This window comes from Streptomyces sp. NPDC014006 (genome assembly GCF_043088925.1).
GTDB lineage: Bacteria > Actinomycetota > Actinomycetes > Streptomycetales > Streptomycetaceae > Streptomyces.
In genome coordinates, this window is record NZ_JBICAJ010000014.1 from 1 (window position 1) to 57,671 (window position 57,671).

Consider the following 57,671-nt stretch of genomic DNA (forward strand, 5'->3'; position numbering starts at 1 on the left):
TGTTATGCGGCCGCCGGCGGCGGCCCTTGTGGGGGGGGGGGGGCCCGGCCCGGGGGGGGGGGGGGGGGGGGGGGGGCGGGGCGGGGGGGGGGGGGGGGGGGGGGGGGGGGCGGCGCCGCGCCCCCCCGCCGGGGGGGGGGGGGGGGGGGCCCCCGGGGGGCCCCCCCCCCCCCCCCCCGCCGGTGACGACGAAGGCGTCGTGATCAGTTCTTACGGCCCTTGAGGCGTCGTACGTCGAAGGACCAGATGCCGCGGCCGTGAGTGGCCGCGTACAGCTTGCCGTCGGGGCCGAGGCGCAGCTGCATCACGGCCGTGCTCGGCAGGGCGTGGCCCAGGACCTCCCATTCGGTGGCCCCTGCCGGGCGGTAGAAGGTGGCCAGGTCGGTTCCGATGGCGAGGCCGCCGTTCGGGAGGAGCTTCACGGTGTCGGCGGGAACGTCGGGCAGGTTGGCGGAGACGTCCGTCCAGTCGGCGCCGCCGTTCCTCGACTCGAAGACGTGGCCGAAGCCCGCGCCGGGGCCCTCGGTCCACTTGCGGGAGAAACCGTTGACCGCCACGAAAACGTGCTGGGCGTCGGCCGGGTCGATGTCGAAGCCGGAGACGTAGCGGTTCGGAACGGTGCCGTCGACCGGCAGGTTCAGCTGGTGCCAACCGGTGCCGTCGGCGTTGCCGACCGCGATGCCGCGGGTGAAGCCCTGGTTGTTGCAGGGGCCGCACCAGCCCACATAGACCGTGCCACCGGAGGACGCCACAGCGGTGGCCACGTGGCCCTCACCGAGATCGTAGGCGTTCGTCCACTCCTTGCCGGAGCGGATGGCGAAGCCCTTGGGGTTCACCCACACGTGCCGGCCGCCGGCGATCCAGGTGCTGGTGATCTTGGCGTCGGCGGTGATCGGCGCGATGAAGCGGGCGCCCGCACCTCCCTGGTCCTTGTCCGGCGGGGCGACCTCGTACTCGGTGGCCTTGGCCGGGTCGGTCGTCCACGAGCCGTCGTTGACCCCGCAGTTCTGGGTGACCCACATGTCGAGGTAGACGTATTCCTCGGCGATGTTGCAGCCGTTGGCTGGGTCGGCGATGGTGTCGCCGCCGTCGCCGCCGAAGTCGGAGCCCATGACCTTGTCGTGGCCGCGCAGGATCGACTGGCCGTTGTCCTGCAGACCGCCGGTCACCGAGACGCCACCGCCCGCGAGGTCCTTGCCGACGCCCACCGAGTAGTACTGGAGGGTGTCGAGGGTGCCGTCGCTCAGGGACTGCCAGTCCTTGGCGTGGCCGCCGGAGTCGACGGCGCCGTTCAGCGGTCGGCGGTAGATGCCCCCGTCGTTGCCGACGTACGCCCAGGTCTTGCCCTTGTAGCTGCCGATCGCGACCGCGTGCTGGTCGGAGTGCGTGGTGGGTGAGCAGTCGCCGGTCTGCTTGGCCGGGTCGATGCTCCAACAGGGGAAGGGGAAGTTCCAGTACGGGCCCGGGGTCGTCCAGGTCGAGCCGCCGTTCTTGGTCTCGAAGACCTCTTCCAGACCGAGGTAGAGGTGGTCGGCGTCGGCCGGGTCGACCTGGAGGAACTGGTTGTACCAGGACTGGATGCCCGGCTGGTAGCCGTCGCCCTGGAGGGCGGAGCCGGACGCCTTCAGCTTGGTGTAGTCCGCGATCAGCGTCCACGGGCCGAACGGCGAGCCGCTCTTGGACACGTACACGCCCTTGAGCCCGCTGTCCGGGTTGGCGGCCGTCTGCGCCGGGGACTGGTCGACGGCGTACAGGCGCGATCCGTCGGCCGCCGCGGCGAACGTCATGTTGCCCACGTCGTCGCTGCTGGTGGGCAGGTCACCGAGGCCGCTGGCCTGCCTCCAACTGCCGTCGGCCTGCTTGGCATAGAGCCCGTTGTAGGTGTCACCGCCGCGCCAGCCGACCGCGAGCAGGACCTTGTCCGGATCCTTGGGATCGACGGCGATGTCGTTGGCGATGTTCTTGTACGGCGCGCTCGGGTCGTCCGCCTTGGAACCGCCCGGCAGATAGTCCGGGTTGGGCGCGAACTCCTGCTTCCACGGCCCCGACAGCGTGGTCGTGGAGTGCGACCAGACGCCGCTGCTCGTGGCCGCCCACACCTTGGTGCCGGCGAAGCGCAGCGCGTGGATGACCGTGGACTCCAGTTCCGCGCCGCCCACGCGGTCGCCGGGCTGGAACTGCCCGTGGCGCGGGTCCTGCAGGACGTACACTCCCGTACCGACGAAGGACGTGGCACCGGTGTTGGACTCACCCGTGGCGTACCAGAGCCGGTTCCCGCCGTCCAGGGCGAGCGTGCCGGTCGACAGGGAGGGCAGTTTGTCGGCGATGGGCTTCCAGTGCCCGCCGCCGGTCGTGGACCGGAAGACACCGCCGTTGGCGCCACCCGCGTACACATAGCCCTGGCCGTCGGCGGCGATCCCGGTGATGCGACCGGTCACCTGCCCCGCGCCGCCACTGGAGTTGGAGTTCACATCGCGGTAGCGGGGGTCGTCGGAATCGTACGGCTTCTTGGTGACGTGGTCCCAGCTGCCGGACGTGTGCCGCATGGACTGCAACTGCTGCCAGGCAGCACCGTAGGCTCCGGGCGCGACCACGCCGGGCGCGGTACGGGCCTCGGTGAACTGTGCTGTGGCCTCCGCGGAGTTCTCGGCCTCGTCGGCGCCGTCCTCGTCACCTTCTGCGGCGAACGCGGACATGGCGTCGCCGGCGTGCACTGCCTTGATGTGCTGCCGGCCGATGGCGGTCTGGTGGTGCGCCTGCGCGGGCCGGGGTCTGGTGTCGCTCGACGCCGCGAACGACTGAGTGCTTACCAGTCCGAACGCGGCAGCCACGACGGTGCAGGTTATGAACCGTCGCTGATGTGTTGGGGGCAGCATGCCCTCTCCTCCCTGCGCCAAGGTGCATGGGGGTGTCCCAGGCGCAGGGGGGATCTTGGCGTGAGCACAACAGTCACACAAAGGGCTTAGACGAAAAATGGCGCGGTGTTTACCCCTCGGCTCACAGGGACCCGACCCTCCGTCAAATCCCAGCTGCTTCGGCGCATGGCGACTCGAACCTCCGTCAGGCTCCGGTCCGCCAGCCACCCGTGGCTGCGCGAGGCGAGCTTGTCCAGGACGCCGGACAGGACTCGCTAGTAGACCCAGGTGCCGCGGCGCACGCAGGCGATGAGCCCGGCCTGGCGCAGGAGCTTGAGGTGGTGGGAGATGGTCGGTTGCGACGGGTCGAAGGCGGGGGTCAGCTCGCACACGCATACCTCGCCGCCCGCCCCGCGCGAGGCGATCATCGAATCAGGCGGAGCCGGACCGGGGTGCCCAGGGCCTTGAAGACCTTCGCCAGGTCGGCCGCCTGGTCCTCCTCCAGCGGTGCGGCTGACCTGGGAGCGAGACATGAGCGAACAGACCACAGACCTGCGTGAAACCGTCCGTCGGCGGTACGCGGCGGCGGCCGTGCTCAAGGGCACCATCGAGGCGATCCCGCTGCCCGCGAACACGATCGACGCCGTGATCTCGAACCGTGTGGTCAATCTGTCCACCGACAAGCCCGCTGTCTTCGCCGAGATCTTCCGCGTGCTCAACCCCGGCGGCCGGATCGGCGTCTCCGACGTCGTCGCCGACGACACCCTCCCGCCCCAGCAGAGGGGCGAGCGCGGCGATCATGTCGGCTGTATCGCCGGCGCGCTGTCCTTCGCCGAATACCGCGCAGGCCTGGAGGCCGCCGGTTTCACGGACGTCTCGATCACTCCGATGCAAGCGGTCGCGGACGGCATGCACTCCGCCATCGTCCGGGCGGTCAAGCCGGTACCCGCAGACACCTCCTCGGCGGAGGAGGAGGCGGCGGGCGACGTGTGTTGCGGTGCCAACGCCTGCTGCACTTCGGCCGAGAACTCCGCGAACCCCACTCCGACTGTCTCCGAGGCAAAGAGCACCCCGGGGTGCGGCTGCTACAGCTGATGGCGGCTGCCGGACGAACCGTGACGGTGTCCGGCAGCCCGAAGGCTAGGCGCGCTCCCTGGGCAGAGTTTGGGTCACGCGCCACAGGCGGCGCGGCAGGTCGCCCTCCTCGAAGGGCTGGACCTCGTCGAGCCTCCAGCCGTCGGCGAGGGCGTCGACCATGGCGCGGCCGAAAAAGTGCACGGCGAAGCCGCCATGTTCGAAGATGTCGTCCCCGTGCGGAATTCCGGCACCGTAGTGAGCATCGCCGGTGTGCCGGACGGTATAGACGAAGATCCCACCGGATCGAAGGACGCGTCGTACCTCGCCGACCGCTGCGTGGATCTCCTCCGTGGACAGTGCCATGCACAGCAGCATGTGTGCGAAGACCGCGTCCACCGAGGCGTCCGGCAGCGGCAGCGGGGCACGGACATCGTGCACCACAGTCGTCACACGGCCTGCCACCCCCTGCTGCCGCGCGCCGGCACGCAGCTGCTTCAGACCGGTGGCGGAGAAATCGGTGGCCTGGACGGTGAAGCCCTCGCGGGCGAAGTACAAGGTGTCACGGCCGTGGCCGGCTCCGAGTTCAAGGACGTCACGGACTCCGGCCGCACGGAAGACTGCGGCCGCGTGCACTGCCGGGGCCGACGGCTGCCGGCCGTACATCCCGGGATGGTCGCCGTAGGCGCTCTGCCAGTGCGCGCGCTGCGCCTCGGCCAGGTCCTGCCCGTCGTCGCTCACGGTTTCCGCCCTTCCCATCCTGTCGCGACCGAGCGTATGACGAGCGCCCCAGGTCATGTGCATCGTCCGCTCCACCTCGCCTGACGTCCGACCTTGACGAATCCGCTCGCGACACCTCGTTCCACGGCGTCCGCAGGGGGCGGCGCTGTGCTACTTCGGGTCGGTGAAGCACATGTTCTGGGCGGACGGATATCCGCTGGGGACATGCGGGTGGACCTTCTCGACCGGATGGTGCAGGCCGGTGTGCTGCTCGAGGACGAGGACGACGGGCGGTACAGATGGAACCCGAACCTGCCGCTGACGCACTGAAGGCGTCCCCTCGCGCAGGAGGTGGTTTCGATCAATCCGGCTCACGGAACCCCGGGCCATCATCGGTCGGAGTTGATCACGGCTGCGGATCACCTTCAGCGTGCCTGCGTCCAAATTGTTCAAAGCTGCGGCAGCAGCGGTTGCCAGTGCTCAGTGACGGTACGCAGGAAGGGGCCTTTCTGTTACCAGCTGCGGCCCGTACGGGGGTGGCTGCTCGCCGCTGCCGAGCCCTCGGCAGCGTTACGGCGTGGGAGATGTGTCGACTGCAACCGCACGCAGGCCGACGCCGACGTTGCCGCCGACTCCGGACCCGGTGGCGGAGGGCCAGGACCGCCGCAACGAAGCGGCGGCGGTCCTGGCGGTTCCTCCGTTCTACAGACTGCCAACCGGCTCAGTTCATGGGGCCGTTCAGCCGGTGAAGGCGGCGGTGCCGTTCGGGACGCCGAGCCCGGACGGGCCGTCGTAGCCGGTGGTGCCGGTGCACAGGTAGGAGCCGCCGCAGCTGCCGTTGGAGCCGCTGGTGACGTCGTACAGCGCCGAGGTGTGCGCGTAGGGGAAGGAGGCCGGAGAGGAGCCGGAGGTCGGGGCGCCGCCCAGGGCGTAGGTCGCCGCGATCAGCGGGGAGGAGGCGCTGGTGCCACCGAAGACCATCCAGCCGGTCGCCGAGCGGTAGCTGTCGTAGACCGCGACGCCGGTGTTCGGGTCGGCGACCGCGGACACGTCCGCCACCGTGCGGTTGGCGCAGCCGGTGTCCTTCTGCCAGCTGGGCTTGGCGTCGTAGGCGGAGCAGCCGGAGCCGGCCCCGCTCCACACGGTGTCCGTCCAGCCGCGCGCGTTCGAGGCGGTCGTCAGGGACGTACCGCCCACCGCCGTCACATACTTGGATGCGGCGGGGTATTCCACGCCGTAGCCATTGTCACCGGAGGAGACGGTGATGGCGACGCCCGGGTGGTTGAAGTACGAGGAGTCGTACGTCGCGTCGCTCGAGGACTCCGAGCCGCCGTAGCTGTTGGAGACGAACTTCGCGCCCAGTCGCACCGCGGTGTTCACGGCCGTGCCCAGGTTCGTCATCGTGGCCGAACTGGCCTCGACCAGCAGGATCTTGCAGTTCGGGCAGGCCGCGCTGACCATGTCGAGGTCGAGGGAGATCTCCTCCGCCCAGCCGGAGTCGCCTCGCGGGTAGCTGGTGCCGCCCTTCTGGTCCACCTTCTTGAAGCAGCCGTTGGCGGTGGTGCAGGAGGACAGGCCGTACTGGGAGCGGTAGACGGCGAGGTCGGCCTCGGCGTTCGGGTCGTCGTAGGCGTCGACGATCGCCACCGTCTGGCCCGAACCCCCGCTCGCCGACGGCAGGTTGTACGCCGCCTGCAGCGAGGCTGGACCGTAGCCGGAGGGAGCGGCGGCCGCGGTCAGTGCGCTCTCGGCGTGTGCCGAATTCGGGGTGCCCGCGGTGACCTGCAGGGCGTTGCAGGACATCTCGCCCTTCTTCGTCGGGGCGGCGCAGGCGTGGGCGACGGTGACGCCGTGAGACGGGGAGGTGGTGGCCTGGGCTGCCTGGCCGACGGGGGCGGCCAGGGCGAGAGCGGCCGTGGCGAGCATGGCCACGGCGGCGAGGGAAACGGTTCTGCGCAACGTACGTCCTCCGCATGGTGGGTGAACCGGGAAGGGCTGTGGGGGGTGCGCGATGCGACCTCGGCGCGGGGTGTGCACCGTGGCCGCGCAGACCGTATGAATGTCGGGGCCACGACAACAAGACGGCAATTGAAACCGGAACGTTCCTTTGCCTTTCCTGAGGCGTTCATGTGCCGTTGCGGGGCGATTCGTGGCCGAAATTCGACTCGCCCGTGACTTGACGGACCAGGGTGACGCTTCGTCAGAGGCCACCGGTTGCGCTGGGCCCGTCGATGGGGGCAGACGGGCGGCCCCCTCCGGCGAGGCGTCGGAGCCTTCGCGGATACCACCAGGGCCGGGAGCGTCTGGGGCTGCGCCGTCGGGACCGATGTCCTTGCTGTGCGCGTAGTCCCGGGGCGGCCTTGGTGGCCACAGGCCGCACATGGTTTGAGCGCGGGCTGAACGCCTGGGCTGTGGCCGCCGTAGTCAGGGGCAGGTACTTCTACAACGCAGTCCGCCGGAGGCGTCATACCCGTGGCCACCACGAGACCAGCCCCCACCACCGGGACGGACGACCGGGATGCGAAGGGACGGGCGCCAGATGGCGGGGGCCGACCGGCGGAGACCGCGGGTCGGCGTGCCGACGGGGAGCGTAGGGCCGGTGACGGCCGGCATGAGAAATCCTCCCTGGTCCTGGTCACGGTCCTGCTCCTGACCGTCATGGTGCAGGGCCCGATTCGCAGGGCGCTCGCCGCTCCGGTGATGCAGAGCTGGATGACCGTGTTCGTCGCCGTGGTGCTCCAGGCGCTGCCGTTCCTGGTACTGGGCGTCTTGCTCTCCGCGGCGCTCGCCGTATTCGTCCCTTCCGCGTTCTTCGCGCGCGCACTGCCCAGCCGTGTCTGGCTCGCCGTGCCGGTCGCGGGCATGGCGGGCGCCGTGCTGCCGGGCTGCGAGTGTGCGTCGGTCCCGGTGGCGGGCGCGCTGGTGCGTCGCGGCGTGACGCCCGCGGCGGCCATCGCGTTCCTTTTGTCGGCGCCGGCGATCAACCCGGTCGTGCTGACCGCGACGGCAGTGGCCTTCCCACGCCATCCGGAAATGGTGCTGGGCCGTCTCGTGGCGGGTCTGCTCGTCGCGTGCGCCATGGGCTGGCTGTGGCAGCGACTGGGCCGCACGGACTGGTTGCGTCCGCCGGAACACGCGAGGGACGACGGGCGGAGCAAGGGCGCGGCGTTCTGGGACTCGGTCCGGCACGACGTCATGCACGCGGGCGGCTTCCTGGTTCTGGGCGCGATGGCCGCGGCGACGCTCAAGGCGGTGGCCCCGGCGGACTGGTTGCGCACGGCGGCGGGCAACCCGTTCGCAGCCGTGGGGGCGTTGGCGGTCCTGGCCGTGCTGCTGTCGATCTGCTCGGAAGCGGACGCGTTCGTGGCGGCCTCGCTGACGCAGTTCTCGCTGACGGCGAAGCTGGTGTTCCTGGTGGTCGGCCCGATGATCGACCTGAAGCTGTTCGCGATGCAGGCGGGTACCTTCGGCCGCGGTTTCGCCCTCCGCTTCGCCCCGGCCACTTTCATGCTGGCGATCGCGGGAGCGGTCCTGACCGGGGTGGTGCTCTGGTGAACCGGCAGGCCCAGGCAGTGGTCATGTTCCTGGTCGGAGCGGTACTCCTGCATTCCGGGTGCACGGACCTGTATCTGCGGTACGTGAAGGCGGGGTTGCGGCCGTTGCTGCTGGCGGCGGGAGTCGTGCTCATCGCCGGAGCGGCGGCAGCGGTGTGGTACGAGGTCAAGAGCCGGAGGGGACACGGCCATCGTGCGGACGGCCATCATGGCCATCATGAACCCCGGGTCGCGTGGCTGCTCCTGATCCCCCTCCTCGCGCTGATCCTGGTGGCGCCACCGGCGCTCGGCTCCTTCAGCGCGATGCGCGCGGGTACGGCGTTGCAGCAGCCGTACGGCTACGCGAAGCTCCCGGCCTCGGACCCCCTGCCGCTGAGTCTGACCGACTACGCGAGCCGCGCGGTGTACGACCACGGCCGGTCACTGGGCCACCGAAAGGTGCGGATCACGGGCTTCGTCGCCCTGGACGGGAAGGGCGCGCCCTACTTGGTCCGCATGTCCTTGAACTGTTGTGCCGCGGACGCTCAGCCGGTGAAGCTCGCTCTGACGGGCGACACCCCGCCGGTTCTGCAACCGGACGGCTGGCTGCGTGTGACCGGCACCTACACCCCGAAGCAGACCAGGGACCCGGTGAACGACCGTCCGATCCCGTACCTGCGGGTCACCGAGGCGAAACCGGTGCCGGCACCGCGCGATCCGTACGACGAGAGCTGGAACGAGTGAAAGGTCCGGCCCCGCGGCGAGCCATCACCAACGACGACGTACAGAAGCGTCGCACGACGAGACGCACGGCGTCGGCGATCCTGGCACGATCCTCCGCGTATTCCTGATCGCTTACGCCGCTCACTTCTTCGTACGACACAGGGACAGCTGTACGCCGGCGACGGCGGCTGCGCGCAGGCCGGGCCCCGACCCGCAGGCAGGTGTCGGTGTGAGGATCCGGCACACCGGTGCCTGTGCCGGGCCGGGCGTTGCCGTGGCTGCGTTCGCGGCCCGGCCCGGGGTTCTCAGAGGGCCGCCACGAGTTCGTGTTCGCAGACGGTGTGCGGCACTCGACCCTGAGCCGGCCAACGTACTGTCGGCCGGCACACCGGCGTGGTGCCCGCGCCGCCCTTCCGAATTCGGCCATGGTGAGGCGACGCAGGCTCTCGGGTATCCGGGGACCCTCAGATCGCCGGCAGCTTCCCTGCCTGGTCCGGGCAGTACACCTGCACCGCCGCAGACACCAGGGCTGCCGCCTGCTTGGGGTCGAAGTCGCGGAGGATGGCGTACTGCATGGCATCGCCGTACGAGCTGCTTTTCAGTGCCACACAGATCCCCGTCCCGGTCGAGCCGAGGGTGTCGGTGAGCTGGTCCGTCTCCATCTCCCCCAGGCCGTCGGGGTCCGCGGCCGCGACCGCGTCGGCGTACTTCTCGTCCTCGGCGGACGGCCCGCTCGACGAGCAGCCGACGAGGACAAGCCCTGCGAGCAGGGCGCCCGCCACGGTGGTGATCTTTCGTCTCATGGCGTCATCATCGCCCCACCGATGATCATGCGGTAATACCGTAATGGCTCCGTGACGCTCGAGCGACGACTGAGGACGGCCTGCGGACAGCGGACCAGTCCGATCACGCCGCCGCTCCAGGCCGTCACCGCCGGGCCCGCTGAGAAGATCACGACCCGTCGGTGATCTACGAGAGGACCCCTGCTCGTCCTCTGGCCTCGCCAACGGACCGGGCAGTTCTCGCGGCACTGCTGTTGCGCTTGACCAGGATGTATCAGGCATCGGTGTCCACCGTCGTTGCCTCGGCGTGGTGCCGGATTCACCGCGGCGAGCATGTCGATCCCGAGGGCCGCCGCCAGGACGGCGGCGACCCGGAACCAGCAACGATGTCTGCCCGCTGTGCCAGGTGCCGTCAGGTGCGGGTCCAGCGTTGATTGCTGCCGTTCGAGCAGGAGTAGAGCTGGATCAGCGTGCCGTTGGCGGTTCCGCCTGCGACGGCGTCGAGGCAGAGGCCGGACTGGACGCCGACGATGGACCCGTCGGAGTTGAGGCGCCACTTCTGGTTGTCGCCACCCCAGCAGCTGTAGATCTGCGCCTTGGCGCCGTTGCCGGTGCCTGCGGCGTCCAGGCACTTGTTGCCGTAGACCCTCAGTTCGCCGGCGCTGGTGTACGTCCACTGCTGGTTGGTGCCGTTGTGGCAGTCCCACAGCTGAAGCTGAGTGCCGTCGGCGGTACTGGCGCTGGGCACGTCCAGGCAACGGCCCGAACCGACGCCCTTGATCTGTCCGAAAGCCGCAGGGGGCGTCGTGGAGCCTCCGTTGAGTGCGTTGAGGACGGCGGTGTAGGCAGGCTTTTTGCTGCCGTCGCCGTTGAACAGCAGCGGCGTGTCCCCCGATCGCCAGGAGTCGGTGTCGCGTACCCCCCAGACGGTGATGCCGAGGCAGTGCGGGACGGCCAGGCAGTCGTTGACGACGTTGGCGTAGGTCGAGGCCGGGGCGCCCTGGATGTCGAGTTCGGTGATGGCCACGTCGACGCCGAGGGCGGCGAAGTTCTGCAGGGTGGTGCGGAAGTTACTGTTGTAGGGGCTGCCGCTGTTGAAGTGCGACTGGAAGCCGACGCAGTCGATCGGCACACCGCGCTGCTTGAAGTCCCGGACCATGGCGTACACGCCCTGGGTCTTGGCCCAGGTCCAGTCCTCGATGTTGTAGTCGTTGTAGCAGAGCTTGGCCGCCGGGTCGGCGGCGCGCGCGGTGCGGAAGGCGACCTCGATCCAGTCGTTGCCGGTGCGTTGCAGGTTGGAGTCGCGGCGGGCTCCCGAACTGCCGTCGGCGAAAGCCTCGTTCACGACGTCCCACTGCGCGATCTTGCCCTTGTAGTGGCCCATCACGCCGTTGATGTGGTCGATCATCGCCTGGCGCAGCGTGCTGCCGCTGAGGCTCTGCATCCAGCCGGGCTGCTGGGAGTGCCAGGCCAGGGTGTGGCCGCGCACCTGCTTGCCGTTCTGCACCGCCCAGTTGTACACACGGTCAGCGGCGGTGAAGTTGAACTGCCCCCGCTGGGGTTCGGTGGCGTCGATCTTCATCTCGTTCTCGGCCGTCACCATGTTGAACTCACGGCCCGCGATCGTCGTGTACGTCGAGTCGCCCAGTCTGCCCGAGGCTATGGCGGTGCCGAAGTAGCGGCCGCTCTGCGCCGCCGCGGCGCCGAGCGTGCTCTCGGCGGCCTGTGCGGTCGGCGGTGCGACCAGCGTGGCGGCCGCGACGAGGATGCCGATGACCAGCGTCAACAGCGGGCCGCGGATCTTTCGGCGGACAACGGGCCTGGGAGGGGCGTACGAGCCCATCACTGTGCCTCCAAGGTGGAAATCGCAGAAGGACTGAAGCGCAAGGGTTTGCGTTGCCCGGGCAGCACGGAATGACCGGGCACCGCGGTGTTCTGGTGCGCGGATCTGCAGCGCGGTCGTGCGTGAATCTGCCGTGGGGCACGGACTGGCCGAGGCGCGTGTGGTGCGAAATACCGACCCGCGGCCGGTTTCTCAGGCTGAAATGATTGGGGTGGCGACCACGCATCGTCAATACTCACTGCACATAAATTTTCTGACTGCACATCGAAACATTCGATCCACACGGTGGGTGTGTCCGGTCAGGTCATCGCGGCGGCCCGATGGCTGCCAGTTGGCTGCCAGTCGTAGAGCCGGGCCCCCTGGGGCGATGAACGTCGGCCTGGCGCGCACCGGTTTGCTCGAAGCACGCGTCAAATGTTTCGGCGCCGCAGGCGACTCCTGCGAGAGATGTTGACGCCGTTCGTGGGTTGCCTATCATTCAGATGCTCGACACTTCGACTTGAGTTCGATATGTCGAACATGCTGTGCCTCCTGCAGGTAGCAGCCCAGGTGGTGCATCCCTGGAACGCAGGGCCGCCAAGAGTCGTGCTGCAGGCGCGTATATGTCATGACCTCGCCAATTACCGAACCACCTACTCAAGGTTGGGAAGTCACCATGCGCAGAGGAAGTTTCATCCGCAGGCGTCTGTCTGCGGTACTCGGAGCCGCGGTTGCGGTCCTGGTCACGCTGGCGGCGATGCTCGTGGCCGGCCCGGCTCAGGCGGCCACCAGCGGCACCTTGCGCGGTGCCGGTTCGGGCCGGTGTCTGGATGTGCCGGGCGCCGACCAGACCGACGGCACGTACCTGCAGATCTACGACTGCTGGGGCGGGACGAACCAGCAGTGGACGGCGACGGACGGCCATCAGCTGACCGTGTTCGGCAACAAGTGCCTGGACGTTCCGGGCCACGCCACTGCGCCGGGTACCCGGGTGCAGATCTGGACCTGTTCCGGCGGTGCGAACCAGCAGTGGCGGGTGAACGCCGACGGGACGGTCGTCGGAGTGGAGTCCGGGCTGTGCCTGGAGGTCACGGGCGCCGGTACGGCCAACGGCACGGCGGTGGAGATCTGGACCTGCAACGGCGGCAGCAACCAGAAGTGGACCGGCCTGTCCGGGACGCCGACCCCGCCGGGCACGTGTTCCCTTCCGTCGACGTACCGGTGGACGTCGACGGGTGCCCTGGCGCAGCCGGCGAACGGGTGGGCGGCGCTGAAGGACTTCACCGACGTCGTCTACAACGGCAAGCACCTGGTCTACGCGTCGAACGTGTCGGGATCGTCGTACGGCTCGATGATGTTCAGCCCCTTCACGAACTGGTCGGACATGGCGTCGGCCGGCCAGACCGGGATGAGCCAGGCAGCCGTTGCGCCCACGCTGTTCTACTTCGCGCCCAAGAACATCTGGGTGCTGGCCTACCAGTGGGGTGCGTCGCCCTTCGTCTACCGCACGTCGAGCGATCCCACCAAGCCCAATGGCTGGTCCGCTCCGCAACCGCTGTTCACCGGGAGCATCTCCGGCTCCGGCACCGGCCCGATCGACCAGACCCTGATCGCCGACGGTCAGGACATGTACCTGTTCTTCGCCGGTGACAACGGCAAGATCTACCGGGCGAGCATGCCGATCGGGAACTTCCCGGGCAGCTTCGGCTCGTCCTCCACGACCGTCATGAGCGACTCGACGAACAACCTGTTCGAGGCGGTGCAGGTCTACAAGGTCCAGGGTCAGAACCAGTACCTCATGATCGTCGAGGCGATGGGTGCGAACGGACGCTACTTCCGCTCGTTCACGGCCTCCAGCCTGAGCGGCTCGTGGACCCCGCAGGCCGCCAGCGAGAGCAACCCGTTTGCGGGCAAGGCCAACAGCGGCGCCGGCTGGACCAACGACATCAGCCACGGTGACCTGGTCCGCAACAACCCCGATCAGACCATGACCATCGACCCCTGCAACCTGCAGTTCCTCTACCAGGGCAAGTCACCCACCGCGACCGGCCCCTACGACCAGCTGCCGTGGCGACCGGGTGTCCTCACCCTGCAACGCTGACCTTCCTGACCCACGGAGTGAGCGTTTCCGCCTGCTGACCGACGCTCACCGTCCGGGGAACCCCAGCCGCGCGGCGGCCGGGGTTCCCTTCCCTTCCCCCCTTCCCTTCCCTTCCCTTCCGGTGCAGTCGTGCTGCTCCCTTGCAGAGACCGGCAACGTAGTGCGGGGCGTGACGGGGGAGTTGTGTCCGATGACGTGGTCACGCTCTTCATGTCCGTGCGCGCAGGTGTTGGCCCGCTGGGTACCGAGCATGCCGTTGTCCCGGGCCCCTGACGGCCGTGCCGGCCCTGTTGTTCATAGTGGGATGCTCTCCGCGTGGCTGGTGTGATCACGGCGTCCGAGCCGTCCCGGACAGCCCCGTTCACCAAGCTGAGCTCGCGACAGTTCGGCAAGCTGGTCACCGTGCTGCCGCAGGCGGATCAGGACCGCAAGGGGCGGCGGTGGAGCCTGCCGCTGGAGGACCGGGTGCGGGCCCCCGGTATTCGCCGGTGGCGACGGGCGCCGGCCCGCCGGCCGCGCTCGCCAGCGCCGCGGCCGTCTCGCCCGCGACCCCCGCCTCCAGCGCGACCACGTCGGCGGCGGCCACGTCCCGGACGTGCACGGAGTCGCGCCGCTGCCGGCCGTCCTCGTGGACGCGCGGCGGGCGGCCGTGCGTGAGGGAGGAGCGGAAGGGGGAGGCGACACCGGCGTACGGGGTGTCGCGGGGCATCTTGGCCCGTACACGTTGTGGTGGCGCTGCCGCCGGTCGACCGGGGCCGGGCGGCGGCCAGGTGCTCCTGGGCGGCATTGTCGTGGCACACACGCAGCGCGGGCCGACGGGCGTGTCTCGGCGACCAGGGCACCTGGTCCCCTTTGCACTCCGGGCACAACGGCGCGAAGCGCCCGGCGTCCGGGTCCTCGACGGCGCGCGGACCCGGCTGTACGACACCATGCGGGGGCACTCGTAGCGGCCCCCTTGGTACGCGACCATCGACCGGCGAGCACGAGGCGCCGTACGCCCGCGTCGGCCATCGCGGTGAGAATCGCAGCGGGATCACGCACATCCCACGCCGGGTCGCCTCGCAGGTCGGACACGCCCGCCTCGTGTCCCCGCTCCCGCAGGACGTCCACCACAGGGGACCCGATGAACGGTCCCATACAGCCAGGTCGCCCGGTTGGTGGACGTCCAGCGACCGCGTCGCGGTCCGCCGCTACGCGACTCTGGAGACCGAACCGCACCCGTCCACCGCGCTGGTCACTTTGCACCGATACCGCAGACCGGGCTCACGGACGCGAAGAACGTGGTGATGGCTGCCCAGGACCACACGGACCAGGAGAGGTGGCCCCGCAGTGGCAGGCTGAAGCTGCGACGCAGCTTCAGCCTGCCCTCCGAGGTGTCGACGCTCTCCACTTCGTTGGCAGTGAGACGCCGCGCCGGATCGGCGGCTCCGCTGATGTCCGCAGGTGCGGGTCAGCCGGTGGCGCGGACCCGTCGGACGGCTCGTTCGAAGAGGGGCCATGGATCGATGGGTTCCAGGTGTCCCGCCGCGGCCATGTCCAGGAGTTCGGCGAAGCAGGCCCGGTACAGGGCCCCGCGATCCTGCGTGCCCGTCTCCTTCGCGAGGTAGCGCATGACCCCCTGCTGAAGGCCGCCTCCGTGGTGTACGGCGATCTTCTTGCGCCAGGCGATCCCCTCGGGGACGCGTGTCCCCATCGCGGTGCGCAGATGGTATTTCTCGCGCCCCTCCCGGACCTTGCACTCGGGTGCCGTCTCCAGGGCGACGCGCATCACAGGCCAGGACCAGAAGGGGTGATGGGTGGCGGTCCCGTACGCCAAGGGCATGCGGTTGGAGAGTTCATTGCTGCGCCGCGTGCGATCGACGGCCGTGAGGACCTGGTCGATGAGGTCGTCACGGTGGTCGAAGGGGCGGTAGAGGCCGGCGTTGATCAGGTCGCTCCCGTAACCGGTCAGCAGTACCCGGTGCCGGGGCACGGCGCCGAGCCGCTGGACCGCCGTGGCCGTCAGGGCGACCTCCACGACCTCCGGATCGGCGACTCCCAGCCACCTGATGGCCTCCGGGACGGAGGCGATGATCTGCTCCTCCGTCAGGTGCACGGCGTTGAGGTCGAGTCCCAGCTCCGTGCAGAGCTCGGCCGCGTCGGCGAGCTCGTCACCCCAGGGCGTTCCCACGCTGTAGGGGGTGACGGGCAGACCGGCGGTGGCCGCCAGGTATGTCACGGTGCCGGAGTCGATGCCGCCGGACAGCAGGGTCGCGTAGCCGGTGCCCTGGGCGGTGGCCGCATCGATGCGCGCGATCTCCGAGGACAGCGCCTGGAGTTGCGCCTCTCCGGCGCTCAGCGGGTCGTCGCGGTGCGGAGCCCGGAAGGAGGCCAGCGGATCCCGCTCGTCGCGTACGTCCGTCAGCCAGTCGCCGGTGCCGCGGCGGGTCCGGCGGACCGTCCCGTGGCCGAGCCTGCTGACGCCGCGAACGAGCGTGCCGTGTTCGGTGGCGGGGGAGCCGCCGGTGGGTTCGACGGGCAGCGCGAGTGCGGGCAGCACGAGCGGGGCGAGCAGGAGATCCGTGAAGTAGGCGAACCGGCCGCGCAGACGGTTGACCGCGTAGTAGACCGGGTCCTCGTTGAGCGCCGAGACGGTGACGGTGACGGCGTCCGCGTCGATCCGGATCACGGAGGACTTCGCCGGGTCCACAGGCGCGTCTTCCGGGACCGCCGTCAGGGTGCGTACGTCGAGGGTCAGGGGGGGATCCGCCGGGAGGGCGACGCCCTCCGGGCCTCGGAAGTACACCTGCAGGTCACCGAGGTCGGCGTGCTGAGCCGGCCGGTCCAGCGCCGGCAGGGGCGTGTTGGCGACGACGCACCATTTGCTGTCGGGAGCCACGCTCAGCCCTTCCCGATGATGCGGCGCATTCGCTGCTGGGCCTCACCGGCCGAGAAGGCGGTGCGGTGGGAGCGCTTGCCCTCTTCGCGCACCCGGCGCAGCCCCTCGACATACGGGCCGTTGACGCGGGAGCGGGTCGACTGCACGGCCGCTCGGGTGTACGAAGCAATGCGCCGGGCGTGCTCGAGTGCACGGTCCAACAGGTCCTCGGGGGCCGTCACTTCCTGCAGCAGCCGGTCCGCGAGCGCGCGCTCGGCCGGCCATTCGGCGCAGGTGTAGAGCATTTCCTGCATGACGCTGCGCCCCACCACCGTCTCGAGCATGTAGCCGCCGAAGTTGCAGGCGATGCCCACGCGGAACTCCGGCATCACGAGCTTCGCCGCGGTGCTGCCGATGCGCAGATCGCAACAGAGGGCGATCTGCAGGCCCACGCCGATGGCGTAGCCGTCGATGGCGGCGACGACGGGCTTGGATATCCCGGCGATGGTGCTGTAGAGGTCCGTGATGTCGTCGATCCAGGCGTCGACCTCGTCGCCGCCGGAGAACTCGGAGACCTCGTTGAAGTCCCCGCCGGCGCCGAACGACCTGTCTGGTCCGCCGTACAGGACGACACAGCCGACCTCGTCGTCGCCGTCGAGGTCGGACATCAGGCGGGTCAACTCGCGCATGCGGGCCCTGCTGAACGGGTTCTGCTCGTGCGCCTGTGAGAACTCCACCAGTGCGACTCCGCCTGGCAGGACCTCACACTCCATGCTCGCTGTCGCAGCGTTGGTCACCGACATGTGCTCTCCCCGCTACTTCACATGCTCGTCCTTGATCACTGGCCTGTCCACCGTACGGCATATCTATGCAGCCATTCGAGTGGCGTGGGTCACAAAATGAAAACTGTCAGGAGTCCAACATGCGGACAGAGACGGGAAATTGATGAATCGTTCACTGCGTCGTTGCTGCGGCTGAGTATGGATGTGTACGGTGAACGGCAAGTTCATTCAATGGCCGGAGGCGTTGTGCCGACGCGGGATCTCTGGGCCGCTCAAGGAGGTGTGCCAAACATGAAGCCTGTGACTCCGCGAGGTTTCCGCAGCGCGACCATGAACATGGGGCTCAAGGACGTCGACGACGACTTCGCGGTCGTCGTCTCCGAGGTGCCGGCCCGCTCGGCCGCGGTGTTCACGCGATCGAGGTTCGCGGGCCCCAGTGTCGTGCTCAGCCGCGAGGCCGCCCCCGCGCAGCGCAGCCGCGGCATGGTCGTGCTCTCCCGCAACGCCAACGTGGCGACCGGCCGGGCCGGCGCGGCACACGCCGAGGAGGTGCGCCGCCGGGTCGCCGAGATCGCGGGTGTCGCCCCGGAGGAGCTGGTCATCGGTTCGACCGGGGTGATCGGCCGCCCGTATCCGATGGAGAGCATCCGGGCCGGCCTGGACTCGCTGGTCTGGCCGTTCCCGGAGGCCGACTACGCCGCCGCGGCCAAGGCGATCATGACGACGGACACCCGGCCCAAGTACCTCAGCGTGCGGTGCGGTGACGCCGTGCTCACCGGGATCGCCAAGGGGGTGGGCATGATCGAACCGAACATGGCCACCCTGCTCACCTTCTTCTTCACCGACGCGGACATTCCCGCCGGCGAACTCGACGCCCTCTTCCGGCGCGTGATGGACAAGACGTTCAACGCGCTGAGCATCGACACCGACACCTCGACGAGCGACACCGCGGCGATCTTCGCCAACGGCCTGGCCGGACCGGTGGACCTGGAGGCCTTCGAGCAGGCGCTGTACGAGGTCGCCCTGCATCTCGTCCGTGACATCGCCTCGGACGGTGAAGGCGCGTCCAAGCTCATCGAGGTCCAGGTCACCGGTGCCCGTGACGACGCGCAGGCCAAGCGGGTGGGCAAGGCCGTCGTCAACTCGCCGCTGGTCAAGACGGCGGTCCACGGGAGCGACCCGAACTGGGGCCGGATCGCGATGGCCATCGGCAAGCTCGACGAGGAGACCGACATCGAGCCGCCCCGAGTCCGCATCCAGTTCGACGACCTGCTGATGCACCCCGAAGAACCCGATGACGCGCTCCTCGAACAGGCCGCCCAGTACCTCAAGGGCGACGAGGTGATCATCAAGATCGACCTGGGGATCGCCGACGGGGCGTTCACCGTCTACGGATGTGACCTCACCGAGGGATACGTGAGGATCAACGCCGACTACACCTCGTGAGCGCCGGGTTCCTGACCCGCTCCGTCAACGGTCCGCTGAGACAGTCCGCACCTGCGGATCGTTTCTTGTTCATTCGCCCTTAGACGAAAGAGGACCTGTGACCGCACCCAGCTCGGTGACGCCTGCCCAGGGACGGGAGCTCGCCACCGAAATCCCCGGCCCGCGCTCCCAGGAGATCCACGCGCGACGGCAGAAGGCCGTCGCGCGAGGGGTCGGCAGCGCGCTCCCGGTCTATGTGGAAGCGGCAGGGGCGGGACTCCTGCGTGACATCGACGGAAACACCTACATCGATCTGTGCTCCGGCCTCGGCGTGACCGGGGTGGGCAATGCCGCCCCCGACGTGGTGGCGGCCGTGCAGGAGCAGGTGGCGCGGTTCACCCACACCTGTTTCCTCGCCACGCCGTACGAGGGATACGTCGCGGTGTGCGAGCAGCTCGCCGAACTCACACCGGGCGCGCACGAGAAGCGGTCGGCCCTGTTCAGCACTGGCGCCGAGGCCGTGGAGAACGCCGTCAAGGTCGCCAGGGCGGCGACCGGCCGTGCCGCGATCGTCGTGCTCGACCACGCCTATCATGGTCGTACCAACCTCACGTTGGGCCTGAGTGCGCGGAACATGCCGTTCAAGCAGGGCTTCGGCCCCTTCACCCCGGAGATCCACCGGATCCCCGCCTCCTACCCGTTCCGGGATCCGGAAGGGCTCAGCGGCGAGCAGGCGGCACGCGACGCGCTGGAGGTGCTGGAGCGACAGGTCGGCGGTGAGAACGTGGCAGCCGTCGTGGTCGAACCGATCCAGGGCGAGGGTGGGTTCATCGTGCCCGCGCCGGGTTACCTTCCGGAGATCGCCCGATGGTGCGCGCGGCACGGCGCGCTGCTGGTGGCCGACGAGATCCAGAGCGGCTTCTGCCGCACCGGCGCCTGGTTCGCCTCCGAGCACGAGGGAATCGTCCCCGACATCGTCGCGAGCGCCAAGGGGATAGCCGGCGGGCTGCCCCTGGCGGCGGTGACGGGGCGCGCCGAGGTGATGGACGCCGTTCAGCTCGGCGGCTTCGGCGGAACCTACGGCGGCAACCCCGTGGCATGCGCCGCGGCACTCGCCGCGATCGACGTCATGCGCCGGCAGGACCTCGCCGCGGCGGCCCGCAGGATCGAAAAGATCCTCACGTCGCGACTGAACGAGCTGGCCTCCCGGTACGACGCGATAGGGGAGGTGCGCGGCCGCGGGGCGATGATCGGCGTCGAACTGGTGCGTCCCGGCTCGAAGGAGCCCGCCCCCGAGCTGGCTCAGCGCGTCGTCGAGGCGTGTCACGCGAAGGGCGTGTTCCTGCTGACGGTCGGTACGTTCGGCAACGTCCTGCGGTTCCTGCCTCCCCTGGTCATCGCCGAGGAACTGCTCAGCGACGCCCTCGACGTCCTGGAGCAGAGCTTCGCGCGGCTCGGGAACTGACCTCGGTGCCCCACCGCGCACCGCCGAGTCGGGCGCGCGTGGTGGGGCACCCGCGACTTCCGTATGAAGGGGGAGTTCGGATGACTTCCGCACCACTGCCCACGAGGCGGCTCGGCACGCTGCTCGTTCCCGCCCAGGGACTGGGCTGCCTCGGCGTGACCTCGTTCTATGGCCGCGCTGACCAGGACGAGGCCGTGGCGACCGTCAAGGAAGCCATGGACCGCGGGATCACCCTGCTGGACACGGCCGCCATCCACGGCATGGGGGAGGGCGAACGACTGGTCGGCGGTGCCGTCGCCGGCCGTCGGGACGACGTACTGATCTGCACGAAGGTCGGCCTGGACCGGGCACCCGACGGGACCTTCCTGGGTGTCCGCAGCGACCGCCGGTTCATCCGCGAGAGCTGCGAGGCATCCCTGAAACGCCTCGGCGTCGACCACATCGACATCCTCTTCAAGCACTGGGTACGCCCCGACGAGGACATCGAGGAGGCGATGGGCGCGCTGGCGGAACTCGTCGCCGAGGGCAAGGTGCGCCACATCGGGCTCTCCGAGGTCTCCGCCGCCACCATCCGCCGTGCCCATGCCGTGCACCCGGTCACGGCACTGCAGAGCGAGTGGTCGCTGTGGACCCGGGACATCGAGGGGACGGTCGTGTCAACCTGCCGGGAACTCGGCATCGGCATCATCGCCAACTGCCCCCTCGGGCGGGGATTCCTGGCCGATCAGGTGAGGTCGGTCGCCGACCTCACCCACGACCAGGACTTCCGTCACCACCTCCCGCGCTTCACCGAGCCCAACCTGCGCAAGAACCTGGAGCTCCTGGACGCCGTGCGCGAGGTGGCCCGCCGACGCGAGATCACGGTCGGGCAGCTGGCGCTCGCGTGGCTGCATCACCAGGGCGACGACGTGGTGCCCATTCCGGGCACCAGCCGCCGCGACCACCTGCGCGAGAACATCGAGGCGGCCTTCCTCGAACTGTCGGCCGAGGAGATGGCGGCGATCACCGAAGCGGCGTCCCATTCCGGTGTGCACGGCGAGCGATACGCGCCCGCGCTCATGGCTCTCGTCGGCAACTGAGCGACGTCGTACGAGCCGGGGATCACCCGAACCGCCGCCGGGTGATCCCCCCCCCGCGCTCAGCCGGCCACGCCGGGTCCGACGCCACCTGCCAGGACACGGTCGTTGCGCATCGGCAGCGCCCGCTGCCGCACGCCGGTCGCGTGCCAGACGGCGTTGGCGATCGCCGCCGCGGTCCCGACGATGCCGATCTCTCCCAGCCCCTTGATACCGGTCGGGTCGAGCGGGTCCGGGTCGTCCACCCAGTCCGCCTCGATGAGCGGCACGTCCGCGTGCGTGGCGAGGTGATAGCCCGCGAGGTCGGCATTGACGAGGCCGCCGGAAGCCTGGTCCCGGATCGCCTCCTCGTGCAGTGCCATCGACAGCCCCCAGGTCATGCCGCCGATGAGCTGGCTGCGCGCGGTCAGCGGGTTGACGACCCGGCCAACCGCGAAGATCCCCAGCAGTCGGCGCACCCGCACCTCGCCGGTGGTGACGTCGACGGCCACCTCGGCGAACTGCGCGCCGAACGAGTGGCGTTCGAGCTGGGAATCCGCGCCGAGCGCCTCCTCGGTGTCCGACCGTACGGTGATCCCCTCCGGCGGAATGCCCGAGCTCAGGGCGAGCCGGGCCCGCAGGCCGCTCGCCGCGGCGTCGACGGCGATGGCCCAGGAACGTGTCCCCATCGAGGCACCGGCGATCATCGCGGGGCCGAAGTCGCTGTCCGCGATCTCCACGCGGACACGTCCGAACTCCACGCCCAGGGCGTCGGCGGTGAGCTGGGTCAGGACCGTCCGTGCCCCCGTCCCGATGTCGGCCGCGGAGATCCGCAGGGTGAACGTTTCGTCCGCCTCGGCGGTCAGGGCAGCTGTCGAGGGAGCGGCACCCGCCGGGAACGTGGAGGCGGCCACCCCGGTCCCGAGCCGCCAGCGACCGTCCCGGCGCACACCCGGACGCGGATCCCGGTCGGCCCAGCCGAACCGCCTGGCCCCCTCCTCCAAGCAGGCGACCAGGTTGCGGCCGCTGAAGGGCAGCCGGGAGACCGGGCCGACCTCGGGTTCGTTGCGGACGCGCAGGGCGATGGGATCCAGGCCGCACTTCTCGGCCAGTTCGTCCATCGCGGACTCCAGTGCGAAAGAACCCGGGGCTTCCCCCGGACCGCGCATCCACCGCGGGGTCGGCACGTCGAGCCGTACGGCGTGGTGGACGGCGCGGTGCGCGTCGGCGTCGTACAGAACACGCGCGATCCCGGCGCTCTGCTCGATGAACTCGTGCACATTCGACGTCAGACAGGTCGCCTGGTGGTCCAGGACCCGCAGACGTCCGTCCGCGTGAGCGCCGAGCCTGACCCGCTGGGCCGTCGGGCTGCGGTAGCCGACGAGTGAGAACATCTGCCGACGGGTCAGTACGACCCTGACCGGGCGCTGGACGGCGTTCGCCGCCATCACGGCGAGGACCACCGGCGGGCGGATCGTGCCCTTGGACCCGAAGCCCCCGCCCACGTGTTCCGACCGTACCCGCACGCACGCGGGGTCGAGTGAGAACAGCTGAGCGAGGTCCTGTGCGATGTTGTACGCGCCCTGGGTGGAGTCGACGACGTCGAGGCGTCCGCCCGACCAGCGTGCCAGGGCCGCGTGCGGCTCCATCGCGTTGTGGTGCTCCTCCGGAGTGGTGTACACCGAGTCGACCACGACCGAGGACGCGGTGAGTTCGGCTTCGACGTCGCCTCGCTCCGTGCGCGCCACCAGGAACGGGGAGTCCTCCGGCATGTACCTTCCGGGATGGTCCGCGTGGAACGCGATGTCGTGCGGCTCCTCCTCGTACCGGACGACCAGGGCCTCAGCGGCTTCCCGGGCCTGTTCCGGGGTTTCGGCGACGACCAGGGCCACCGGCCAGCCCACGTGCGGCACACGGTCGTTCTGCAGAATGTGGATGGGCGGCTCGGGTCCGAACGCGCCGACGAGGTGGGGCAGGCGGGGCGCGTTGCCGTGATGCAGGACGGCGAGCACGCCGGGCATCGCCAGGACGGGAGCCGGCTCGATGTCCACGACCCGGCCACGCGCGATGCCGGCCTGCACGATCCAGCCGTGGGCGAGTCCGTCGGTGGGGAAGTCGGCGGCGTAACGAGCCGTTCCCGTGACCTTGGCGTGGCCCTCCACCCGGGTGTGCGCGAGTCCGACCGTGCCGGCCGGTCCGCTCGTCGTGGTCATCGCGTGGCCTCCTCGGTGAGTTCGCTCAACACGGCGACGACGAGGTTGCGCATCAGCATCACCTTGTATCCGTTGTCCCGGAGCGGCTGTGCGGCGCTCAGCTCGGCATCGGCGGCGGCGGCGAACGCCTCCGCCGTCGCCGGGCCGCCCGTCAGCACACGCTCCGCCTCGAGGGCCCGCCAGGGCCGGGCGGCGACCGCCCCGAAGGCCAGGCGTACGTCGCGCACGATGCCGTCCCGGACCTCCAGGGCAGCGGCCAGCGAGCCGATCGCGAACGCGAACGAGGCCCGCCCGCGCACCTTCCGGTAACGGGAGGCGGCGGCGACCGGGGCCGGCGGCAGGACGACCGCGGTGACGAGGGCGCCCGGCGGCAGCGCGGTCTCCCGGTGCGGGGTGTCGCCGACTGGCGGATAGAACTCCGTCAGGGGCACCTCGCCGCGCCCCTCGGGCGTCTCGTATTTCACCACGGCCTCGAACGCGGTGAGAGCCACCGCCATGTCCGAGGCGTGCGTGGCCACGCAGTGCGCGGAGCCGCCGAGGATCGCGTGGTTGAGGTGTTCACCGGCGATCGCGGGGCAACCGCTGCCGGGGGCGCGCTTGTTGCACGGCTTGCCGAGGTCGGTGAAGTAGCCGCAACGGGTGCGCTGGAGCAGGTTCCCGCCGACCGTGGCCATGTTCCGCAGCTGCCCCGACGCGCCGGCGAGCACCGCCTGCGCCAACGCCGGGCAGCGGCGCCGGACTTCAGGATGGGCGGCGAGATCGCTGTTGGTGACGGTTGCGCCCACGTGGAGGCCGCCGCCGTCGGTGACCTCGATCCGGTCGAGGGGCAGCCCTCGGACGTCGATCAGCAGTCCGGGCCGCTCGACACCGTTCTTCATCAGGTCGACGAGATTGGTGCCGCCTCCGAGAAACCGTGCCTCGGCGGGGTCGGCGCTCATGAGGGCGAGAGCCTCGGACACCTCGCTCGGGCGTCGGTAGTCGAACTCCCTCACGCCGTCCACCCCGTACCGGCCGTACGGGCGGCGTCCGGAGCGTTGCCGTGATGCTCTTCCAGAGGGGTGCGGGCGGCCGCCTCGGCCGCTTGTGCGACCGCCCGCACGATCGACACGTACGCCCCGCAGCGGCACAGATTGCCGCTCATGCGCTCCCGGATCTCGTCGTCGCTCAGGGGCGCAGGGCCGGCCTCGGGCCGGACATCCGGTGTCACGGCGCTCGGCCGGCCCGCGGCGTGCTCCTCGATCATCGCGATCGCCGAACAGACCTGTCCCGGAGTGCAGTAGCCGCACTGGTACCCGTCGAGATCGACGAACGCCTGCTGCACCGGATGCAGCCTCCCACCGTCCGAGACTCCTTCGATGGTGGTGACCGCACATCCCTCCGCGGCGACCGCGAGCTGCAGGCACGAGGTGATACGGCGGCCGTCGAGCAGCACGGTGCAGGCACCGCACTGCCCTTGATCGCAGCCCTTCTTGGTGCCGGTCAGCTCGAGGTGCTCGCGCAACGCGTCGAGCAGGGTGGTGCGGTGGTCGACCGTCACTTCATGTTTCCGACCATTGACGTTCAGTAGGACGGTGCTGTACGTCGAGGGGGCCATGATCAGTCTTTCTTCGTGTGGGTGCGCGGCGTTCAGTACACCGGCAGGCTGGGATCGATCTGGTTCGCCCAGGCGACGACGCCGCCCTCCAGGTGCACGGCGTCCGCGAAACCGGCCGCCTTCACCGCGGCCAGTACGTCGAGCGTGCGGACGCCGGTCCTGCAGTAGAAGACGGGTCTGCGGTCAGGACGCAGGCTCGACAACGCGGTCCCGTCCAGCCACTCGGCCATGGGGACCAGGCGCGCGCCGGAGATCCTGACGATCTCCCACTCGGCGGGTTCGCGGATGTCGATGAGGTCGATCGGTTCCTGCCGCTCGAGCATGTCCCGCAGTTCGTGGGGCGTGATCGCCCAGCCGGTGCTCACACCTCGCCCCGGGCCGGATAGTCGTTCTCGTTGATCCAGCGGACCGTCTCGACGACCTCGTCCAGGTGCGGCCGCAGGAACGGCATGGTGTTCAGCACCGCGGTGTGCAGGGTGCCGTCCGGGCGGATCAGGAACAGGCCCGGCTCACTGAACTCGTTCGGCTGGCCTTCCTTGATCGCCTTGGAGACGAACAGCCCCCATTCCCGCATCGATTCCAGGCTCAGCCCGTAGCCGACCGGCACGTGGCTGATGTTCCACTCGTCGACGGCTCTGTGGGCCCGCTCCGAGTCGTCGCCGCTGACCGCGACGACGGAGGTCACGCCGACTTCGGCGAACTTGTCGACGAGGGAGTCGAGCTGTGTCACATGGGCACGGCACAAGGGGCAGTGAACACCCCGGTAGAAGACCACCAGCGTGAACGTTTCGGGCCGCTGCTCGGACAGCACCCAGCGGCCGCCACCGACCAGCGGGACGTCGAGAGCCGGGACCGGCTGGCGAGGCTTGATCATGTCGGGTTCCTTCGCTCAAGGGGGATTGAATAAGGGGTGGTTCCGGTTCGCGTACCTACGAGGAGGGGGTCCGCAGCCCGGCGGCCCGGGTGATCTCGGCCTCCAGCCGTGCGACGGTCATCGGCCCGAGGAACAGCCGCTCCAGGTCGATGTCGAGGTCGAACACGTCCTCCAGCGCGGACAGTATCTGGATCAGGACTGCCGAATTGACCCCGAGACCGATCAGGTCGGCGTCCTGCTCGGACTCCGGCACGGCGTACCCGCGTGCCTCCAGCTCCTGGACGATCGCGGCGCGGACCTCAGTGCTGGTCATCGTCCTTCACCTCCTCGATCGCCTTGCCGACCTGGCGCACGTTGTTCCCCTCGAACACGTCGAAGTGCCCGCCGGTCAGCGTGTGTGCCGACTGCACCTGCGCGACCCGGCTCCAGGCGCCTGGGTCCTGTTCGGCCGGCCGGTCCTCGGCACGGAACTCGACCAGCGGGATGCTCGAACGCCGCGGCGTCCAGTCGCGCAGCAGCGTCAGGTTCTGCCGGTACACCTCGAACCGGCGGGCGAACGTCGGGTCCGCGGCCATGTGCTGCGCGTCGAGCACCACGCCACTGGTCTCCTCGACGTCCCTGACGAACCCGTCGAGCGACGGCTCGGCGGCCTGGCCGCCGCCGCGCGAGTCGGTGGAGACGGGGGTGTCCACGACCACGACACGGGCCACGGGCATGCCGCAGATCCCGGCCGCCTCGAAGGCCAGAGCGCCGCCGAAGGACCATCCCGCGAACACCCGCGGGACATCGCCGGACAAAACCTCGCCGGGCAGCCGGTCGAGACATCGGCGGGCGAGCCCGCTGAGGCCGCCGCCGCTGCCCTCGGTCACCGGCCCGTCGAACCCGATGACGTGCACGTCCACATCGCCTTCCAGGCCCCGGACCAGCCCCGAGTAGCAGGACACACCGCCGCCGACCGGCGGGAAGAGAATCAGCCGCAGCCGTGGCGCGGCCGCGGACCGGGGGCGGAACGTCCAGATCCCACCGTCCTGGGCGGTGCGTGCGAGCCCGCAGAGCGACGCCAGTCCGGACACCGTCGGGTCCGCCATGAACTCCCCGAACGACACGTCATGGCCCAACCGGCTGCGCAGCAGCGACAGCAGCCGGATCGCGTCGTAGGAGCCACCTCCGGACTCGAAGAAGGTGCGCTCACCCGGAGCCTCGCCCAGAACCTCCTGCCAGCACAGCGCCACCTCGTGTGCGTGCAGCCCCAGCCGCTGCGGGGCCTGGTCCTCCGATTCCGCCGGGTCGCCGACCGGCAGCGTCTGCAGCCGCCGGCGGTCCACCTTTCCGTTGCTGGTCAGTGGAAGCTCGTCCAGCTCGACCAGCGCGTCCGGAACCATGTACTGGGGCAGCGCATCCCTGAGCACGGCATAGGCGTCCTGCCGCCAGGTGCCCGACGCGTCCGCGGCGAGCGTGACATGGGCGACGACACGCTTGCGGCGACCCTGTCCGTGGACGGACGCGGCGCAGCGGCGGATGCCGTCCAGGCCCTCCAGGAGGTTCTCGATCTCACCCAGCTCCACCCGGTGCCCGTTGAGCTTGACCTGGGTGTCCGTGCGGCCCAGGAACTCCACGTCACCGTTCGGGTGCCGGCGGCCGCGGTCACCGGTCCGGTAGAGCCGTCCGAAAGCCGGGTCGTCGACGAACGCGGCCTCGGTCTTGACCGGGTCGTTCGCGTAACCGTCGGCCAGTCCCGCACCGGCGATGTGGATCTCGCCGATGTGCCAGTCGGGGCACAGCTCGCGCTCGGCGTCGAGGACGAGGATCTCCTGCCCGGGCAGCGCCGTGCCGTACGGGATGGAGCGGCCCGCGCAGTCCGCCTCGCGCACGGGGTGCCGGATGGACCAGATCGAGCACTCGGTGGCACCGCCCAGGCTGAGGACGTCCGAGGAGGGCGCCAGGCGCTTCAGGGCGCCCGGCAGCGTCAGCGGGATCCAGTCACCGCTCAGCAGGAAGGTCCGCACCGACGGGACCGCCGTGCCCTCCTCCGCCAGCAGGGCCGCCAGCGCGGGCGCGGAGTTCCAGATCGTCACACCGTGGTGGTCAACGAGCCGCGCCCACGCCGCGGGGTTCCTCGCGGTCTCCTCCGAGAGCATCACGACCGAGCCGCCGCGCAGCAGCGGTCCGAAGATGTCGTAGACGGAGAGGTCGAAGCCGATCGAGGAGACCGACAGCACGCAGTCCGTGCTCCGCAGGCCGAGTTCGTCGTTCACCGCGTCGAGCGTGTTGAGCACGGCCGCGTGCGAGATCACCACACCCTTCGGCTCACCGGTGGAGCCGGACGTGAAGATGATGTACGCCGTGGGGCTCGGGCCGGCGCTCGCACGGCGGGCGGGCGGGCACGGCGCGAAGGGCGCGGCCGGCAGCGCCAAGGCCCGCACCCCGCGCCGTGTCCAGCGGTTCTCACAGCCCTGCCGGCCGTCGGTGAGGGCGAACCGGACCTCGCCGCGTCGCGCGATGCTGTCCAGACGCCCGTCCGGTGTTCCGTGGTCCAGGGGTATGTACACGCAGCCGGCGAGGAGGCTGCCGAGTACGGCGACGACCTGTCCGCGTCCACGCGGCAGATGGACCGCCACCCGGTCCCCGGACCGTGCGCCGGCCTCCACCAACAGGCCCGCGACCGCGTACGCGTGGTCGGCCAGCTCCCGGTAGCTCAGGGTGCCGTGCGCGTCGTGCACCGCCGGGGCGTCAGGGGTGTCGGCCACGCAGCGCAGCACCCGGTCCTGGAGGGTGTCGCCGGCGCTCACGCGCCGCTCGGCCGGCGCCGACGGGCCGAGGGCCGGCCGGGTGGCCGTCCACGTCCAGTTCTCCGCGGAGTCGGCCAGCTCCCTGACGAATTCCGCGTGCTGGTCGACGAAGTCCTCGCCGAACCCGGGGTCGAAGGCGTCCGTCCGCCAGTCGAAGCCCAGCCGGACCGTGCCATCGGCGTCGAGGACGACCTGATGGTCGATCAGCACCTGTGGCACGCGCAGCTGGACCTCCTCCCACCGCCGCCGGAACCCGAGGTCGGCCTCTGCCAGGCTGTCGACGTCCAGCGCGGTGAAGGCGAAGGGGTGGGGAAGCCGACGCGGATCGCCACCTGGGTCACCGAGCCTCGCGATCTCCGCTCCGCTCAATGACGCGTGCATGGCCTGCGCGAGATACCGGCTCTGCACGGAACGGGCCACCTCGGCGAAGCTCTGCCCGGCGGTACCCGGTACCTCCAGCGGCATTGTGTTGCCGTGATTGCCGAGGCTGTCGTACGCCGAGGGCTGCGCGCGCCGCGAGTACAACACGGTGAGCGTGTGGGCGGTCCCGCCGCCGATCCGGCCGAGCGTGACCCCGTAGGCCGCGAGGTACACCATCGCGGGTGTGAGGCCGTGATCGCGCGCCGTCTTGGCGATGCGCTCCGCCGCCGCGGCGTCGACGGTGACCATACGGTGCGTCACATCCGGGCAGGCCTGCCTCCAGTCGGGCCGCAGCGGCAGCTCCGCCGGATCGGGCAGCGCCGCGGCCCGCTCGCGCCAGAAGCGCCGGGCGCGCGCGGAACGGTCACGGCCACGGGCCGGCTGCCGGACGCCGCCCGGGACCGCGGTCTCGTCGTGGCCGGCTCCCTCGCCCCGGCCCGCGACCAGGTCGGTGAGGAACAGGTTCAGCGACGCGGCGTCCATGAGCCACAGGGCGTACACGAGGTGCAGCCGCGCCTGATGCGGCGAGCGCACGACGACGACCCGGAGCTGCGGCCAGCTGTCGAACACGAAGGAGCCGGCCGTGAAGGAACGGCGCACGGCGTCGTTGGCGGCTTCGAAGTCGCCGTCGTCGACGTGCCGGACGTCCACGACGACGTTCCTCGCCGCGTCCTCGGGCAGGGTCGTCAGCGACAGGTCGGCAGCGACCTCGACGCGCAGGACGTCGTGGGTGCGGACCAGCCGTCGGAGCCGGTCCCCGATGCCGGGAACGCGCCCGGTGTTCAGGTCGCACGCGAGGTAGTAGCGGGCGGGGCCACGCAGTTCCAGGCCGTCCTGGTCGCCGACGAGGTAGGCGCGCTGGATCGGGCTCAGTGAATCGGAAGGCGAACAGCCTGCGGGTTCGTCCAATGCAGTACCTCGCATGTCAGAAGATGATCTCTCTGGCCTTGTCGCGGCTCAGGAAGCCGGCGGGACTGAAGGTCGGTCCATAGGCGCCCACGCCCAGGAACATCAACGTGTCGCCCGTCTCCAACGCGGGCAGCTGCACGTTCTCGGCGAGCAGATCCAGCTGTGAGCAGAGGGGGCCCGTCACCTGCGCGGGGCTCATGGTGCCGGGGTCCTTGGCATCCACGGCGCGGACCAGCGGCTCCCCTCGGCCCGCGCCGGCGATGAGACGGCTGGCGATCATCACGTGGTTCAGTCCGGCATCGACGAGGACGTACCGCCGCCCGTCGACGTTCTTCGTGTCCAGCACGGTGGTGAGCAGGATCCCGGCGGGGCCGACGATGGAGCGGCCGTACTCGCACACGACGGTCGGCGCGCCCTGCTCGGCCGCCGGTGTCGTGGCCGGGCCCGCGGCCCGGAGTCCTTCCCAGTCCACCTCGGGGTCCGCCGTGCACCAGGGCATGGCGATGCCTCCGCCGACGGACACGAAGTCGAGCTTCAGCCCGAAGCGGTCCGCGAGCGTACGGGCCCGCTCCAGCGCCGCGCTCCTGGCCGCCAGGATGACGTCGGCGGCGGAGTACTGCGAGCCCCAGAACAGCTGGAGCCCGCTGACCGACAGGGCGGACGGCCGGAGAACGCCGAAGACCTCGGTGAGGTCCTCGCCCGCCACACCGAACTGGTTCGGTGTCGCCGCCCCGGATGTCCGCCCGGGATAGGGCGTGTTCACCCGCACGACCGCCCGGCCTTCCACGCCGAGCTCGCGGGCGACGTCCGCGAACAGACGGGCCTGTCCCGGGGACTCGACCGTCACGGCGACCCCGGCCGCCAGCGCGGCCGCGGCCTCGGGGCGCGTCTTGGCGGGGCCGGTGAACAGCACCTTCTCCGGCGGCACTCCGGTGTTCAGCGCGGTCTCCAACTCGCTCAGCGAGCAGACGTCGAAGCCGTCCACCAGGGGCGCCAGGGCGTTGACCACGCCCGGGTGGGGATTGGCCTTCAACGAGTAGTAGACGTCCGCGCCCGGAACCGAGGCCTCCCGCACCCGCCGAACGGCCTCCCGCAGGGCAGCCCGACTGTACGCGTACACCGGTGTCCCCCCGGCACGATGCATCAGGAGACGGGCCTCGCGAGCGGTGAGCGTGGCGATTTCAGTCCGCACTCGGTGTCCCTTCCGCCTCGCGCAACGCCGCGAGGAGTTCCCTGTGGATCTTGTCGATCAGGTCGGTGGCGCCCTCGGCGATGCCGGCCCGGTAGTAGTACGACAACGCCAGCTCCGCCGCCGACATCTGCAGCTCGCCCTGTAGCTGGTAGCGCAGCGTTCGCCCCAGCGACCTGGCCTGCCACAGGCCCAGGTCGCGGGCGCGCAGGCCGCGCTTCCTCGGGTGCTGGTTGAACAGCACGGTCGACAGCGGGAAACGGTCCGAACCGGTGAGCCCGAGCTCCTCGACGCGCTGGTCGAACTCCCACGCGCTCGCCGCCGTGCCGGCCTCCAACTGCCCGGCGAATTCCCGGGCGTTGTCGCGCAGCGACGGCGAGCCGGTGCCGCGGACGACGAGCTGGCTCGTGAACATTCCGGCGGTCGCGGTGGGCACTCCGGAACGCACCTGCACCGGAACCACGATCGAGAGCGGGTTCAGCCCGAACGTTCTGGAGACGGCCAGGTCGAACGCGGCGAGCACGATCGAGAAGACCGAGACGCCGGTGGCCGCAGCGAGGCGGTGGGCGGCCCGCGAGCCCACCACGCCGAACGGCCGCGACAGCAGCTGCCCGGACCGTGATTCCTCACCGGTCGTCTGCGGCAGCTCGATCTGTCCGGCGCCGTTCAGGAGCGCGCGCCAGTACGCGGCGTCGGGCGTGGGCCCGGCCGAACGCCGCGTCGTCCGGCAGTAGGCGCGAAAACCCCCGCCGTCCTCGGTCGACGTCTCCAGCGGCTGCCCCGACAGCGTCGAGCGCAGTTCGTCGGCGAGCAGGTCCATGCTCATACCGTCCACAAACAGGTGGTGGGCTACCAGCAGGACCGATGTGCCGCTGGTGCCGGGGACCATGACCACCCGCATCGGGGGAGCGGCTGTGGGGTCGATCAGCCGCGACACGGCCTCGACCCGCGCCTCCTGGACCAGCGCCCGGTGCCGGACGTCGTCGGTCTCCGTCCCTGAGCCCTCGTGCACGGTGACCGGACAGCACACCTCGGCGGCCCCGGCGTACACCTGGTGGGACCAGTCCGCGCTCAGCGAGAGCCGGAGCGCGTCGTGCCGCGCGATCAGCACATCGACCGCCGCTCGCAGCTCTTCCGGCGTGACCGTCCGGTCGAGCCGGACCTCACGGGAGAGGTTGCACCAGTCGGCGTTCCCGTCCGTCATGCAGATCGCCTTGTAGGCGACCTGACGGGTTGACAGCGGAACGGTGCGGGAGTCGTCGCCGAGATCCCGCCGGGCTCCGTGGCCCACGGGTGCGGGCGGCGCCGGCGTGGCACCCGTGCGTTCGATCAGCCGCGCCAGAGAGGCCGCATCGCGGTGGGCGTAGCAGTCCCTGACCGACAGACTCAAGCCGAAGCGCCGGCTGACCTCCAGGGCGAACCCCATCATGTCCAGTGAGGAGACACCGGCGTCGACGAACGGCGTCGAGGCCGTCACCGTCCCGTCGAGCCCCAGCAGCCCGAGCAGCGCGTCGGTGACGGAGGCGTCCCGGGCCGTCGGCACGGGGCTGTGGGCGGGTGTGTCGTCGATGGACACGGCCAGAGCGATCCGGTCGACCTTTCCGCTGCGCAGCAGCGGCAGTTCCCGGCGCAGGTGGACGACGGGAACGGGCAGGTCCAGGCGCTTCGCCACCTCGCGGACGCGATGGCGCAGCGATCGACGCTCCTGCGGTGCCTGCCCCGCACCGGCGACGAAGGCGTGCGGTCCGTGCCGGTCGACCACCACGCACTGGGTCACGTCGGCCAGATCCTCGACCTCGTCCACGAACCGGTGGTAGGAGACGCGCTTGCCGGACACCTTGAGGTCGTTGCCACTGCGGCCCACGATGACCAACTCACCGTCTTGCGCGTGGAATCCGATGTCGCCGGTCCGCAGCACGGGCGGCATCGGGTCGACGTGGAGGGTCCCCGGAGCGGGGCCGGGCCGCTGGGCGAGGATGCCCCGGGCCGGTGCCGCGGAGGAGACGAGCACCTCACCGCGTCCCTCCGCGTCGGGCCGGTCGATCGTCACCGACACCGTCGGGCGGGGCCGCCCGACGGGCACCCCGGGTGCCTCGCCGGCGTCGGCCGCCCGCACGTCCCGCTTGTAGAGCTGCGCCAGCGTGCCCTCGGTCATCCCGTACAGGTTCACGAACTCGGCGCGCGGGGCGATCCTCCGCCACTGCTCGACCACCCGCGCCGGGAGCACCTCGCCCGCGAAGAACGCCAGCCGCAGATCGTCCAGGCTCGCGTGCCGGGCCTGCAGCACGTCCGCGACACGGCGGGCGAGGGACGGGACCAGAAAGACCGTCGTCGGCCTGCTCCGCAGGAGATGCCCGCCGAGCGCCTCCAGATCGAGCTGGGCGTCGACCTCGGGCAGACACAGCGTGCCGCCGACGGTCAGCACGCCCAGCAGCTCACGCAGGGACGGGTCGAAGTTGGCGCGTGTGACGGCCGCGCAGATGTCCGTGGCGCCGAACCGGAACTCCTCGGTGAACCAGGACAGGAAGGCGTGCAGTCCGCTGCGGCTGCCCACGATCGCCTTGGGAGCACCCGTCGATCCCGACGTGGGGATGAGATAGCCGGCGTCGGGGTCCGTGTACCGCCACGTGGTGCCCGGGCCCGGGCGGGGCGCGGTGGTCAGGACGGTGCTGCCGGTCGCGGCGTCCAGGACCAGCTCGTGCGGTGTGCCGACGCCCCGCCAGTGCGCCACCGGAGACACATCGCTGGTGACGATGACCGAGGGCCTCGCGATGCCCTCGACCCACGCGTACTGGTCGGCCGTCAGGCCGGCGTCGACCGGCACGGGCACGGCACCGCTGCGCAGGCAGGCCAGCAGCCCCACGACGTAGGCCGGCGACAGCGGGCCGTGGACGAGGACGTTCGTCCGCGCCGCGCCGAGGGCCAGCAGGGTGTGCGCCACCTCGTCGACTGCCGCCACGAGTTCGGCGTAGGACCGCTCGTGGCCGCACCATTTCATGGCTGTGCGCTCGGACGGAGTGAGGTCCGTCAACCGCGCGAGCAGGTCCCCTTCTTCCATGGCGGCGGTCATTCGGCGTGCGCGGTCGGGGGATCCAGCACCAGCCCGGCCAGCTCCCGGCGAGCGCTGTCGGCCTCGGCGCCCAGCGCCTCGGCCAGGCTCTCGGTCTCGCCCTTGCGCTGGTTCAGCCGGAAGCACGACTTGAACGTGAGGTCGCGCAGCCGGAATCCGACGATATTCTTGAGGTGGCCCTCGGCCAGCTTCTCGGGTATCTCACCGAGCGACCAGGTCGAGCCGTCGACGGTCCGCTTCTGCAGCCGGTCGATCAGCTGGACGACGTCCGCCCGGGTCCGTGCCGCGTCGCTGAGTTCGAGCCGCCCCGAGATCTCCACGGCGCAGTACAGCCAGGTGGGGATGCGGCTGCGTGTGCCGAACCACTCGGCGGGCACATAGGTGTCCGGACCGAGCACCGTGATCGTGGCGGGGGGCTGTGCCGCGAACGCCTCCGCCATGTCGTTCGCGCGGGCGACATGTCCGGCGACGAACAGTTCGCCGTCCTGCGCTGCGCGCAGATCGACGGGCAGGGGAGAGGTGTGGACGGTGCCGTCGTGGTACGTCGCGAGGACGCCGAAGGACTTGGCCCGTACGAAGTCACACATGACCGGCAGGGAAACGCTGAACTGATCTTTCGTATACATGCTCAGACGTACTTCCTCGTCTCAGGGTCCAGCAGTTCCAGTCCGATGCCCTCACGCGCACCGCGCTGCGGCGGGTGGAACGCGATCGCGTTCAGGGCACCGGCGAGCATGGTGTAAAAGCCCGTACGGGCGAACGTGGCGCCGCCCGCGGCCCGCAGCAGCCGGCCGCCGATGTCGCCCAGGTCGTCCTCGACGCGGTCGCGCGCCCGGACCGCCAGGTTGAGCTGCTCACCCACAGGTCTGCCGTCGTCGACGGCACGCGCCGCGTCCAGCACCTCGGCCTCCAGCCGGCGGATCCGCTCCACCGCGGCGGTCCACCGTCCGGCGCCGGCCCGCCGGCTCGTGGCGGTCGCTTCGGCCAGGCAGCAGGCGATGCCCAGGTACGAGGCGCTGATCAGCAGCTGGAACCAGAGGTAGCAGTCGGCGGCGAAGCGGCGGCCGACCTCCCCGCGGAGCGGGAAGATCCCCTCGTGCGGCACACGGACGTCGGACAGGCGGACGGCATGGCTCTCGGCCGAGAGGAACACCGGACTCTGCCAGAAGGCCTCGCGCTCCACCCCCGCGGCGTCGGCCGGTACGAAGGCCTGCGCATATCCCTCCGGGGTTCCGTCCGGCGCCCGCAGCTCCACCATCAGCGACAGCGTGTCCATGCTTCTGGACAGACTGCAGGGCCGCTTCAGCCCGGTGACGAGGTACTCCTCCCCGTCGCGTGTCGCCCAGCTGCCCAGTGTGCGCAGATCACGGCCGGGGGTGGACTCCGCGCCGCCCGACGCGATCAGCTTGGCGCCGGCGGCTATGTCCTCGAGGATCGCCCGGGCGTGTGCGTCCCCGGACTCCGCGACGCGGCCGAGTGCGGCGATCTTGTAGTGGTGCATGGTCGTCGCGATGGCGGCCGAGGGCGCCATCGAGCCGAGTGCGAGCTGGAAGCGTACGGCCGCCGACGCCGACGCCCCTGTGCCTCCGCATCGCACAGGTACGAGCATTCTGGTGGCGCCGCTGTCCTTCAGGGCGGCGAACGCGGTGCCCGCATCCTGTTCGTGTTCCTCGGGCGACCTGGCCCCGAGCACCGCGTGCAGGCCGCCGGCCACGGAGTCGAGCCTGGTCCCGGTGTCGGCGACGGGCACGTCCTCGATCACGCTACCGGTCACTGTGACTTCCCCTTGTCGGTGTGCATGAGCCGCTTGACGGCGGCGTAGTCGATCTTTCCGAGCGGAGTTCGCGGGAGTGCCGACGTGATCTCGTACCGCTGCGGCAGCTGGTACGACAGCAGCCGTTCGCCGAGATGCCGCCGGACGGCGCCCAGCTCGAAGTCTTGGTCGGTGACGATCAGCGCGGCGATCCGCTCGGTGGTCTCGGGGTCGGGAATGCCGACGACCGAGCCCTCCCGTACCCCGGGGCACTCGCGGAGCGCGGCCTCGACCTCGAGGGGGCCGACCTTGTTCCCAGCGACGTTGATGAAGTTCGACTGCCGGCCGCGCACGAACCAGCCGTCGGGCTCCACTTGCACGAAGTCGCGTGTTCTCAGCCATCCGTCCTCGAACATCTCGGCGGTGGCCCCGGGATCGCGGTAGTAGCCACGGGCCAGGGCCGGACCCCGGACGTAGAGCTCGTACAGGGTCTCGTTCCCAGGGCCGGTCGGTACGGGCTCCAGTCGGAACTCCACGCCGGCGATGGGCCTTCCGATCGACCCGCCGCCGGCATAGGCCTTGTCGAAGCAGATGACACCGATCTCCGAGAGGCCGTACACCTGCCGCAGGGGAATCCCGTACCGTTCCAGGAACTGCCGTTGTGTGCTCACCGCGAGGGGAGCGCTGCCCGATATGACCGTCCGCAGCGTGCTCAGCGACGCCGCCGGCACCCCACGGGCCCCGGTCAGCATCTGGTACATGACCGGCAGCCCGCTCATCAGCGTGACACCGTGCTGCTCGATGGTCCGTGCCAGCCCTCGGGCCGTGAGGTGCCGGCCCCGGGCGAACACCACCGTCGCTCCGGTCAGCAGCGTCGGCAGAGTCAGGACGTCTATGCCGTGGCAGTGCGCCAGCGGCAGCGCGCACAGCACCACGTCGGCGGAGGACAACTCCAGTTCGGCACCCCAGAACCGCACCCGCGCCGTGATGGCCGCCTGACTCATGACGATGCCCTTGGGCTCACCGGTCGAGCCCGAGGTGCAGTGCACGACGAAGTCGTCGTCCGCGTAGCCGGTGCCCGCCTCCTGGCGCTGCTGCCGGGCGGCGTCGCCGGTCGGACGAAGCTCGAAGGCACCCGGCACCGGTTCGGACTGCCGGTCGACGGCCAGCCAGGCCAGGTCGTACTTCACAGCGCTGCGCTCCAACTCCCCTGCGGAGAGTGCGCTGTCCAGAAGGACCGTGACGATGCCGAGCTTCGCGGCGGCGAGGTAGACCGAGACGAAGGTGAAGGGATCGTCGGCCGCGAGCCCCAGCACCTCACCGTCGCCGAGCCGCGCTGTCAGATGCTCGGCCGCGGCGTCGACGGCCTCGAGCAGCGTGGCGTACGACGATGTCGCTCCGTCGTGGCCGATCATCGCCGGCGCGTGCGGTGCGGCGAGGGCGACGGCGCGGAATCCGGCGTACAGACCAGCCGGACAGTCCGCATCCTCCGACTCGTTCGGATGTGTGCTCGTGAGAGCCCGCTTCGGCACGGCGAACTTCTTCCATGGTCGGGGCACGTCGATGCGCGCATGCTGAACGTCTGAGGAAGTGGGGAGCTGCAGGAGTCCGGAGAACGGGAAGCGGCAGCAGGGGACGGCCACGGCTGCCGGGGCACCCTCATCGTGGCGCAGAGGGTGCGGGCGCCGTCGGAGTCCGGGCTAGTGGCTGATCCACCCCCGGCGAGGAAACAGCCGCGCGGTTTCGGACGAAGCGCCACCCCCGTGAAGCATCATGCGACCGAAGGTATAGGTAAGCAGAGTGATCGGCAAGGAAAATCAGTCAACTGCCCTTTTCGGCCAGGCAGTCCAGCATGCGGACAGGTTCTTGCGTCCACTCGGTCACTCCATTCATGATCCTGAAGTGCATAGTTATGCCTTATCGGGCTGTAACTCGATGCTCACCGCCGCAACGGGGAGGCTGCATGTCCAAGACCGTCGCAGACCACGGCGATCCGCCGTCCACTACCCTCCACATCCACCAGCCGGCAGCACGTCCGCACTGCTGAGGTCGCGGGAGTTCATCCTTCCTCGTATCGACCCCCCACAGTGCCATCTCCCGCGGAGCCGCAATCGCCGGGTGATGTGCTCTCTGCACAGGGCTCACTTCCTGCCGGGCCTGTTCCGACCCACCTTGTACTGACCGCTTGTTCCGGTCCTCCTCGACGGTCTTGGACCGGTGCGAGAAGCCCAGGGTGCACCCTTCACTCGTCACGCCCTCGTGCGCTCCACCGCGCACGCTGACCTGTCCGCTTTCCCGTGACCGAGGCCGGCCGGGCACCGTGTCGGCTTGACGGCCACCTCTCACAGAGCGTCTCGGCTCCGCACAACCCCTGGAGCACGGGCGTTCCGTTCCCCTTGCGGCAACAGCGCGCTTTTGCACGCCGAACCACGTCGGTGCCGGCGGTCTCTCCTTCCGGAAGAGAGCAGCTCACCGCGCTTCGACCAGCTCAGACAACGCAGAAGAGAATGGGAGTGCCATGTCCCGCGTATCTACCGGACCGAGCAACGAGCCGACCACCGCGCACGCGCTGCTGAAGCGCCTGCATGAGCACGGAGTTGACAAGGTGTTCGGCGTGGTGGGCCGCGAAGCCGCCTCCATCCTGTTCGACGAGGCGGAGGGGGTGGACTTCATCCTGACGCGGCACGAGTTCACGGCCGGTGTCGCCGCCGACGTGCTCGCCCGCATCACCGGCCGTCCCCAGGCCTGCTGGGCGACTCTCGGGCCGGGCATGACGAACCTGTCCACCGGCATAGCCACGTCGATGCTCGACCGCTCCCCGGTCATCGCCCTGGCGGCCCAGTCCGAGTCGCACGACATCTTCCCCAACGACACCCACCAGTGCCTGGACTCCGTATCCATCATCAAGCCGATGGCGAAGTACGCCGTCGAGCTCCAGCGCCCCCGGGACATCACCGACCTGGTCGACTCGGCGGTCTCCGCCGCCATGACCGAACCGGTCGGCCCGTCCTTCATCTCCCTGCCGGTCGACCTCCTCGGCTCTTCGGACGGTATCGACCTGGAGCAGCCCGTACCGCCCGCGTCCACCCCGTCCAAACCCCTCGGCGCCGTGGCCGAGGGCTGGCAGCAGCGGGCGGACGAGGCGGCCCAGCTGCTGCGTTCGGCCGAGCACCCGGTGCTGGTCGTGGGCGCCGCCGCGATCAGGTCCGGTGCCGTTCACGCCATCCGCATGCTCGCCGAGCGGCTCGGCATCCCCGTCATCACGACGTACATCGCCAAGGGTGTGCTGCCGCAGGACCACGAACTCAACTACGGTGCCGTCACCGGGTACATGGACGGCATCCTGGACTTCCCGGCCCTGCAGACCCTGTTCGGCCCGGCCGACGTCATCCTCACCCTCGGCTACGACTACGCCGAGGACCTGCGGCCCTCCATGTGGCAGCACGGCATCGAGAAGAAGACCGTCCGTGTGTCCCCGACGGCCAACCCGGTCCCGCGGGTCTACCGTCCCACCGTTGACGTGGTCACCGATGTGCTGGCCTTCGTCGAGTACCTCGACGCGGCGACCTCCGACGCCCCGGCGAAGGACCGCCACGACATCACCCCGCTGCGGCAGCGCGTCGCCGAGTTCCTCTCGGACCCGAAGAACTACGACGACGGCCTGCGAGTCCACCAGGTCATCGACTCCATGAACACGGTCATGGCCGAAACGGCCCGCCCCGGCGAGGGCACGATCGTCTCCGACATCGGCTTCTTCCGCCACTACGGCGTGCTGTTCGCCCGTGCCGACCAGCCCTTCGGTTTCCTGACCTCGGCCGGCTGCTCCAGCTTCGGATACGGCATCCCCGCGGCGATCGGGGCGCAGATGGCCCGTCCGGACCAGCCGACCTTCCTCATCGCCGGCGACGGCGGGTTCCACTCCAACAGCTCCGACCTGGAGACCATCGCCCGCCTCGGCCTGCCGATCGTCACCGTGGTCGTCAACAACGACACCAACGGCCTGATCGAGCTTTACCAGAACATGGGGCACCACCGCAGCCACGACCCGGCGGTGAAGTTCACCGGTGTGGACTTCGTCGCTCTCGCGGAGGCCAACGGGGTCGAGGCCGTCAAGGCGACCTCGCGCGAGGAACTGCTCTCCGCCCTTCGCAAGGGCGTCGAACTGGGACGCCCGTACCTCATCGAGGTCCCGATCAACTACGACTTCCAGCCCGGCGGCTTCGGAGCCCTCAGCATCTGATGACGACCTTCGGCATTCTCCCGCCGGCCTTCGGTTTCCTGGCCGCCGCCCGTCGCGGCGGCGGCCAGGAGCCCTGGGGCGCAGTCGCGACCCGCGGCCTCGGCGCGGACTTCAGTCAGACCCTGTCGGCCCAGGAGTTCTCGGCGACCGTGATCCACGGCGCGGACGTGGACCCGGCACGCGCCTGGGCGTGCGAGGGCGACGTCGCCATCGTGGTGGCGGGGGAGTTCTACAACCGGGAAGAGCTGTACTCGGTACTTCCCGGCGACGCCGCACACGAGGACGACGCCCGGCTGCTCCTGGCCCTCTTCGAACGCTATGGCCTGCACGCGTTCCGCCTCGTCAACGGACGGTTCGCAGCGGTGGTCGCGGCCGGACCCCGCCTCTACGCGGCCACGGACCACGCCGGTTCCGTGCCCCTTTACGTCCGTCCCGCACCCGGCGACATCCGCGTCGCCACCGAGGCCAAGGCCCTGTTCTTGGCGCAGGCCCCGCAGGGCACGCCCCTGTCCGGTGCACGCCGTGTGCCGGGTCTGCGCGGTGTCCACCAGGTGCCGGCCGGAGCGGTGCTGGAGCTGTCCGTGGCCACGGGCGGGGGTGAGGTCCACCGGAGCTGGGCACCCCCTCTTGCCCGGAGGATCCTGCCCGAGGACGAAGCCGTCCAGGCGGTGCGGGCGGCGCTGGAGCGGGCCGTCCAGCGCCGGCTCCCGGTGTCCGGCGAGCCCCTCGTCGTCCTCTCCGGCGGAATCGACTCCTCCTCGGTGGCCGCCCTCGCCTCCCTTGCCGGACCGATCGACTCGTTGTCCATGGGCACCGATCTCTCGGACGAGTTCCCGGAGGCCAGGCTGGTGGCCGAACACCTGGCCGCCCGTCACGCGGAACAAAGGATTCCGATGGGCGAGCTGCTGCGGCAGCTCCCGCACGCCGTCTGGGCCGCGGAGACGACCGACGCGGAGGTCATCGAATACCTCCTCCCCCTCACCTCCCTGTACCGCCGGCTGGACGGCCCGGCGAGACGGATCCTGACGGGATACGGCGCCGACATTCCTCTGGCCGGCATGCACCGCGAGGACCGGCTGCCCAACCTGGACAGCGCCGTGGCGTACGACATGGCCACCTTCGACGGGCTCAACGAGATGTCACCTGTGCTCGCCGCGATCAGCGGGCACTGGACCAGTCACCCTTACTGGGACCGGGACGTCCTCGACCTCCTCGTCGCGCTCGAGGCCGGGCTGAAACGCCGGTACGGACGGGACAAATGGGTCCTCAGGGCGTCCATGACGGACCTGCTGCCGGAAGAGACCCTGTTCCGGCCCAAGCTCGGCGTGCACGAGGGCACCGGGGTGTCCACCGCCTTCTCCCGCCTGCTCGCGGACCACGGCGTGCCCGAGAACGACATCCCGGCGGTCAAGAGCCTCGTCGTCCGTGAGCTGTTCGACCGGACCGTGGCGGCGGGCGAGCACCCGGACGGCGTCCCGGTCGACGACGTCGTGGCCACCGTCCTGCACCGGCAGCGACAAGGCGCGGCATGAGGACCCCCGGCAGCCCCGACCCACGTCACCACCGAGCCCAGGAAGGGGCCTGAACCAGTGGAACGCATCGACTCGCACATATCACCGCGCTACGCGCAGGTTCCCACGTTCATGCGCCTCCCCCTCGACACCCGCCCGGAGAACAAGGACGTCGTCGTCATCGGCGCACCGTACGACGGGGGCACGAGCTACCGTCCCGGGGCCCGCTTCGGGCCGCGCGCCATCCGTAACGAATCGGGACTGATCCACGGCGTCGGCATCGACCGGGGACCGGGGACCTTCGACCTCATCTCCTGCGTCGACGGCGGCGACATCGACCTGACCCCGTTCAACATGCAGATCGCGATGGAGACCGCGCAGAACCACCTCGCGTACCTCCTCGAGAAGAACGGCGCGTTCCTCATGCTCGGCGGGGACCACTCGCTCACCCTGGCCGGCCTGCGTGCCGTCAGCGGGCGGCACGGGCCGGTGGCGGTGGTCCACCTGGACGCGCACTCCGACACCAACCCCGCCTTCTACGGGGGCGAATACCACCACGGCACGCCGTTCCGGCACGGCATCGAGGAGAAGCTCATCGATGCCGAGGCGATGGTGCAGATCGGCATCCGAGGCCACAACCCGCGGCCGGACTCGCTGGACTACCCGCGCAGCCACGGCGTGCGCATCGTTACCGCGGACGAGTTCGCCGAGCTGGGCGTGCGGGGCACCGTCGGCCTCATCAGGGACCGGATCGGGCGGCGTCCGGTCTACGTCTCGGTGGACATCGACGTCGTCGACCCCGCCTTCGCGCCCGGCACCGGGACACCCGCACCGGGGGGCCTGAGCTCCCGTGAGGTCCTCGCGCTCCTGAGGTGCGTCGGGGATCTCAACCCCGTGGGCTTCGACGTCATGGAGGTCTCACCGCTCTACGACCACTCCGGTATCACCTCCGTGCTCGCCACGGAGATCGGTGCGGAACTCCTCTACCAGTACGCGCGCGCCCACCACACCGCCAACAGCCCGACGAACCAGGAGAATCAGGAGACCACTCCATGACGTCACCCGTGCTCGACTGCAGCCCGTACCGGGACCGACTCCTCGAACTCGCGGCAGAACTCCCGCGGGTACCGAGACAGGATCTGTACGCGTTCCTCGACGCCGCGAAGCAGCTCACGTCCCGGCTGCCGGAGAAACTCGTCACGGCTTTGAGCGAGTTCAACGCCGACGGCAACCAGCACGGCTACCTCCTGTTGCGGGGCCTGCCGGTGGAGCCCGACGACGCGCTGCCCCCGACGCCGATGTCCACCCCCGCACCGGTCGGCCGTCCCCTGCTCAACATGGAGGCGATGCTCGCCCTGGTCGGTCGGGAGCTGGGGCTGCACACCGGGTACGCGGAGCTGCGCGCCGGCAGTCTCTACCACGACATCTATCCGTCGCCGGGTGCGCACCACCTGTCGTCGGAAACCTCGGAGACGCTGCTCGAGTTCCACACCGAGATGGCCTACCACGTCCTGCAGCCGAACTACGTGCTGCTCGCCTGCTCCCGCGCGGACCACGAGCGCAAGGCGGCCACCCTGGTGGCCTCCGTGCGCAACGCGCTCCCGCTGCTCGACGACGCCTCGAGGGAAACCCTGTACGAGGTCAAGCTGCCGTGCTGCGTCGACGTCGCCTTCCGCGGGGGCGTCGCGGATCCGGGCGCGATAGCCAACGTCGCGGCGCTGTACGGCGACCGGGACGATCCCCTGCTCGGCTACGACCGTGAGCTGCACGCACCGGACCGGCCGGAGGACCAGAAGGCGTTCGCCGCCCTGTCCAAGGCATTGGACGAGGTGACGGAAGCGGTCCACCTCATCCCCGGCGACCTGTTGATCGTGGACAACTTCCGCACCACGCATGCGCGTACTCCGTTCAGCCCGCGCTGGGACGGCAAGGACCGCTGGTTGCACCGGGTTTACATCCGCACCGACCGCAACGGACAGCTGTCCGGTGGCGAACGGGCCGGTGACGTAGTCGAGTTCAGCCCGCGCCGCTAGGGTGGCCCGGCCCGGGGGCCCCACCGGAGCAGCCGGTGGGGCCCCCGGGCGGCCGTGACCGGAATCAGCGCAGAGAGAAACGGGAATCACATGTCTGCAGATGTTGGATATCCACAGCTCACCCCCTCCGGCATGGGCGCCGTCCTTCCGGCTGTGCCCGGTACTTCCGTCGAGGACCTGGCGCGGCAGACCAAGCAGGCCGCACTGCACAGCGGTTGTGCGCTGGTTCGCGGCCTGACCCTGGACGAGGACGCGTTCAGGTTGCTGGTGCGTTCGCTCGGCGACACGGTCGACCACAAATTCGGCGAGGGGCAGTCCGATCTGCTCAAGCTCAACGCCTCTCGCGACGAAGGAAAGGTCGTGACCGGGCGCGGACCGCTGCCCATCCACACGGACGGACTTCTGGTGGGCGAAAGGGTCGACCTGATCATTCTCTATGCGGCCGAGTTCTCCGACGTTCCCGGCTCCGGTGAGACCTATGTGAGCGACCAGCTGACCGCCTGGGCGGAAATGCCCGAGCATCTGCGACGGGTGCTGGACGAATACGAGATCGAGTACCTCGTCAAGGAGCGCGGTTACTTTCCCACGGTCCCGGAGGACTGGTACACGATTCCGGCGACGCGGGACTACGGCCGCGTCAAGTCCCTGAACATCGCGACCGCCTTTCCGGAGGATTTCACCAACCGTTCATGGGAAGTCCGTGTAAAGGGCTTGGACCGTGAGCGGTCCGACCGGTTCTTCGACGAGCTGGACGCGTTCCTGCGGTCGGAGCGGTATGCGTATACGCACCGTTGGGAAGTGGGCGACCTCCTGATCATCGACAACCAGCGGACGCTGCATGGCCGTACCGCCATCAGCGCCGGCGGCACCCGGGTGTTGTTCCGGGGCCAGCTGACGCTGTCCGACGCCGCGTGACGTACCGCTGGCCGGGTGCGGTCCTGGTACCGAGTGGCCAGCCGAGAAGCGTGCGGACGGCCGGGGTGAGCGGCGAGACTGCGTAGGGACTACGGGCGCGGGAGAAGAGGTGTGTGGGCGCATGGGGCGTCAAGGTGATGTCACGGCAGGGGTACTCGCGATCGTGGAGAGCGGACTCCATCGCTTCGGCGCCGTGCCCTTCGAAGCCGCCCGTGCGCTCGGCCTGGAGGTCGTGTTCCTGACCAGGACCATGGGCCTGTACGAGCAGGCTCCCGCGGTCGTCGACGCGGTGCGGAACTGCCGTGCGACGGTGGTGACGGACACCTCCGACGCGGACCGGGTCGTGGCCGAGTTGCGCCGTCTGCAGGAGACGCTGGACCTGCGCGGTGTGTACTCGTCGACGGACTACAGCGTGCCGACGGCCGCCCGGGCGGCCCGCGCGCTGGGGCTGCCCGGGCTCGACCCGGAGGCGGCCCTGAACGCGCGCAACAAGCGTCGCACCCGGGAGCTGTGTGCCAAGGCCGGCGTTTCCGTCCCCCGGTGGATCACGGCCCTGACCGAGGAGCAGGCTCTCGACGCCGCCGAGGAGTTCGGCTGGCCCTGTGTGGTGAAACCGATGACGGAGGCCGGCAGTCTCGGCGTGCGGCTGTGCCGTGACGAGGCCGACCTCCTGGCGGCCCATCGCGCCATCGCGACGGTGCCGACGGACTACCGTGGCCAGCCGCGTGAGCCCGGCGCCCTGGTGGAGGAGTATCTCGTCGGACCGGAGGTGAGCGTGGAATCGCTCACCTGGGGCGGTGAGACGGTTCTGCTCGGCGTGACGGACAAGATGCTGGGGCCGCACCCGTACTTCGTCGAGCTGGGGGAGACCTTCCCCTCGCAGCTGCCGCCGGCGCTGACCCGGGAGTGCGCAGAGGTGGCACTGGCCGCACTCGAGGCGGTGGGCCACGACTTCGGCGCGGCCCATGTCGAGGTCAAGATCACCGCGGACGGGCCCCGGCTCATCGAAGTCAACGCCCGTATGGGCGGCGCGCAGATCACGCGGCTGGTACGGGAGAGCACCGGGCTGGACATGCCGCGCGAGGTGATCCGGATGCACACCGGTGCCGTGCCCGACCTGTCGTTCCGCACCACCGGGGCGGCGGTGTCCCGTTATGTGACGACGACGGTGCCCGGGCGGGTCAGGGCGGTCCACGGGCTCGAGCTGGTCCGGCGGATCCCCGGAGTCGTCGACGCCGCCGTCGACGTGAGCGTCGGTGACACCGTGCGGGTGCCCACGGACAACGTCGACGTGGTGGGACACGTCGTCGTACGTGCCCGGACGTCCGGTGAGGCCGTTCGCATGGCCGACGCGGGGCTGGGCCAGATCGCTCTGGACGTCGACGCGACGGCCGGCTGACGACGAGGCCGGCCGCGGGGGCCGGACCTGAACTCCGTCACATGTCCAGCCAGCCGCGGGCTACGGCCTGGGCGCCTGCCTGGAAGCGGGAGTCGGCGTTCAACTTGCGCATGACATCGGTCATCATGCGCCGCAGCGTCCGCGAGGAGATCCCGAGCGACCGGGCGATCGCGTCGTCCTTGAGTCCCTGGCCGAGCATGCGGAGCAGGGACAGTTCGCGGCTGTCCAGGTCCTCGTCCGCGTCGTCCACGTCGTGACCGCCGGCCAGCGGAGCGGACGCGCCATGGATCCAGCAGAACTCGAAGACCGATCGGAAGAGGTCGATCAGGCTGCGGTCACGGATCTCGAGCGCCGTCATGTCGCCGGAGCCGGCCCCCGCGTCCGTGTCGGCGGTGCCGGCCGGAGCGTACGCGACGACACGATCGACCACGATCAACCGGAAGGGCAGCACCGACGCCACCCTCACCTCGGCACCCGCCTCCTGGAGCTCCTCCAGATGAGCGCGACCGTGCGGGACCTTGAGCATCGCGCTCAGGTGGATGGACCGCATCGCGACACCGCGCTCGAGAACCTCACGGTTGCGTTTCATGCTGTCCTTGAGCATGGCCGGCGGCAGCGGCGAACCCGGATGCATGCTCAGTATCTCTCGCCGGGCCCGGGTGGCTATCCCCTCGAGTGCGGCCGAGATCTCCCGGCCACCGACCAGCTTGGACGTGTGCGGAAGCCCACCTTCGGTGGCCTGCAGCCGCATTAACGACTCACTGAGCACCGACAGGGTCGCGCCCGTCCTCTTCAGTTCCTCCAGGCGCGCCTGGGCCGCCTCCTCCTGCAGGGAGACCATCCGGGCGAGGATCGCGTCGGGCACGAGCGTCAGTACCTCGGCCTGCCCCTCAAGCTCCCGCACCAGGCCGACGTCCCGGAGCTGTTCGAGGGCGCTCGTCAGTTCGCCCGGGGACATGCCGAGCATCTCTCTCGCCTCCGTCAGGGCGACGGACGGATCAGTGATGAGCAGCCGCAGCAGACGGTGGGACTGGTCGGTCAGCGGGCTGTACACGGTTCGACTCCCCAGTGTCGATGATCATGCAGGCTATCGCATATTCAATCAACGGTTGGTACTGGGGGGCAGGCGAGCGGGGACAGCGGAGCGGGCCGTCGCTCGCGGCGACGGCCCGCTCCGTGGGGCGACGAGACGGCCGGCTCAGCCCCAGGCGAGGTCGTCCTGAGTGACGGCGCCGAGCGCACCGGCCCGCACCTCGCCGGCCGGCTGCCCGGTGGTGCCGATCAGTACCGCGAGCGCGGCGGCGACTCCGGCCACCATCACCCCGAGACACGTCCTCCTGGCTCCAGTGCTCCCTGCGTGCATGGTGTTCCCCTCGCTTATTCACTACCGATCTGCAGCTCCCGGTCGGATCCGATACTGGCGCCACGCCGGCGTTCAGAAAAGAAGAATCGGCGTCCGGGAGGGGACATGGCACATGGCGGCCATGTAACGCCCGGAATCGAATTGCCGAGCATGGGGCCTTGTTCGGCGAAGGAATTGGTCAAGCCTCGCGCATTCAAAGCCATTTGTACATGCACCCGCGGCGTTCGCGAGAAATCTCAAATGCTGGACGCAGTGTCATGGTGCGTCGGGCGGAAGCAACTTCACAGCGTTCCCTGTCCGGCCCCGGACACGTCATGTCGCGGCCATCGAGGGCCGTGGACACCCCTCGGCCGAGGCATTGATGATCGGAACAGCCGTCGGCAGAGAGGCCGTGCCTCCGAAGGCCTCCGCATCACACCCCCAAAGCGCTGCCTGGAACGGCCGGAACTTCCCGTACACAAAGGAACCAACAGTGACTGAAAAGTTGTGGGGCGGTCGGTTCGACGAGGACATCACCTCCGATGTGCTCGACTACACGCTCACCACGGACGTCGACGTGCGCCTCGTCTTCGCGGACCTGTGGCAGGACATCGCGCACGTGCTGATGCTCGGCCACCGGGGCATCATTCCGGCCGACAACGCCCGGGCGATCCTCGGTTCGCTGCTCAAGCTGTGGGAACGGCACGAGCGCGGCGAGCTGACCCTGCGCCCCGAACTCGAGGACGTCCACTTCAACATCGAGCAGATGGTCATCGAGGACCTCGGCCGCGAGGTCGGCGGTCACATGCACACCGCCCGGTCCCGCAACGACCAGGTCTCCACGGACGCCCGCATGTATCTGCGCCGCGTCCAGCTGGACGCCGTCGCCGCGAACCTCGCGCTCGTCGACGAGCTGCTCTCGTTCCCGGAGGACGACCTGCTGGCGATCCTCCCGGGCTACACCCACAGCCAGGCCGCCCAGCCGGTGTCCGTCGGCTTCTGGAAGAGCGCGCACGCCAGCATGCTGCTGCGCGACGTGCGCCGACTCCGTGGCGCCTTCGACCGCACGGACGAGTCGGCGCTGGGCGCCTGCGCGCTGGCCGGCACCTCCTTCCCGCTCGACCGCGAACTCACCGCCCGGCTGCTCGGGTTCAGCGGCGTGCTGAGCCACGCACTGGACGCCACCAGCGCCCGCGACTACCTCATCGAGAGCGCGGCCGCCTTCGCGATCGGCGGCAACAACCTGTCCCGCATGGCTGAGGAGGTCGTGCTGTGGAGCGGGCACGAGTACAGCCTCGTCGAGGTCTCGGACGCGTACGCCACGGGCAGCTCGATCATGCCGCAGAAGAAGAACCCGGTCGTCGCGGAGCTGACCCGCGGCCGGGCGGGCCGCACCACGGGCACCCTGGTCCAGCTCCTCACCATGGCCAAGGGCGTGACGCTGGGCTACAGCTGTGATCTCCAGGACGACAAGCCTTACCTGTGGAACGCCATCGACACCTACCTGTCCACGCTGCGCATCGTCGCCGGCCAGACCAAGGGGTTGCGGTTCGACACCCAGCGCGGCGAGGACCTGTGCTGGGACAACTTCTCCACGGCGACCGAGCTGGCCAACTACCTGGTCTCCGACCACGGCCTGCCGTTCCGGGAGGCACACCACGTCACGGGCTCGCTCGTCGGCGCGCTGCTCAAGCGCGGTGCGACGTTGCGCGACACCGCGGCGAGCGCCCAGATCCTCACCGAACTCGGCCACCCCGTCGAGGAGTCGGTGCTCGCCCGCATCTTTGCCCCGCGCACCGCGGTCACCAGCTACACCAGCCCCGGTGGCACCTCTCCGCAGAGCGTCGAGGCCGTCCGCGCCGAGCTGCGTCAGGCGGTCGAACGCCACGCGGAGTGGCTCGACTCCACCCGGCAGAAGCTCGACACCGCGCACGCGGCCACCTTCCGCGCGGCACGCGAAATCGCCGGCGGGGCGGACTTCGGCAAGGTGCTCGACACCGTCACAGCCGACCTGCCCACCCTGGAGCAGCGCTGAACCCGGCCGGGTCGCCCGGTTCCCGACACCACATCCCGGAGAACTCATGAAGATCGTGCTTGCCTATTCCGGGGGTCTGGACACCTCCGTGGCACTGCACTGGCTCAAGGAACGCTACAACGCCGAGGTCATCGCGTTCTGCGCGGACATCGGGCAGCTCGAGTCCCTGGACGCCGTGAAGGAGCGCGCGCTGCGCACCGGCGCGTCGAAGGTCTACATGGAGCCGCTCGCCGACCGGTTCCTGAAGGACTTCGCGTTGCCCGCCCTGCAGGCCCACGCCCGATACGAGAACAAGTACCTGGTGGCCGCCCCGCTGTCGCGGCCGCTGATCGCCCAGCGCATGGTCGAGATCGCGCACGCCGAAGGCGCGGACGCCGTGGCGCACGGTGCCACGGGCAAGGGAAACGATCAGGTGCGGTTCTTCACCAGCGTCACCGCGCTGGACCCGAAGCTGAAGGTGCTCGCGCCGGTCATCGACTGGGAGCTGACGACCCGTGAGTCCGAACTCGCCTACGCGCGTGAGCACGGCATCGAGGTGTCGGTCAGCAAGGAGAACCCGTACAGCATCGACACCAACATCTGGGGCACCAGCATCGAGTGCGGTGAGCTGGACGACATCAACCAGCCTCCGCCGCCCCACGCCTGGCAGCTCACCGCCGACCCCAAGTCCGCCCCGGACCGGGCGGAACAGGTGGCCATCGGGTTCGACAGCGGTGTACCGGTCTCGCTCGACGGCGAGAAGCTCGAACTGACCGATCTCGTGAGCCGGCTCACCACCATCGCCGCACGGCACGGCGTGGGACGCGTCGACATCGTCGAGAGCCGCATCGTGGGCTTCAAGACCCGCGGCATCTACGAGGCCCCCGCCGCGACCGTGCTGATGCTGGCCCACGAGGAACTCGAGGCGATCGTCCTCGACCGTGAGACGCTCCACCACAAGCAGGCCCTGGCCCTGCGCTACGCCGAACTCGCCTACTACGGCTACTGGTTCTCCGACCTGCGCCGTGGCCTCGACGGCTTCGTCTCGAGCGTGCAGCCGCAGGTCACCGGCGAGATCACCATGGAGCTGTACAAGGGTTCGTGCACCGTCCTCAGCCGCCGCTCCCCGAACTCCCGATACAGCGGTGCGCTGGCCACCTACGAGGCCGGAGACACCTTCGACCACAAGGCGGGCGCCGGCTTCGCCTACGTATGGTCCCTGCCGCTCACGCGGCCGTAACCCTGAAGGAAGAGGCTCCAACACATGCGCATCGTCTTCATGGGCTACCAGACCTGGGGACACCGGGTCCTGGAGGCACTGCTGCAGTCGGAACACGACGTACCGCTCGTCATCACCCACCCGACGAGCCATCACGCCTACGAGACCATCTGGAACGACTCGGTCGTTCAGCTAGCCGAGCAGCACGGCATACCCGTACTCGAACGCAAGTACGCCAACGACGACGAGGTGGCCGAGCGGCTGCGGGAACTCGCACCGGACCTCCTCGTCTCCTCGGACTGGCGTACCTGGGTCGCCCCGCACATCTACGCCCTGGCCACCCACGGCGCGATCAACGTCCACGACGCGCTGCTGCCTCGCTACGGCGGTTTCGCACCCCTCAACTGGGCGCTGATCAACGGCGAGTCCGAGGTCGGTGTCACGGTCCACTTCATGAACGAGGACTTCGACCTCGGCGACATCGTGGTGCAAAAGCGCGTCCCGGTCGAGGACAAGGACACCGTCACGGACCTGTTCCACAAGACCGTGGAGCTGTTCGCCCCCGCGACCCTGGAAGCCATCGAGCTGATCGCCTCCGGGAGCACCGACTGGACGAAGCAGGACCCCGCGCAGGCGACCTTCTTCCACAAGCGCTCGGTGGAGGACAGCAGGATCGACTGGACCTGGCCCGCCCAGGACATCGTGAACCTGGTCCGGGCGCAGGTCGACCCGTATCCCAACGCGTTCGCCCACTTCAAGGGGCAGCGCATCCGCATCCTGTCCGCCTCGGTGTCCCAGTCCCGGCTCGGGGGCACCGTCGGCCGGGTGTTCCGCCCGGAGGGAGAGGGCGTGGCGGTGGTCTGCGGCCCCGACGCACGCAGGGGCACGGAGCGGGGGCTCGTCATCGAGCGGGTCCGCACCGACGACGGCGAGGAGCACCGGGGGATCGACTTCTTCCGCACCATGGGCGGTTACGTGACGAGCCACCCGTAGCGGCGCCGTCGGCCCGCACAGGGGCGGTTTCGGTGGCGGAACCGCCCGTGCCTTTCCCTCGACAAGGAGTTCCCGGTGAATCTGTTCCTGGCCCTCGCTTCGGCGATGGTCCTCGGCTCCGCCGACTTCGTCGGTGGCCTGGCGACCAAGCACGCCCGTGCCGTCGTGGTCGTCTGCTGGTCGAACACCGCCGGTCTGCTGACCGCGCTCGTGTTCGCCGGCGTCCTGTCCCACGGTGGCACAGGATGGTCGGAGGTCGTCTGGGGCGGAATCGCCGGGCTCTGCGGAAGCCTCGGCGCCATCCTGCTGTATCACGCGCTGGCCAACGGCGTGATGAGCCTGGTGGCACCGACCACGGCGGCCGCCGCGGCCGCGTTGCCCGTGGTCGCCGGGGTGATGATGGGGGACCGGCTCACCGCGCTCGCCGTGGTCGGTGTCCTGTGCGCCCTCGCCTCCGTGCTCCTGGTGTCGCTGACCGGCGGCGACGGCTCCGGCTCCGAAGCCCGGGGGAAGATGCTCCGCAGCGTGGGGCTCGCGCTGCTGGCCGGTGCCGGCTTCGGCCTGTTCTTCGTGTTCCTGGCCCGCACGCCGAGCGACACCAGTCTGTGGCCGCTGGTGTGGGCTCGCTGCGCCTCCCTGACGCTGCTCCTCGGAGTGGGTCTGGTGCGCCGCACGCCCCTGCGGCTGCCGGTCCGGCCGGCGCGCTTCGCGCTGCTCTCCGGGGTGCTCGACATGGGGTCGAGCGTTCTGTTCCTCATCGCCGTCAAGAACGGCAGTCTCGCCATCATCGGGCTGCTGGCCTCTCTGTATCCCATCAGCACCGTGCTGCTGGCGCGGTTCGTCCTCAAGGAACGCATCCGCTCGGTGCAGCACATCGGCGTCGCGCTGGCCGTGGCCAGCGTGCTGCTGCTCGCCTGGAACTGACCGGTTCAGCAGAGCACAGCCCCACCTCACGACTTCCGTGGAGTTCGCATGCCCGCCACTGATCCCATAGCACCGCCGGCCACCTCGTCGTACGCGGCGGCCGTCGCAAGCCCGCCGGTGGCCGACGGCGGCACCGTTCCGCTGGACGCAGTCGCCCGGCAGTGCGCACAGGCCCTCTCCGGCCCGGTCAACTACGAGCTCAAGGGCGTGACGTTCGCCCTGCCGTCCCTGCGATCCCTGCCCATCGACCTGTGGGACCGGGTCCGCGCGGGTACCGACCCGATGGCCTCCCTGCGGGCCGTCGTGGGCGAGCAGAAGATGCGCGAGATGGCCGCTGCCGGATTCACCCTCAGCGACCTCGACGTGATCCTCGAGGACTGGAAGCGACGCGACGGTGTCCGGCACTGAGACCTTCAGATGCGAACGGCACGGGGCAGTCGCGGTCGTGGTCTTCGCCGGCCTCCACCACGCGAACGCGCTGAGCCGGGAGCGCATGCGTGCGCTGACGATCCTGCTCAGGGAACTCGAGGCCGACGCCTCCGTCCTGGCGGTGGTGCTGCGCGCCGAGGAGGGGATGTCCTTCTCGGTGGGCTGTGACTTCAACGAGACACGTCACTTCACCGACGGGACCGAGGTCGACGACTGGACCGACGACATCGCGGACGTGTGTGTCGCGGGTCTGGCCGTGACCAAGCCGACCGTGGCGGCTCTCGACGGTCATGTCATCGGTGTCGGACTGCTGATCGCACTGGCCTGCGACTACCACGTCGGCTCCGAGAGTTGCTCGCTGCGCATGCCGCACTTCCGGCTCGGGATCGCCGGCATCCTCGGCGGATACGTCCTGGAGCGCACCGCCGGCCGGCACGTGATGCAGCAGATGCTGATGACGGGCGAGTCGTGGTCGCCCGAGGCCGCGCTGGCCGACGGACTGCTGCACGAGGTGGTCCCGGACAAGGACCTCGCCGCCACGGCCCTGAAGCGGGCCGAGGACTTCGCCACCTACAGCGGTCCCGCCTTCCGCAGCACCAAGCACTTTCTGAACCAAGACCACATCCACGGTCTCCGCAAGGCGCAGCACGAGGCCAGGATCTCGAACCGGGCCGGCTTCGCCATGGGCCTGCCACAGCGGCGGATGCGGACGATCCTCGGGCAGGACTGATCTGGGAGGCCCCCCGATGCTCATGCACAGCACGACCCACCGGCTGCCCGACTCGGTCCTGGCGGTGGAGCGGGCTGCCGACCTGCCCCGCGCGGGGTGGGACGCGTTGGCGGGCCCCGCCGACATCTTCCTGACCTGCCGCTGGCTCGACGTGGTGGAGGCGACGGTGGGCGTCCCCATGGCCTATCTGTGGATCGAACGGGACGGCGAGCCCGTCGCCTGCCTGGCCACGGCCCTGGCCACGTCGGCAGTGCCGTGGGCCCTGGGCCGGCCCGATGTCGTCCTGCGTAACAGCGCCGAGGCGGGCCTGCCGGGTGCGGCCGGCTTCCTGGCAGACCTCGCGGGCGATCCCACGACGGAGCTCATGCCCACCCTGCTCGCCGGCGGTCGGCATGTCGGGCACACGCGGATTCTCCAGGGCCACCGGACCACCAGGGACGACCTGGTCCGGCTCGTCGGCGCCGCGGAGACCCTGGCCCGGCGGTCCGGCGCGGCCACTGTGTGTTTCCTCTATCTGGACGCGGCGGGAGAGGACGACCGCCGGCTGGCGGACGTCCTGGCCGAGCGCGGCTACCGCAGCCACACCTCGGGGCGCCACAGCCGCCTGCGGGTGCCCGAGGACGGATACGACGGCTATCTGACCGCCCTGCCGCGCAAGCGCCGTGTCTCCGTGGCGGCGGAACGACGCCGGATACGGCAGTCCGGCATCGACGTGTCCGTGGAGTCCCTCGACGAGGTGGACCTCGCGCGCTGCGCCGAGCTGGAGGCGGAGCTCCTCGGCAAGTACGGCATCACCTGGGCACCGGACCAGTCACTGCCCCAACTGCGGCAAGTCCGTGACTGCTTCGGGGACGACGCCTTCGCGGTCGTGGCCCGCGCCGAGGGGAGCCTCCGCGCCTTCGGACTGATCCTGCGCCGGGGCGACCACTGGTACGCACGCCAGACCGGATACGACTACGCGTACCAGCGCCGCACCGGGCTCCCGCTCTATTTCGAGCTCCTGTACTACCGGCTCGTCGAAGAGGCCGCGGCGGCGGGCGTCTCGACCATCCACTACGGCCTCGGCAGCACGGAGACCAAGAGATCCCGCGGGTGCGCGGCGACCGACCAGCACTGCCACCTGCTGCGACTGGACCGGACCGCATGACCTCGGCCGAAGCGAAGAGCGCGGACACGACCGACCGGGTTCTGCCACGGGGGCCCGGCGCGGTCCGCTTCGGCACGGCCGGATTCGTCAACGCCGTGGGCACCGGCTTCTTCTATCCGTTCTCCCTTCTCTTCTTCACCGCACTGTCCGGGGAGTCCCTCGCCACGGTGGGCATGGTGCTGACGGTGACGACACTCGGGGCGCTGCCGGGGCTCTTCGTCGTCGGCCGGCTCGTGGACCGTCTCGGGCCACGGCTCGTGCTGATCGGGGCAGCCGTCGTACGCGCCGTGTGCTTCGTCGGATTCGTCTCTCTGCCGGGCCTGCTTCCGCTGGCTGTGTTCAGCGTCGTCCTGGCCCTGGGCAACCGTGCGGAACAGGCCGCCGGACCCCTGCTCGCGGTGCGGCTCGCACCGGAGGGTCAGCGCAGCCGATGGCTTGCCCTGTCCAGGGTGACCTTCAACGCGGGGATGGGTACGGGTGCCCTCCTCGCGGGCCTGTTCGTCGCGGGCACCGGCTCGGGCTTCGTCCTGCTCGGCGCATTGAACGCCGCCAGTTTCGTGGTGACCGCCGTGCTGTACCTCGGCATACCCGCCGGGGCACCCGCAGCCCCGGCACCGGCCCGGCGTCACGCCGAGGACCGTCGTGCCCGCCCGTGGCAGAACGTCACGTATCTGCGCGTCGCGGGCGCCAACGCCCTGCTGTGGACCGCCGCGCTGGCGGTGGAGAGCGCACTGCCGGTGTTCGCCCTGGAGGAGCTCGCGCTGCCGTCCTGGACGGTGGGTGTGCTGTTCGCCGTCAACACGGCGCTGCTCACCGCTCTGCAGCTGCCCATGAGCCGGACCATCGACAGGTTGCGCCCAGGACCGGTCATGGCCCTCGGGGGCCTGGCCTACGTCGCGCTCTACGCGTCGGCGCTGCTCGCCGCCTCGGCACCCTCCTGGACCCGACTCGCCGTCCTGGTCGCGGGGATGGTGGTGTACACGCTCGGGGAAATGGCGGTCTCGCAGGCGGCCCTGGTCATGCTGACGGGTCTCCCGCCGGAGCGGAACCAGGGTTCCTACCTGGCGTTCAACCAGCTGCTCGTCGGAGTCGCCACGGCTCTCGCCCCTCTGCTGGCGACGGGCCTGTTGAGCACGGTGCCCACGGCCCTGTGGTGGGCGCTGACCGGACTGAGCGTGCTCGCGGCCCTGCTGCCCCTGAGAACACCCCGTCCGTGACGGCAGACGCTCAGGCCCGACGGCCCGCGCGGCCGCTCCCGCACCCTCTTCAGGCGATGCTCGATCACCCCCCGGGTCGCCCCCACACAACCGCTCTCGGCCCCCGACGGTGGACGCCGACCGTGTCCGGGACATCACATGCCAACGCCCCGTTCCCGGCGACTCGAATGCCGGCGCCAGGGCTCTGTCCCTGCAGGTTGATGTCTCAGCCGAGCCAGACGATGTCCCGCACTGTACGGGGACAAGGACTCCGCAGGCTCAGGGGAACTCGGGTGACGTCCACGACGAGGTGTACGCCTCACACGTCGGCGGGCAGTGGGTCGTCGCGCAGCACGCTGTAGGCAACGCCGTCGCGCCACCGGCCGTCCCGGAAGACGATGCCCCGCAGTATGCCCTCGCGAGTGAATCCGGCCTTCTCCAGGGCCCGCTGCTCGGCGATGTTCTCGGCCTCGGTGTCAGCCTCGATCCGCATCACGGGCGTATGGGCGAAGAGGTACCGGACGAGCTGTAGCTGGGCCCGGGTGCCGATGCCCCGGCCGCGGGCGTCGGGCAGCAGCTGGGCGCCCATGTTCCAGCAGTGGGTGGAGGGCGTAACGACGACCTTCCGCCAGGAGACGAACCCCAGCGGCTCGTCTCCTGCCGTGACGATGAGCTGGCCGCCGTCCTCATCAAGCAGCCGGTTCTCCGTCCAACGCCGCCGGAACCGCCGCGGGTCGGTGTAGCCGTACCACTGGAACGGCCCCGCCGTCTCCGGCTCGGTGAGGAAGCGTTCCAGCAAAGGAAGGTCGTTCTCGTCGACGGGGCGCAGCGTCACGGATTCGGCAGACATGGACGAGAACCTACGGCGTGAGGTGTCAGGACCCCGTCAGGAAACCCGCACCAACACCGGGAGGCATCCGCGCGACTGGCCCGGCCCCGTGCTGCTCCGGCTTCTCCGCCGAGGCCGGACAACGGAAGCCGCGCAGGTCGCGTATCGCTGCCAGCGCCAACCCGAGCCTCCACCTTCGGCCCGACCGCAGATCGGCCGGATGCGATGAGCACAATGCGGGAGCGGCGGGCGTCATCAATTCCCCGGACCCGCACGCGTTCAGCCACGTGATCATTCTGGCCCTCTGGGACTTCCCGGTCGGTCGGCGGGGTCCGGCACGGGGGACGCGGATCCGCTCCAGCAGAGGCTGGGCGCAGATGCTGTCGTGACGGCGTGGGACGACGGAACAGCCGCTTGACCACGTGAGGAAGAAGGTGAGCGCCACAGACCGCACGGCACCTCAGGGCAGTGGGGTGTCACGTGCGGCGACCCACAGCGCGTACCACTCCTCGTGGGTGAGGTCCGGCTCGTTCAGCGCCGCGTCCCGGCAGGCGGCGATGCGCTCGGGACGGGTGGTGCCGACGACGGGGGCGATACCTGCCGGGTGGCTCTGAAGCCACCACAGAAGGATGGTCTCCGGGGTGGTCCGCTTGCGCTGGGCGAGGTCGGCGACGAGCCGGCTCACCGGCGCATCGGCGTCCGCGGTGAGACGGCCCTGGGCGAGCGCACCCCACGCCTGGAGCCT

The 57,671-nt window shown here is 70.0% G+C and carries 42 protein-coding genes and 4 pseudogenes (1 of these 46 running past the window's edge); 22 read left to right on the forward strand and 24 right to left on the reverse strand.

The genetic code is table 11. From position 1 onward, the window contains the following. Positions 1 to 203: 203 nt before the first annotated feature. Positions 204 to 2,876 carry a WD40/YVTN/BNR-like repeat-containing protein gene (locus ACF1GV_RS35480; protein ID WP_391689424.1) on the reverse strand — a complete coding sequence of 891 codons (2,673 nt, stop codon included), beginning with the start codon at positions 2,874 to 2,876 and terminating at the stop codon, positions 204 to 206. A 257-nt stretch (positions 2,877 to 3,133) separates the two neighbouring features. After that, positions 3,134 to 3,405: pseudogene (locus tag ACF1GV_RS35485) on the reverse strand (ArsR/SmtB family transcription factor); the annotation flags it as partial. A 41-nt stretch (positions 3,406 to 3,446) separates the two neighbouring features. Between ACF1GV_RS35485 and ACF1GV_RS35490 the strand changes: the two are divergent. Then, positions 3,447 to 3,950 (forward strand): annotated as a pseudogene (locus tag ACF1GV_RS35490) (methyltransferase domain-containing protein); the annotation flags it as partial. A 45-nt stretch (positions 3,951 to 3,995) separates the two neighbouring features. Here the strand turns inward: ACF1GV_RS35490 and ACF1GV_RS35495 are convergent. Both ACF1GV_RS35495 and ACF1GV_RS35500 read right to left on the reverse strand, forming a co-directional pair. Then, a complete protein-coding gene (locus tag ACF1GV_RS35495) occupies positions 3,996 to 4,670 on the reverse strand; it encodes a methyltransferase domain-containing protein (RefSeq protein ID WP_391689427.1) in 675 nt (224 codons plus the stop codon). Between the two features lie 717 nt (positions 4,671 to 5,387). After that, positions 5,388 to 6,608 (reverse strand): peptidase S8, encoded by a 1,221-nt coding sequence (locus ACF1GV_RS35500; RefSeq protein ID WP_391689430.1) that lies wholly within the window; start codon positions 6,606 to 6,608, stop codon positions 5,388 to 5,390. Positions 6,609 to 7,121: 513 nt separating this feature from the next. Here ACF1GV_RS35500 and ACF1GV_RS35505 point away from each other — a divergent pair. Further along, positions 7,122 to 8,204, forward strand: a complete 1,083-nt coding sequence (locus ACF1GV_RS35505; RefSeq protein ID WP_391689433.1) for a permease — start codon at positions 7,122 to 7,124, stop codon at positions 8,202 to 8,204. Then, on the forward strand, positions 8,201 to 8,926 hold the full coding sequence (locus tag ACF1GV_RS35510; protein ID WP_391689436.1) for a TIGR03943 family putative permease subunit: 726 nt from the start codon (positions 8,201 to 8,203) through the stop codon (positions 8,924 to 8,926). Before ACF1GV_RS35505 ends, ACF1GV_RS35510 begins: the two co-directional genes overlap by 4 nt. Before the next feature lie 443 nt (positions 8,927 to 9,369). Here ACF1GV_RS35510 and ACF1GV_RS35515 read toward each other — a convergent pair whose 3' ends face one another. Both ACF1GV_RS35515 and ACF1GV_RS35520 read right to left on the reverse strand, forming a co-directional pair. Beyond that, positions 9,370 to 9,708 carry a DUF732 domain-containing protein gene (locus ACF1GV_RS35515; RefSeq protein ID WP_391689439.1) on the reverse strand — a complete coding sequence of 113 codons (339 nt, stop codon included), beginning with the start codon at positions 9,706 to 9,708 and terminating at the stop codon, positions 9,370 to 9,372. Between the two features lie 391 nt (positions 9,709 to 10,099). After that, the gene (locus tag ACF1GV_RS35520; protein WP_391689442.1) at positions 10,100 to 11,530 is read right to left on the reverse strand and encodes an endo-1,4-beta-xylanase; all 1,431 of its coding nucleotides are present in this window, start codon (positions 11,528 to 11,530) and stop codon (positions 10,100 to 10,102) included. Positions 11,531 to 12,185: 655 nt separating this feature from the next. On the opposite strand from ACF1GV_RS35520, the gene ACF1GV_RS35525 reads away from it, so the two are divergent. Next, the gene (locus ACF1GV_RS35525; protein ID WP_391689444.1) at positions 12,186 to 13,610 is read left to right on the forward strand and encodes a non-reducing end alpha-L-arabinofuranosidase family hydrolase; all 1,425 of its coding nucleotides are present in this window, start codon (positions 12,186 to 12,188) and stop codon (positions 13,608 to 13,610) included. Positions 13,611 to 13,925: 315 nt separating this feature from the next. Next, positions 13,926 to 14,075, forward strand: a pseudogene (locus ACF1GV_RS35530) (IS5/IS1182 family transposase); the annotation flags it as partial. Positions 14,076 to 14,085: 10 nt separating this feature from the next. On the opposite strand, the pseudogene ACF1GV_RS35535 reads toward ACF1GV_RS35530, so the two are convergent. From ACF1GV_RS35535 to ACF1GV_RS35545, 3 genes and pseudogenes are all read right to left on the reverse strand, one after another. Continuing rightward, positions 14,086 to 14,747 (reverse strand): annotated as a pseudogene (locus tag ACF1GV_RS35535) (NAD-dependent epimerase/dehydratase family protein); the annotation flags it as partial. 313 nt (positions 14,748 to 15,060) lie between these two features. Then, positions 15,061 to 16,488 (reverse strand): asparagine synthase-related protein, encoded by a 1,428-nt coding sequence (locus tag ACF1GV_RS35540; RefSeq protein WP_391689447.1) that lies wholly within the window; start codon positions 16,486 to 16,488, stop codon positions 15,061 to 15,063. Between the two features lie 2 nt (positions 16,489 to 16,490). Continuing rightward, positions 16,491 to 17,270, reverse strand: a complete 780-nt coding sequence (locus ACF1GV_RS35545; protein ID WP_391689450.1) for an enoyl-CoA hydratase/isomerase family protein — start codon at positions 17,268 to 17,270, stop codon at positions 16,491 to 16,493. 261 nt (positions 17,271 to 17,531) lie between these two features. On the opposite strand from ACF1GV_RS35545, the gene argJ reads away from it, so the two are divergent. The 3 genes from argJ (at position 17,532) to ACF1GV_RS35560 (ending at position 21,218) form a co-directional block, all read left to right on the forward strand. Beyond that, a complete protein-coding gene (argJ, locus tag ACF1GV_RS35550) occupies positions 17,532 to 18,695 on the forward strand; it encodes a bifunctional glutamate N-acetyltransferase/amino-acid acetyltransferase ArgJ (protein ID WP_391689453.1) in 1,164 nt (387 codons plus the stop codon). A gap of 97 nt (positions 18,696 to 18,792) precedes the next feature. Next, positions 18,793 to 20,139 carry a 4-aminobutyrate--2-oxoglutarate transaminase gene (gene gabT, locus ACF1GV_RS35555; protein ID WP_391689456.1) on the forward strand — a complete coding sequence of 449 codons (1,347 nt, stop codon included), beginning with the start codon at positions 18,793 to 18,795 and terminating at the stop codon, positions 20,137 to 20,139. 80 nt (positions 20,140 to 20,219) lie between these two features. Next, complete coding sequence (locus ACF1GV_RS35560; RefSeq protein WP_391689459.1) at positions 20,220 to 21,218, forward strand: aldo/keto reductase; 999 nt, start codon at positions 20,220 to 20,222, stop codon at positions 21,216 to 21,218. Positions 21,219 to 21,277: 59 nt separating this feature from the next. Here ACF1GV_RS35560 and ACF1GV_RS35565 read toward each other — a convergent pair whose 3' ends face one another. The 12 genes from ACF1GV_RS35565 to ACF1GV_RS35620 all read right to left on the reverse strand — a co-directional run bounded on the left by ACF1GV_RS35565 (position 21,278) and on the right by ACF1GV_RS35620 (position 37,537). Further along, on the reverse strand, positions 21,278 to 23,407 hold the full coding sequence (locus tag ACF1GV_RS35565) for a xanthine dehydrogenase family protein molybdopterin-binding subunit (protein WP_391689463.1): 2,130 nt from the start codon (positions 23,405 to 23,407) through the stop codon (positions 21,278 to 21,280). Further along, complete coding sequence (locus ACF1GV_RS35570) at positions 23,404 to 24,399, reverse strand: FAD binding domain-containing protein (RefSeq protein ID WP_391689466.1); 996 nt, start codon at positions 24,397 to 24,399, stop codon at positions 23,404 to 23,406. Before ACF1GV_RS35570 ends, ACF1GV_RS35565 begins: the two co-directional genes overlap by 4 nt. Continuing rightward, complete coding sequence (locus ACF1GV_RS35575) at positions 24,396 to 25,001, reverse strand: (2Fe-2S)-binding protein (protein WP_391689469.1); 606 nt, start codon at positions 24,999 to 25,001, stop codon at positions 24,396 to 24,398. The genes ACF1GV_RS35570 and ACF1GV_RS35575 overlap by 4 nt, the downstream gene beginning before the upstream one ends. Before the next feature lie 32 nt (positions 25,002 to 25,033). Then, the gene (locus ACF1GV_RS35580; protein ID WP_391689472.1) at positions 25,034 to 25,366 is read right to left on the reverse strand and encodes a rhodanese-like domain-containing protein; all 333 of its coding nucleotides are present in this window, start codon (positions 25,364 to 25,366) and stop codon (positions 25,034 to 25,036) included. Next, a complete protein-coding gene (locus tag ACF1GV_RS35585) occupies positions 25,363 to 25,875 on the reverse strand; it encodes a peroxiredoxin-like family protein (protein ID WP_391689475.1) in 513 nt (170 codons plus the stop codon). The genes ACF1GV_RS35580 and ACF1GV_RS35585 overlap by 4 nt, the downstream gene beginning before the upstream one ends. Positions 25,876 to 25,930: 55 nt before the next feature. Beyond that, the gene (locus tag ACF1GV_RS35590; protein ID WP_391689478.1) at positions 25,931 to 26,188 is read right to left on the reverse strand and encodes an acyl carrier protein; all 258 of its coding nucleotides are present in this window, start codon (positions 26,186 to 26,188) and stop codon (positions 25,931 to 25,933) included. Further along, entirely contained in the window at positions 26,175 to 29,993 is a 3,819-nt protein-coding gene (locus ACF1GV_RS35595; protein ID WP_391689481.1) for an amino acid adenylation domain-containing protein, read from the reverse strand. The genes ACF1GV_RS35590 and ACF1GV_RS35595 overlap by 14 nt, the downstream gene beginning before the upstream one ends. Positions 29,994 to 30,009: 16 nt before the next feature. Next, a complete protein-coding gene (locus ACF1GV_RS35600) occupies positions 30,010 to 31,113 on the reverse strand; it encodes an alanine racemase (RefSeq protein ID WP_391689484.1) in 1,104 nt (367 codons plus the stop codon). Positions 31,114 to 31,174: 61 nt separating this feature from the next. After that, positions 31,175 to 34,240, reverse strand: a complete 3,066-nt coding sequence (locus ACF1GV_RS35605; RefSeq protein ID WP_391689487.1) for an AMP-binding protein — start codon at positions 34,238 to 34,240, stop codon at positions 31,175 to 31,177. 8 nt (positions 34,241 to 34,248) lie between these two features. Next, the gene (locus tag ACF1GV_RS35610) at positions 34,249 to 34,878 is read right to left on the reverse strand and encodes an FMN-binding negative transcriptional regulator (protein WP_391689490.1); all 630 of its coding nucleotides are present in this window, start codon (positions 34,876 to 34,878) and stop codon (positions 34,249 to 34,251) included. 2 nt (positions 34,879 to 34,880) lie between these two features. Continuing rightward, positions 34,881 to 36,026, reverse strand: a complete 1,146-nt coding sequence (locus ACF1GV_RS35615) for a hypothetical protein (protein WP_391689493.1) — start codon at positions 36,024 to 36,026, stop codon at positions 34,881 to 34,883. Then, positions 36,023 to 37,537, reverse strand: coding sequence for a class I adenylate-forming enzyme family protein (locus ACF1GV_RS35620; RefSeq protein WP_391689496.1), 1,515 nt, complete (start codon positions 37,535 to 37,537; stop codon positions 36,023 to 36,025). Before ACF1GV_RS35620 ends, ACF1GV_RS35615 begins: the two co-directional genes overlap by 4 nt. 986 nt (positions 37,538 to 38,523) lie before the next feature. Here ACF1GV_RS35620 and ACF1GV_RS35625 point away from each other — a divergent pair. The 6 genes from ACF1GV_RS35625 to ACF1GV_RS35650 all read left to right on the forward strand — a co-directional run bounded on the left by ACF1GV_RS35625 (position 38,524) and on the right by ACF1GV_RS35650 (position 46,103). Continuing rightward, positions 38,524 to 40,245, forward strand: coding sequence for a thiamine pyrophosphate-binding protein (locus ACF1GV_RS35625; RefSeq protein ID WP_391689499.1), 1,722 nt, complete (start codon positions 38,524 to 38,526; stop codon positions 40,243 to 40,245). Further along, entirely contained in the window at positions 40,245 to 41,777 is a 1,533-nt protein-coding gene (locus ACF1GV_RS35630) for an asparagine synthase-related protein (protein ID WP_391689502.1), read from the forward strand. Before ACF1GV_RS35625 ends, ACF1GV_RS35630 begins: the two co-directional genes overlap by 1 nt. Positions 41,778 to 41,834: 57 nt before the next feature. Beyond that, entirely contained in the window at positions 41,835 to 42,812 is a 978-nt protein-coding gene (gene speB, locus ACF1GV_RS35635) for an agmatinase (RefSeq protein ID WP_391689505.1), read from the forward strand. Beyond that, positions 42,809 to 43,789 carry a clavaminate synthase Cs1 gene (gene cs1 / locus ACF1GV_RS35640; protein ID WP_391689508.1) on the forward strand — a complete coding sequence of 327 codons (981 nt, stop codon included), beginning with the start codon at positions 42,809 to 42,811 and terminating at the stop codon, positions 43,787 to 43,789. Before speB ends, cs1 begins: the two co-directional genes overlap by 4 nt. A gap of 132 nt (positions 43,790 to 43,921) precedes the next feature. Continuing rightward, positions 43,922 to 44,704 carry a TauD/TfdA dioxygenase family protein gene (locus ACF1GV_RS35645; protein ID WP_391689511.1) on the forward strand — a complete coding sequence of 261 codons (783 nt, stop codon included), beginning with the start codon at positions 43,922 to 43,924 and terminating at the stop codon, positions 44,702 to 44,704. Positions 44,705 to 44,867: 163 nt separating this feature from the next. Further along, a complete protein-coding gene (locus ACF1GV_RS35650; RefSeq protein WP_391689514.1) occupies positions 44,868 to 46,103 on the forward strand; it encodes an ATP-grasp domain-containing protein in 1,236 nt (411 codons plus the stop codon). A gap of 37 nt (positions 46,104 to 46,140) precedes the next feature. On the opposite strand, the gene ACF1GV_RS35655 is transcribed toward ACF1GV_RS35650, so the two are convergent. Further along, a complete protein-coding gene (locus ACF1GV_RS35655; protein WP_391689516.1) occupies positions 46,141 to 47,157 on the reverse strand; it encodes a LuxR C-terminal-related transcriptional regulator in 1,017 nt (338 codons plus the stop codon). Positions 47,158 to 47,938: 781 nt separating this feature from the next. Between ACF1GV_RS35655 and argH the strand changes: the two genes are divergently transcribed. The 8 genes from argH to ACF1GV_RS35695 all read left to right on the forward strand — a co-directional run bounded on the left by argH (position 47,939) and on the right by ACF1GV_RS35695 (position 56,118). After that, the gene (gene argH, locus ACF1GV_RS35660) at positions 47,939 to 49,480 is read left to right on the forward strand and encodes an argininosuccinate lyase (protein WP_391689519.1); all 1,542 of its coding nucleotides are present in this window, start codon (positions 47,939 to 47,941) and stop codon (positions 49,478 to 49,480) included. Between the two features lie 46 nt (positions 49,481 to 49,526). After that, on the forward strand, positions 49,527 to 50,699 hold the full coding sequence (locus ACF1GV_RS35665; RefSeq protein WP_391689522.1) for an argininosuccinate synthase: 1,173 nt from the start codon (positions 49,527 to 49,529) through the stop codon (positions 50,697 to 50,699). 24 nt (positions 50,700 to 50,723) lie between these two features. Then, positions 50,724 to 51,671, forward strand: a complete 948-nt coding sequence (locus ACF1GV_RS35670) for a methionyl-tRNA formyltransferase (protein ID WP_391689525.1) — start codon at positions 50,724 to 50,726, stop codon at positions 51,669 to 51,671. A 75-nt stretch (positions 51,672 to 51,746) separates the two neighbouring features. After that, entirely contained in the window at positions 51,747 to 52,595 is an 849-nt protein-coding gene (locus ACF1GV_RS35675; RefSeq protein WP_391689528.1) for an EamA family transporter, read from the forward strand. A 48-nt stretch (positions 52,596 to 52,643) separates the two neighbouring features. Beyond that, positions 52,644 to 53,003 carry a hypothetical protein gene (locus ACF1GV_RS35680; RefSeq protein WP_391689531.1) on the forward strand — a complete coding sequence of 120 codons (360 nt, stop codon included), beginning with the start codon at positions 52,644 to 52,646 and terminating at the stop codon, positions 53,001 to 53,003. After that, positions 52,990 to 53,754, forward strand: a complete 765-nt coding sequence (locus ACF1GV_RS35685; protein ID WP_391689534.1) for an enoyl-CoA hydratase/isomerase family protein — start codon at positions 52,990 to 52,992, stop codon at positions 53,752 to 53,754. Before ACF1GV_RS35680 ends, ACF1GV_RS35685 begins: the two co-directional genes overlap by 14 nt. Before the next feature lie 22 nt (positions 53,755 to 53,776). Further along, positions 53,777 to 54,901 (forward strand): GNAT family N-acetyltransferase, encoded by a 1,125-nt coding sequence (locus tag ACF1GV_RS35690; protein WP_391689537.1) that lies wholly within the window; start codon positions 53,777 to 53,779, stop codon positions 54,899 to 54,901. Then, complete coding sequence (locus ACF1GV_RS35695; protein ID WP_391689540.1) at positions 54,898 to 56,118, forward strand: MFS transporter; 1,221 nt, start codon at positions 54,898 to 54,900, stop codon at positions 56,116 to 56,118. The genes ACF1GV_RS35690 and ACF1GV_RS35695 overlap by 4 nt, the downstream gene beginning before the upstream one ends. Before the next feature lie 298 nt (positions 56,119 to 56,416). On the opposite strand, the gene ACF1GV_RS35700 is transcribed toward ACF1GV_RS35695, so the two are convergent. Further along, positions 56,417 to 56,947 carry a GNAT family N-acetyltransferase gene (locus tag ACF1GV_RS35700; protein WP_391689543.1) on the reverse strand — a complete coding sequence of 177 codons (531 nt, stop codon included), beginning with the start codon at positions 56,945 to 56,947 and terminating at the stop codon, positions 56,417 to 56,419. A 439-nt stretch (positions 56,948 to 57,386) separates the two neighbouring features. Continuing rightward, positions 57,387 to 57,671: the 3' portion of an aldo/keto reductase family oxidoreductase gene (locus ACF1GV_RS35705; RefSeq protein ID WP_391689546.1), read on the reverse strand. Its footprint extends 660 nt past the window's final position; 285 of the gene's 945 nt are visible here — the last part of the coding sequence; its start codon lies beyond the right edge, outside the window; the stop codon is at positions 57,387 to 57,389.

What these genes read in the sequence shown, in the direction of transcription:
- ACF1GV_RS35480 (WP_391689424.1), bottom strand. Translation starts at nt 2,876, where the DNA reads ATGCTGCCCCCAACACATCAGCGACGGTTCATAACCTGCACCGTCGTG.
- ACF1GV_RS35560 (WP_391689459.1), top strand. Translation starts at nt 20,220, where the DNA reads ATGACTTCCGCACCACTGCCCACGAGGCGGCTCGGCACGCTGCTCGTT.
- ACF1GV_RS35680 (WP_391689531.1), top strand. Translation starts at nt 52,644, where the DNA reads ATGCCCGCCACTGATCCCATAGCACCGCCGGCCACCTCGTCGTACGCG.
- ACF1GV_RS35520 (WP_391689442.1), bottom strand. Translation starts at nt 11,530, where the DNA reads ATGGGCTCGTACGCCCCTCCCAGGCCCGTTGTCCGCCGAAAGATCCGC.
- ACF1GV_RS35690 (WP_391689537.1), top strand. Translation starts at nt 53,777, where the DNA reads ATGCACAGCACGACCCACCGGCTGCCCGACTCGGTCCTGGCGGTGGAG.
- ACF1GV_RS35575 (WP_391689469.1), bottom strand. Translation starts at nt 25,001, where the DNA reads ATGGCCCCCTCGACGTACAGCACCGTCCTACTGAACGTCAATGGTCGG.
- ACF1GV_RS35590 (WP_391689478.1), bottom strand. Translation starts at nt 26,188, where the DNA reads ATGACCAGCACTGAGGTCCGCGCCGCGATCGTCCAGGAGCTGGAGGCA.
- ACF1GV_RS35585 (WP_391689475.1), bottom strand. Translation starts at nt 25,875, where the DNA reads ATGATCAAGCCTCGCCAGCCGGTCCCGGCTCTCGACGTCCCGCTGGTC.
- cs1 (WP_391689508.1), top strand. Translation starts at nt 42,809, where the DNA reads ATGACGTCACCCGTGCTCGACTGCAGCCCGTACCGGGACCGACTCCTC.
- ACF1GV_RS35695 (WP_391689540.1), top strand. Translation starts at nt 54,898, where the DNA reads ATGACCTCGGCCGAAGCGAAGAGCGCGGACACGACCGACCGGGTTCTG.
- ACF1GV_RS35610 (WP_391689490.1), bottom strand. Translation starts at nt 34,878, where the DNA reads ATGTATACGAAAGATCAGTTCAGCGTTTCCCTGCCGGTCATGTGTGAC.
- ACF1GV_RS35630 (WP_391689502.1), top strand. Translation starts at nt 40,245, where the DNA reads ATGACGACCTTCGGCATTCTCCCGCCGGCCTTCGGTTTCCTGGCCGCC.
- ACF1GV_RS35515 (WP_391689439.1), bottom strand. Translation starts at nt 9,708, where the DNA reads ATGAGACGAAAGATCACCACCGTGGCGGGCGCCCTGCTCGCAGGGCTT.
- ACF1GV_RS35625 (WP_391689499.1), top strand. Translation starts at nt 38,524, where the DNA reads ATGTCCCGCGTATCTACCGGACCGAGCAACGAGCCGACCACCGCGCAC.
- ACF1GV_RS35605 (WP_391689487.1), bottom strand. Translation starts at nt 34,240, where the DNA reads ATGGAAGAAGGGGACCTGCTCGCGCGGTTGACGGACCTCACTCCGTCC.
- ACF1GV_RS35545 (WP_391689450.1), bottom strand. Translation starts at nt 17,270, where the DNA reads ATGTCGGTGACCAACGCTGCGACAGCGAGCATGGAGTGTGAGGTCCTG.
- ACF1GV_RS35645 (WP_391689511.1), top strand. Translation starts at nt 43,922, where the DNA reads ATGGGCGCCGTCCTTCCGGCTGTGCCCGGTACTTCCGTCGAGGACCTG.
- ACF1GV_RS35565 (WP_391689463.1), bottom strand. Translation starts at nt 23,407, where the DNA reads ATGACCACGACGAGCGGACCGGCCGGCACGGTCGGACTCGCGCACACC.
- ACF1GV_RS35670 (WP_391689525.1), top strand. Translation starts at nt 50,724, where the DNA reads ATGCGCATCGTCTTCATGGGCTACCAGACCTGGGGACACCGGGTCCTG.
- ACF1GV_RS35700 (WP_391689543.1), bottom strand. Translation starts at nt 56,947, where the DNA reads ATGTCTGCCGAATCCGTGACGCTGCGCCCCGTCGACGAGAACGACCTT.
- ACF1GV_RS35525 (WP_391689444.1), top strand. Translation starts at nt 12,186, where the DNA reads ATGCGCAGAGGAAGTTTCATCCGCAGGCGTCTGTCTGCGGTACTCGGA.
- ACF1GV_RS35665 (WP_391689522.1), top strand. Translation starts at nt 49,527, where the DNA reads ATGAAGATCGTGCTTGCCTATTCCGGGGGTCTGGACACCTCCGTGGCA.